The 57,671-nt window shown below is 60.0% G+C and carries 39 protein-coding genes and 1 pseudogene (1 of these 40 running past the window's edge); 30 read left to right on the plus strand and 10 right to left on the minus strand.

Features of this window, described 5'->3' with window-relative positions; translation table 11 throughout:
- Window positions 1–559: pseudogene (locus PV407_RS10560) on the plus strand (KipI antagonist); the annotation flags it as partial.
- A gap of 673 nt (window positions 560–1,232) precedes the next feature.
- Here the strand turns inward: PV407_RS10560 and PV407_RS10565 are convergent.
- Complete coding sequence (locus tag PV407_RS10565; RefSeq protein WP_332089882.1) at window positions 1,233–2,156, minus strand: proline dehydrogenase family protein; 924 nt, start codon at window positions 2,154–2,156, stop codon at window positions 1,233–1,235.
- 241 nt (window positions 2,157–2,397) lie between these two features.
- Between PV407_RS10565 and pruA the strand changes: the two genes are divergently transcribed.
- The 3 genes from pruA (at window position 2,398) to PV407_RS10580 (ending at window position 6,562) form a co-directional block, all read left to right on the plus strand.
- Window positions 2,398–3,945, plus strand: a complete 1,548-nt coding sequence (gene pruA, locus PV407_RS10570) for an L-glutamate gamma-semialdehyde dehydrogenase (protein WP_332089883.1) — start codon at window positions 2,398–2,400, stop codon at window positions 3,943–3,945.
- A 62-nt stretch (window positions 3,946–4,007) separates the two neighbouring features.
- Window positions 4,008–5,351 carry an RNA polymerase factor sigma-54 gene (gene rpoN, locus PV407_RS10575; protein WP_332089884.1) on the plus strand — a complete coding sequence of 448 codons (1,344 nt, stop codon included), beginning with the start codon at window positions 4,008–4,010 and terminating at the stop codon, window positions 5,349–5,351.
- Window positions 5,352–5,527: 176 nt separating this feature from the next.
- Window positions 5,528–6,562, plus strand: coding sequence for a zinc-dependent alcohol dehydrogenase (locus PV407_RS10580; protein WP_332089885.1), 1,035 nt, complete (start codon window positions 5,528–5,530; stop codon window positions 6,560–6,562).
- Window positions 6,563–6,752: 190 nt separating this feature from the next.
- On the opposite strand, the gene gerQ is transcribed toward PV407_RS10580, so the two are convergent.
- Entirely contained in the window at window positions 6,753–7,241 is a 489-nt protein-coding gene (gene gerQ / locus PV407_RS10585) for a spore coat protein GerQ (RefSeq protein WP_332089931.1), read from the minus strand.
- 233 nt (window positions 7,242–7,474) lie between these two features.
- Here gerQ and cyoE point away from each other — a divergent pair, with 233 nt between their 5' ends.
- From cyoE to PV407_RS10600, 3 genes are all read left to right on the plus strand, one after another.
- A complete protein-coding gene (gene cyoE / locus PV407_RS10590; RefSeq protein ID WP_332089886.1) occupies window positions 7,475–8,416 on the plus strand; it encodes a heme o synthase in 942 nt (313 codons plus the stop codon).
- A gap of 133 nt (window positions 8,417–8,549) precedes the next feature.
- Complete coding sequence (locus PV407_RS10595) at window positions 8,550–9,161, plus strand: SCO family protein (protein ID WP_332089887.1); 612 nt, start codon at window positions 8,550–8,552, stop codon at window positions 9,159–9,161.
- 31 nt (window positions 9,162–9,192) lie between these two features.
- Window positions 9,193–10,116: an AEC family transporter gene (locus PV407_RS10600; protein ID WP_332089888.1), complete on the plus strand. Its 924-nt coding sequence runs from the start codon at window positions 9,193–9,195 to the stop codon at window positions 10,114–10,116.
- Window positions 10,117–10,232: 116 nt separating this feature from the next.
- Here PV407_RS10600 and PV407_RS10605 read toward each other — a convergent pair whose 3' ends face one another.
- From PV407_RS10605 to PV407_RS10615, 3 genes are all read right to left on the minus strand, one after another.
- Window positions 10,233–10,583 (minus strand): toprim domain-containing protein, encoded by a 351-nt coding sequence (locus tag PV407_RS10605; RefSeq protein WP_332089889.1) that lies wholly within the window; start codon window positions 10,581–10,583, stop codon window positions 10,233–10,235.
- Between the two features lie 302 nt (window positions 10,584–10,885).
- The gene (locus tag PV407_RS10610; protein ID WP_332089890.1) at window positions 10,886–10,990 is read right to left on the minus strand and encodes a sporulation protein YjcZ; all 105 of its coding nucleotides are present in this window, start codon (window positions 10,988–10,990) and stop codon (window positions 10,886–10,888) included.
- A gap of 141 nt (window positions 10,991–11,131) precedes the next feature.
- Window positions 11,132–12,316, minus strand: coding sequence for an MFS transporter (locus PV407_RS10615; RefSeq protein WP_332089891.1), 1,185 nt, complete (start codon window positions 12,314–12,316; stop codon window positions 11,132–11,134).
- A 338-nt stretch (window positions 12,317–12,654) separates the two neighbouring features.
- Here PV407_RS10615 and PV407_RS10620 point away from each other — a divergent pair, with 338 nt between their 5' ends.
- The 9 genes from PV407_RS10620 (at window position 12,655) to PV407_RS10660 (ending at window position 23,701) form a co-directional block, all read left to right on the plus strand.
- A complete protein-coding gene (locus PV407_RS10620) occupies window positions 12,655–13,086 on the plus strand; it encodes a hypothetical protein (RefSeq protein WP_332089892.1) in 432 nt (143 codons plus the stop codon).
- 45 nt (window positions 13,087–13,131) lie between these two features.
- A complete protein-coding gene (locus PV407_RS10625) occupies window positions 13,132–14,280 on the plus strand; it encodes a transglutaminase domain-containing protein (protein WP_332089893.1) in 1,149 nt (382 codons plus the stop codon).
- Between the two features lie 511 nt (window positions 14,281–14,791).
- On the plus strand, window positions 14,792–15,505 hold the full coding sequence (locus PV407_RS10630; protein ID WP_332089894.1) for an HAD-IA family hydrolase: 714 nt from the start codon (window positions 14,792–14,794) through the stop codon (window positions 15,503–15,505).
- 3 nt (window positions 15,506–15,508) lie between these two features.
- Window positions 15,509–17,545 carry a peptidoglycan D,D-transpeptidase FtsI family protein gene (locus tag PV407_RS10635; RefSeq protein WP_332089895.1) on the plus strand — a complete coding sequence of 679 codons (2,037 nt, stop codon included), beginning with the start codon at window positions 15,509–15,511 and terminating at the stop codon, window positions 17,543–17,545.
- 147 nt (window positions 17,546–17,692) lie between these two features.
- Complete coding sequence (locus PV407_RS10640; RefSeq protein WP_332089896.1) at window positions 17,693–19,738, plus strand: peptidoglycan D,D-transpeptidase FtsI family protein; 2,046 nt, start codon at window positions 17,693–17,695, stop codon at window positions 19,736–19,738.
- A gap of 356 nt (window positions 19,739–20,094) precedes the next feature.
- Window positions 20,095–21,075 carry a metal ABC transporter solute-binding protein, Zn/Mn family gene (locus PV407_RS10645; protein ID WP_442951643.1) on the plus strand — a complete coding sequence of 327 codons (981 nt, stop codon included), beginning with the start codon at window positions 20,095–20,097 and terminating at the stop codon, window positions 21,073–21,075.
- 35 nt (window positions 21,076–21,110) lie between these two features.
- On the plus strand, window positions 21,111–21,881 hold the full coding sequence (locus PV407_RS10650; RefSeq protein ID WP_332089897.1) for a metal ABC transporter ATP-binding protein: 771 nt from the start codon (window positions 21,111–21,113) through the stop codon (window positions 21,879–21,881).
- Window positions 21,882–21,899: 18 nt separating this feature from the next.
- On the plus strand, window positions 21,900–22,823 hold the full coding sequence (locus tag PV407_RS10655) for a metal ABC transporter permease (protein WP_332089933.1): 924 nt from the start codon (window positions 21,900–21,902) through the stop codon (window positions 22,821–22,823).
- A complete protein-coding gene (locus PV407_RS10660) occupies window positions 22,820–23,701 on the plus strand; it encodes a metal ABC transporter permease (RefSeq protein WP_332089898.1) in 882 nt (293 codons plus the stop codon). The genes PV407_RS10655 and PV407_RS10660 overlap by 4 nt, the downstream gene beginning before the upstream one ends.
- 115 nt (window positions 23,702–23,816) lie before the next feature.
- Here the strand turns inward: PV407_RS10660 and PV407_RS10665 are convergent, their stop codons facing one another.
- On the minus strand, window positions 23,817–25,586 hold the full coding sequence (locus tag PV407_RS10665; protein ID WP_332089899.1) for a hypothetical protein: 1,770 nt from the start codon (window positions 25,584–25,586) through the stop codon (window positions 23,817–23,819).
- A gap of 311 nt (window positions 25,587–25,897) precedes the next feature.
- Between PV407_RS10665 and PV407_RS10670 the strand changes: the two genes are divergently transcribed.
- The 5 genes from PV407_RS10670 (at window position 25,898) to PV407_RS10690 (ending at window position 37,393) form a co-directional block, all read left to right on the plus strand.
- Window positions 25,898–27,277 (plus strand): ABC transporter substrate-binding protein, encoded by a 1,380-nt coding sequence (locus PV407_RS10670; RefSeq protein ID WP_332089900.1) that lies wholly within the window; start codon window positions 25,898–25,900, stop codon window positions 27,275–27,277.
- A gap of 63 nt (window positions 27,278–27,340) precedes the next feature.
- Window positions 27,341–28,642 (plus strand): ABC transporter substrate-binding protein, encoded by a 1,302-nt coding sequence (locus PV407_RS10675; protein WP_332089901.1) that lies wholly within the window; start codon window positions 27,341–27,343, stop codon window positions 28,640–28,642.
- A 109-nt stretch (window positions 28,643–28,751) separates the two neighbouring features.
- Window positions 28,752–30,368, plus strand: coding sequence for an ABC transporter substrate-binding protein (locus tag PV407_RS10680; protein ID WP_332089902.1), 1,617 nt, complete (start codon window positions 28,752–28,754; stop codon window positions 30,366–30,368).
- The gene (locus PV407_RS10685) at window positions 30,365–32,626 is read left to right on the plus strand and encodes an AraC family transcriptional regulator (RefSeq protein WP_332089903.1); all 2,262 of its coding nucleotides are present in this window, start codon (window positions 30,365–30,367) and stop codon (window positions 32,624–32,626) included. Before PV407_RS10680 ends, PV407_RS10685 begins: the two co-directional genes overlap by 4 nt.
- A gap of 327 nt (window positions 32,627–32,953) precedes the next feature.
- Window positions 32,954–37,393 carry an S-layer homology domain-containing protein gene (locus PV407_RS10690; RefSeq protein WP_332089904.1) on the plus strand — a complete coding sequence of 1,480 codons (4,440 nt, stop codon included), beginning with the start codon at window positions 32,954–32,956 and terminating at the stop codon, window positions 37,391–37,393.
- Between the two features lie 398 nt (window positions 37,394–37,791).
- Here the strand turns inward: PV407_RS10690 and PV407_RS10695 are convergent, their stop codons facing one another.
- Both PV407_RS10695 and PV407_RS10700 read right to left on the minus strand, forming a co-directional pair.
- Complete coding sequence (locus PV407_RS10695) at window positions 37,792–39,114, minus strand: extracellular solute-binding protein (RefSeq protein WP_332089905.1); 1,323 nt, start codon at window positions 39,112–39,114, stop codon at window positions 37,792–37,794.
- 207 nt (window positions 39,115–39,321) lie between these two features.
- Window positions 39,322–40,635, minus strand: coding sequence for an ABC transporter substrate-binding protein (locus tag PV407_RS10700; RefSeq protein ID WP_332089906.1), 1,314 nt, complete (start codon window positions 40,633–40,635; stop codon window positions 39,322–39,324).
- A gap of 299 nt (window positions 40,636–40,934) precedes the next feature.
- Between PV407_RS10700 and PV407_RS10705 the strand changes: the two genes are divergently transcribed.
- From PV407_RS10705 to PV407_RS10740, 8 genes are all read left to right on the plus strand, one after another.
- Window positions 40,935–41,531: a YqaA family protein gene (locus tag PV407_RS10705; RefSeq protein ID WP_332089907.1), complete on the plus strand. Its 597-nt coding sequence runs from the start codon at window positions 40,935–40,937 to the stop codon at window positions 41,529–41,531.
- 112 nt (window positions 41,532–41,643) lie between these two features.
- On the plus strand, window positions 41,644–42,705 hold the full coding sequence (locus PV407_RS10710; protein WP_332089908.1) for a Gfo/Idh/MocA family protein: 1,062 nt from the start codon (window positions 41,644–41,646) through the stop codon (window positions 42,703–42,705).
- 400 nt (window positions 42,706–43,105) lie between these two features.
- A complete protein-coding gene (locus PV407_RS10715; RefSeq protein ID WP_332089909.1) occupies window positions 43,106–46,501 on the plus strand; it encodes an Ig-like domain-containing protein in 3,396 nt (1,131 codons plus the stop codon).
- A gap of 634 nt (window positions 46,502–47,135) precedes the next feature.
- Window positions 47,136–49,016 (plus strand): asparagine synthase (glutamine-hydrolyzing), encoded by a 1,881-nt coding sequence (asnB, locus tag PV407_RS10720; protein WP_332089910.1) that lies wholly within the window; start codon window positions 47,136–47,138, stop codon window positions 49,014–49,016.
- 58 nt (window positions 49,017–49,074) lie between these two features.
- Window positions 49,075–49,815, plus strand: coding sequence for a Cof-type HAD-IIB family hydrolase (locus tag PV407_RS10725; RefSeq protein ID WP_332089911.1), 741 nt, complete (start codon window positions 49,075–49,077; stop codon window positions 49,813–49,815).
- Window positions 49,816–49,843: 28 nt separating this feature from the next.
- The gene (locus PV407_RS10730) at window positions 49,844–50,329 is read left to right on the plus strand and encodes a DUF456 domain-containing protein (RefSeq protein ID WP_332089912.1); all 486 of its coding nucleotides are present in this window, start codon (window positions 49,844–49,846) and stop codon (window positions 50,327–50,329) included.
- A gap of 115 nt (window positions 50,330–50,444) precedes the next feature.
- On the plus strand, window positions 50,445–51,170 hold the full coding sequence (locus tag PV407_RS10735; RefSeq protein ID WP_332089913.1) for a ThuA domain-containing protein: 726 nt from the start codon (window positions 50,445–50,447) through the stop codon (window positions 51,168–51,170).
- 138 nt (window positions 51,171–51,308) lie between these two features.
- Window positions 51,309–52,130, plus strand: a complete 822-nt coding sequence (locus PV407_RS10740) for a sugar phosphate isomerase/epimerase family protein (protein WP_332089914.1) — start codon at window positions 51,309–51,311, stop codon at window positions 52,128–52,130.
- A gap of 468 nt (window positions 52,131–52,598) precedes the next feature.
- Here the strand turns inward: PV407_RS10740 and PV407_RS10745 are convergent, their stop codons facing one another.
- The gene (locus PV407_RS10745) at window positions 52,599–52,916 is read right to left on the minus strand and encodes a metal-sulfur cluster assembly factor (RefSeq protein ID WP_332089915.1); all 318 of its coding nucleotides are present in this window, start codon (window positions 52,914–52,916) and stop codon (window positions 52,599–52,601) included.
- Between the two features lie 79 nt (window positions 52,917–52,995).
- Entirely contained in the window at window positions 52,996–55,308 is a 2,313-nt protein-coding gene (locus PV407_RS10750; protein ID WP_332089916.1) for a glycosyl hydrolase family 28-related protein, read from the minus strand.
- Window positions 55,309–55,758: 450 nt separating this feature from the next.
- On the opposite strand from PV407_RS10750, the gene PV407_RS10755 reads away from it, so the two are divergent.
- A protein-coding gene (locus PV407_RS10755; protein ID WP_332089917.1) for a heparinase II/III domain-containing protein crosses the window boundary here: on the plus strand, window positions 55,759–57,671 show its 5' end (the start). Its footprint extends 1,954 nt past the window's final position; only the first 1,913 of its 3,867 coding nucleotides appear in the window; the start codon lies at window positions 55,759–55,761; its stop codon lies off the right edge, out of view.

The following is a 57,671-nucleotide window of genomic DNA, read 5'->3' on the forward strand; positions in this document are numbered from 1 at the left end:
GGAAGACGCGGCGCCGGATGCGGCGCGGGGCGCTGCCGGCGGCAACGCCGCCGCGCCTTTCGCCGCCGCGAGCTGGTTCGTCCCGCCGCGCTTCCGGATGGAAGCGGCGGATGGGCGCCGTGCGGCGGAGCGGGTCGTGCGCGTCGTGCGCGGCGCCGAATTCGAGCGATTCACGGCGGACAGCCGGGAGCGGCTGTTCCGCGAGCCGTTCGCGGTGCGGCCGCAGTCGGACCGGATGGGCTGCCGGCTCGGGGGGCCGCGACTGGCGCTCGCCGCCCCGCTGGAGCTGCTGTCCGAAGGCGTCGGCGAGGGGACGATTCAGGTGCCGCCGGACGGCGAGCCGATCGTGCTGCTGGCCGATCGGCAGACGATCGGCGGATACCCGCGCATCGCCCACGTCGCCGCCGTCGATATTCCGCTCGTCGCCCAGACGATGCCGGGGGAGACGATCCGGTTCGCGGAAATCGCGCTCGCCGAAGCGGAGCGGCTGCTGCTGGAGCGGGAGCGCCGCCTGCGAGCGCTGAAGGCGGCCATCGCGCTCCGACTGTCCAAAAAATGATACAGTCTACCGCCGTGTCCACCGAATTAGACGGCTTAACAAACAGCAAAGCCGCCGACGCATGCTTTTCAGCTGCGCCGGCGGCTTTTGCTTGCGACAGACGTCCGGAATAGCGGACGTTTGGGCATCTTATTTTACGGTTCAAGGGAGGGGAGACGAAAATAGCGGACGTTTGAACCTTTTTTCGGCGCATTTTCGGCGCATTTCGGGTCAGACCGGCCTGCTGCCACGAAATAAGAGATGCAAAAGCCCCTTAATTGTCTCCCGTCCTTTGCCGTCGCCTATTTAGCAGTCCCAAAACTCTGCTAAGCCCGCAACGCGCGAAGCTCCCAGCGAGCGGTGTTCGGCGTCCCATGACGGTGGTCAAGCACATGCCGATACCCAAAGCGTCACCGCCAACCGAAGCATCACCGCCAACCAAAGCGTCGCCGCCAACCGAAGCGTCACCGACAACGGAAGCTTCACCGCCACCCGAACCGTTTCCCCGGCCGAATCTTTAACCTCAAACGCGCGCGAATGCCGGCCGTGCGTTCAACGAAGCGGCGGCCGTCCGAGCCACGCGGGCACGACGTCCGGCGCGGTCAGCCGGCACGGCGCGAGACGGGGAGATCCCCCTTCGCTAAAGCACCCCGCCGAGCTTTCCCGATCGAAGGCCCGGACATCAACGTCAACGTCAACGGAACATATTTTTGACGACGAGCCACAAATTGGCCGGCTTCTCCGCCAGCCGCCTCGTATAGTACGGGTACCACATCGAGCCGTACGGAACGTAGCAGCGGACCCGGTAGCCTTCGGCGGCAAGCTGCGCCTGCTCGTTCATCCGCAGCCCGTACAGCATTTGAAACTCGAAGGCGTCCTTCGCGATGCCGTGCCCGGCCGCATAGCTTTTGGTCCAGGCGATGATGCGGTCGTCGTGCGAGGCGACGGCCGTGTAAACGCCGCTGTCCAGCGCGGCTCCGATCAACGCCTGAAAACGGCGCACGACTTCGGCGGCGTTTTGATAGGCGATCGAGGCCGGCTCCTTATAGGCGCCCTTTACGAGCCGCAGCCGAACGCCTTCCCGAAGCAGCTCGGCGGCGTCCGCTTCGCTCCGGTGCAAATAAGCCTGGATGACCGTTCCGACATTCGTCAGCCGCTCGGCGCGCAGCCGGCGAACGATGTCGATCGTCGCCTGCGTATGGGGCGAATTTTCCATGTCGATGCACACGAACATATTCGATTCGCTCGCCTTGGCGACGACCGCGCGAATGTTCGCATAGCACGCTTCCGGATCCAGGGCGAGCCCCATCTGCGTCGGCTTGAGCGATACGTTCGATCGGACGCCGGACCGGACGATGCCTTCGATCAGCTCGATGTATTCGTCGCGGTAGCCGCTTGCCTCGTCCAAATGCCGGATTCCTTCCCCGAGATGGTCGAGCGTGGCCAGTATGCCTTTGCGGTTCAGCGCCTCCACCTCCGCCAAGGCGCCTTGCAGCGTCGGGCTTGCGATAAATTTGCTCGCCAGCTTTTGTCCGTATTTGAGCGACAGCGCTTCCACGGCTTTGCTGCCGGCGATCGTCAACAGCGTTTTGCGGTAAAGCTCGGTCCCGATGCTCACGGGCAGTTCCCCTTTCGGATCGTCGTTCATACATTTTATGAAGAAGCACGAATCGTGCCAAACGTTCGCGGCGTTTTCGGATTCCGCTTCCCGGATCGATGAAGCTGGCACGGAACTTGCTTGATCGTTATCGGGAGCGGGATCGGCGGACGACCGAGGCAACCGCATGCTTGGCGCCGCCGCGAAATCGCTCTCGGGAGCAACGATACTTTTCCGATAAGTCGGAAGGAGGAGCCGTCAAATGAGAACACCGTTTTCGAACGAGCCGTTTACCGATTTCAAAGACGAGCGGAACAACGAGGCATACGAGGCCGCCCTGCGGCAAGTCCGCGCCGAGCTCGGGCGCGGGTACCCGCTCGTCATCGGCGGGGAGCGCATCGCGACGGAACGCACGGCGAAGTCCGTCAATCCGGCGTCGACGGCGCAGCTGATCGGGACCGTGTCGCAGGCGGACACGGCGCTCGCCGAACGGGCGATCGAAGCCGCCGCCCGCGCGTTCGAGACGTGGAGGCATGCCGATCCCCGCGAACGGGCCCGCTATTTGTACAAAGCGGCCGCGCTGATGCGCCGCCGGAAGCATTATTTTTCCGCGTGGCTGACGCTGGAAGCGGGCAAAACGCGCGAAGAGGCGGACGCCGACACGGCGGAGGCGATCGATTTCATGGAGTTTTACGGACGCGAAATGGAACGGCTTGCGCTGCCGCAGCCATTGACCCGCATCGAGGGCGAAGACAACGAGCTGTACTACATTCCGCTCGGCGTCGGCGTCGTCATTCCGCCGTGGAATTTCCCGCTCGCCATCATGGCCGGAATGACGACGGCGGCGATCGTCGCCGGCAATACGGTCGTTCTGAAGCCGGCCAGCCCGACGCCGGTCATCGCCGCGAAATTCGTCCAATTGCTCGAAGAAGCCGGGCTGCCGGACGGCGTCGTCAACTATTTGCCGGGACCCGGGGGCGAAGTGGGCGATTACTTGGTCGACCATCCGCAGACGCGGTTTATCAGCTTCACCGGCTCGCGCGACGTCGGGCTGCGCATTAACGAAAGGGCGGCGAAAACCGCTCCCGGCCAAAAATGGATCAAGCGCGTCATCGCCGAGATGGGCGGCAAAGACTCGATCGTCGTGGACGCCGAATGCGACCTGGAGCTGGCGGCCGACGCGATCGTCGCCTCCGCCTTCGGCTTTTCCGGGCAAAAGTGCTCGGCCTGCTCGCGCGCGATCGTCCACGAGGACGTATACGACGACGTGCTGGCGAAAGTCGTCGAACGGACGAGGAAGCTCGTCACGGCCGATCCGGCCGTCGCCGGAACGAATGTCGGACCGGTGATCGACGACAAGGCGTTTGCGAAAATTCGCGAATATATCGAAATCGGCAAAGGCGAGGGGCGTCTCGCGCTGGGAGGCGGCACGGGCGATCCGAACGGCTATTTTATCGAGCCGACCATTTTCGAAGGCGTCGATTCGCGGGCACGGATCGCCCAGGAAGAAATTTTCGGGCCGGTCGTCGCCTTCATCAAGGCGCGCTCGTTCGAGGAGGCGCTCGAGATGGCGAACGATACCGAGTATGGGCTGACGGGCGCCGTCATTTCGAATGATCGCGCCCATCTCGAGCTGGCGCGGCGGCATTTTTTCGCCGGCAATCTGTACTTCAACCGGAAATGCACCGGGGCGCTTGTCGGAACGCATCCGTTCGGCGGGTTCAACATGTCGGGCACCGATTCGAAAGCCGGGGGACGCGACTACCTGCTGCTGTTTACGCAGGCGAAGCTCGTCTCGGAAAAATGGTAACGGTTTCGTTCGCGCGTCGCTTATAATGGAGACAGCGACTACCGGAAACGGAGGCGAAGGCGTTGATCGGCCCGCGCTTGCTGCAGGAGCAGCATCTGAAACTCGCGATCACCCCCGAATTGAAGCAATCGATCCGCATATTGGCGATGTCCGGCGACGAGCTGTTCCGGTACGCGCAGGAGCAGGCGCTGGACAATCCGCTTCTCGACTGCGACGAGCGGCCCGGGCGGATCCGGCGGTCCGAACCGTCCGCATACGGCCGCCGCGCCGTGCGCCGTACGGCGGACGCGGACTACGATCCGCTCCGGAACGCCGCCGACGCGGGCCGCGTTTCGCTCGAGCAGCGGCTGCTGGGCGAGCTGCGCCAGCTGGCGCTGCCGCCCGAGCTGTACCGGATTGCGGCTTATTTGGCCGGCAACGTCACGGAAAGCGGCTACCTGGACGTCCCGCTGGAAGACGTCTGCGCCGCCCTCGGCGTGACGGAACGGACGGCCGCGGAGGCGCTCGGACGGCTGCAATCGCTCGATCCGCCCGGCATCGGGGCGAGAACTTTGCGGGAATGCCTGCTGCTGCAAATCGACCGCGACCGTAATCCCGCGCCGTTCGCCCGCGATATCGCGGACCGCTTCCTGCCGCACCTCGCCCGCGGGAAGCTGGACGCGATCGCCGGGGCGCTGCGCGCCGATAAAGCGCAGGTCGCGGCGGCGGCGAGCTATATACGCGGGCTCGACCCGAGGCCGGGCTTGTCGGCAAGCGACGAGCCGCCCGTTTACGTCGTGCCCGACGCGGTCGTGGAGGCGGCGCCGGACGGCTTTGCGGTCGAGATGAACCCGGCGAGCGTACCGCGGCTGTCGCTGAACGGCGACTACTGCCGCCTGCTCGACGGTCCGGTCCCGCCCGAAGCGTCCGCCTTTTTGACCGGCCGGCTGCAGTCGGCGCAATGGCTGATCCGCTGCCTGCGCATGCGCCAGCGGACGCTGTCCGGCGTCATCCGGGCGATGTTCGAGGAACAGCCGCATTTTTTGGCCGAAGGCGTCGGGGCGCTGCGGCCGATGACGATGGCGACGATCGCGGAAAAGCTCGGCATTCACGAGTCGACGGTGAGCCGCGCCGTTCGCGATAAATCGGTCCGGACCCCGCACGGCGTGTTCCCGCTCAAATTTTTTTTCTCGTCCGGCCTCGCGTCCGAAGGCGGCGGGACGGTGTCGGCGAAAGCCGTCAAGCTGCGCATCCGGCGGCTGATCGAAGGCGAGAACAAAAGCCGTCCGTATTCCGACCGCGAAATCGCCCGCGAGCTGGCCGCGCAAGGCGTCACGCTGTCCAGACGGACGGTGGCCAAGTATCGCGACGAGCTGAACATCTTGCCTTCCTCGCTGCGCAGGCGGGAGGAATGTCATACCGGTTGAAGCCGAAGGGCTGCTCCGCGTCCGCGATTCGCGGCTGCGGGGAGCCCTTCGCCGCGTTTCCGGCCGTCCCGTTTTCGCCGCCGCGAAGCGGAATTGACCTGCGACCGCCGGAAAGCTAAACTACTAAATATGTACGGAAAATTTTACGACATTAATGAAGCAGGGGAGCTTACAGCATGAAGGTGGTAACGTCGAGGAAAGGCCGGATTTATACGGAGCAAATGCCGGAACCGGCATGCGATACAAATTTCGTTATCGTGGAAAACGTTTATTCGGCGATCAGTCCGGGCACGGAAATGCTTATTATCGACCGGAGCAAGCATGTCGAACAAGCGCTCGCGCTCGGGTACAGCTCGGCCGGCATTGTCCGCGAAGTCGGCGAAGGGGTGGACAAGCTGGCTGTCGGACAGCGCGTAGCGTGCTACGGCGCGCCGTTCGTCCGGCATGCGGAGCGGATCGCGGTGCCGAAGCATTTGGTCGCGCCGCTTCCGGACCATGTCGACATGCGCGAGGCGGCGTTCGTCGCCCACGGGGCGATCGCCATCCATGCGCTGCGCCAAGCCGATCTCCGTTTCGGAGAAACGGCCGTCGTCGTCGGCCTCGGCATACTCGGCCAGCTGCTGTGCCAAATCGCGAACTCGGCGGGTTTCCGGGTCATCGGCTTCGATCTGCTGCCCGAACGGGGGGAGCAGCTGCGGGCGAGCGGCGCCGGCTGGGCGTGCGCGACCGCCGAGGAGCTGGCCGAAGCGATCCGCATCCGGTCCGAAGGGGCGGGCGCAGATGCGGTGTTCGTTTGCGCCGGGGGCAAGGCGGGCGGCTTGATCGACCAGTCGATGGAATGGCTGCGCGATCGCGGCAAAATCGTCATCGTCGGCGACGTGAAAACCGAATTCGACCGGAACGCGATGTTCAACAAGGAGATTCAGGTACTCATTTCCCGCGCCGGCGGACCGGGCCGCTACGATCCGACGTACGAAAAAGCCGGCGTCGATTATCCGATCGGCTACGTGCGTTGGACGGAAGGACGCAATATGGGCGAATACGTCCGTCTGCTGGCCGACGGCAAAGTGCGCGTAGGCTCGATGATTACGAGCACCGTGCCGGTCGATCGGGCGGCGACCGCCTACGAGCGGTTCATCTCCGACCCGCGCGGACAGCTCGGCGTGCTGCTGGCGTACGAACGGGTGCCGGCCGAGGTTGCGCCGATGTAAAGCTTCCGCTCCGGCAGGCAAACGGAACGGCGGACGCCCGCCGGACGATCGCGGCTGTCCGGCGAAAGGGCGAAATGCCGTCCGCCTGCAAAGCAGGACGCCTCCAAACCGTCTACGGGAGCCGGGATGGAGGCGTCTTTCGTGCCCTTTCGGACTTTCGGAAACGTTAACCGTCTTAATCGTTGCCCGTTTAACGGAACGGGTACGTATACTGCAGCGGCTCGTCGAACGTAGCGTAGTCGAGATTGACCATAAGCAGCAAATAACGCATGCCCGTTTTCGGATCGCTGATGATGATATGGTCGCGCCCGGCGGCCTCCAGCACGCCGCGGAAAATTTTCGCGTTCCATTGGCTGTTGTTTTCGTACGTCATGTATAAGGTGACCGTCTTGCCCAGGTTCAGGCGAAGTATGTTTTCCACAAAGGATTCTTCGGCGGGGAGCATGCCGGGCGGCGTATACGTCGCGGAGGGATACGCTCCGGGAACACCGGTGGGCATTCCGGCGGGCAATCCGCTCGGAGTGCCGGGCGGAATTCCGGGCGGCGTGGCCGCCTGTTGAGTCTGGTAGACGGGAGTGCCGGAGCCGGGTGCGGAACCGGAACCGGATGATTGCGTCCCCATTGGATAATAATAGTACTGCGGCGCCGCGGCGCTCTGCCTGAAAGCATTCGCGTTCATCATAATTAGGTTGAGCCTCCTTCGAAATGGTTGCCCTTTGTTTCCGCCCGGGCATAGGCGAAAACCTACATATACAGTGTATGGGCTTATGGCGGAAACGTGACACCATTATCGACAAAATTATGAATTCGGACACCGTTTATTGTAAAAAACGGCCCGGGTTGCTATGATATGTTTTGACAACGCCGCAACGAACGGCGTCGAAGGAAGCGTTCGGGAGGTTTGACGCTATTATGGACAATCAGCTCAGCATCGACAGCGCCGCTGCCGCCGAAGGGCAAGAAGCGCCTGCCGCCATAAGAAAAGCGACTTTGAAAGACTTCATTCAGCTCGCCAAGCCGGGCATTTTGTTTTCGAACATCATTACCGCGTTCGGCGGCTATTGGGTAGCTTCGGGGAACGCGGGGGGAACGTTCGACGTTCCGCTCATGATTTACGCGATGCTCGGCACGCTGCTCGTCATGGCGTCCGGCTGCGTGCTCAACAACTATTTGGACCGCGATATGGATACGAAAATGTCCCGTACGCGCAAACGCGCGCTTCCGACGGGCATTGTCGATCCGAAAGTCGTATTCTGGTACGGAATCATACTCGGCGTGGCCGGCTTGAGCGTACTCAGTCTGCTCGTCAATCCGCTCAGCGGGTTGCTCGGCGTCGTCGGCCTGCTCGTCTACGTGCTCGTCTATACCGCTTGGCTGAAACGCACTTCGCCGCTCAGCACGACGATCGGCGCCATCTCGGGGGCGATGCCGCCGGTAATCGGCTATTGCGCCGTCACGGGGCAGCTCGATATGGGCGCATGGATTTTGTTCGGCATTTTGTTTTTCTGGCAGCCGCCGCACTTTTGGGCGCTCGGCATTCGCCGCAAGGAAGAATACCGCGCCGCCGGCTTTCCGCTGCTGCCGGTCGTGCACGGCAACGAACTGACGAAAATGCACATGATTCGTTTTCTCGTCATGCTCGTGCCGGTATCGCTGCTGCTGTACGCGTACGGCTACGTAGGCGAAATTTATCTCGTGGCGGCGATCGTGCTCGGTCTCATTTGGACGTTTATCGGCCTGGCCGGCTTTAAAACGAACGACGACGATAATTGGGCGAAGCGGATGTTCGTGTTCTCGATCAACTACTTGCCTTTGCTGTTCATCGTCATGATTCTCGATACGATTCGCGCGTAAATAACGGACGGCCGGCCCAAAGCCGGCCCGTTCCGCGTCAAAACGGAACAAGCTTTCGCAAGCTTGTTCTTTTTTCTGGAAGCGGGAAGGTTCGAGGACTTATGCAATTTATAGCGGTCTGGGGGAGAAGATTATGGGCGTTTTTTGGCAAAAGCATTGGTTCAAAGTGTTGGCCGCCGTTCTCGTCGTCGCGGCCGCGGCCGGTTTCATCTATAAATCGCGCGGGGGCGGGGAAAGCTACCCGGTCATCAAACAAGCGGCCGATTTCAAGCTGGAGCACGTCGACGGCACCATGACGGGGCTTTCCGACGACAACGGCAAAGTGCGGCTCGTCTACTTTTTTTGGTCGACGTGTCCGGACGTATGCCAGCCGACGACGTTCGAGCTGTCCAAAGTGCAGGAGGAGCTGCAAAAGGCGAACCTTCTCGGCACGGACGCCGTCATGTATTCGATCAGCTTCGATCCGGCCCGGGATACGGCCGAGCAGCTGAAAACATATTCGGCGCGCTTCAATGCCGATCCGAAAGGCTGGAAGTTTTTGCGGGGCGACGAAAAGGCGGTCAAAGATTTGGCGTTGAAATACGGCGTATCGGTCGTGAAAGACGCGAACGGCAACTTCGCGCATCAAAATTCCGTCGCGCTCGTCGACCGCTCGGGCAACATCCGCAAATATTTTGTGGCCGCCGACGGCAATTTGAACTACCGGCTCGTCGCCGAAGCGGTGAAAACGGTGGCCAAGCCGTGACCGTAACTTCAACAAAAGAGGGTAGCGCCCGGTGTCTTATTTCGTTCACATACTTCTGAACAATGTCGTGCCGTTAAGCTTGCTCATCGCCCTCGGCGTCGTGCTGCAGCGCGCCTTCAAGCTGGATATCAAGACGCTGTCGAAGCTGAACTTCTACATGTTTTCGCCGGCGATCATGTTCCAGATGCTGTACGAATCGCAGCTTTCGCTCAAAATCATGTCGCAGGTGCTGCTGTTTTTTTTCACGTTCTTCTTCGCCATGTTCGGCGTCGTCGAAATCGTCATGCGGCTGCGCGGGTATAAGGACGGGATGCGCAGCGCCATGCGCAACAGCGTCATTTTTTACAACAGCGCCAACTATGCGATTCCGCTCAATCAGCTCGTCTTCGTCGGCGACCCGTTCACGCTGTCGATCCAGATCATCATCATGATGATGCAGAGCTTGATCCCGAACACGTACGGCGTTTATGCGGTCAACGCGCACCGGCAGAAGCTGAAGGACACGCTGAAAACGATACTTACAATGCCGGTCATCTACGTCATTCCGATCGCCCTGTTCATGCGCGGGCTGCATATCCCGGTGCCGCACCCGATCTACATCTCGGTCGACTACATCGCCAAAGGGTTTATCGCCACGGCGCTGACGACGCTCGGCGTGCAGCTCGGGAGCATGAAGTGGCAGCTGAAGCTGCGCGACGTCGCCATTTCGAACGTGCTGCGGCTGTGCGTCGGCCCGCTGCTCGGCTTCCTGATCGTGCTGGCGTTCGGCTTCCACGGCGATATGGCGAAGGCGCTCATTTTGTCGTGCGCCGTTCCGACGTCGCTCAGCAGCGTCCTGCTCGCCGTCGAATTCGACAACGAGCCGGAGTTTTCGTCCCAGGCGGTGTTTTCCTCGACCGTGTTCAGCATCTTCACGGTGACGTTCGTCATCTATTTGCTCCAATTTGTGGCGTAAAGCCGCCGAAGCCCGCGGGTCGATTCGACCTGCGGGCTTTTTGTGCGCGAATCCGGGCTTAACCGCCGACGCCGGCACCGAAGCCGCAGACAGAAGCCTTATTGCTTCAACCCCGGCTACGCTATCGGCCCCTGCTCCGGATAACGGATAAATTCGTCCAGTCCCGCTTTTTCGAGCTGCTGTACGATATATTCGTCCGGCGTTCCTTCCACGCCCGCATAACCGCGCCGCGTATAAATTTGCTCCGCGTCCGGAAAAGCGTCGCGCAAAATGCCGCGAATCCGTTTGCCGGACGGATCGTTGTCGGTGAACAAGTAAACGTCGCGCCCGCCGATCTTCTTTTTGATCTGCTCCAGCTTGTCCGTATTCAGCGTGCCGTTCGTGCACAATATTAAAATGTCGTCGGCGAGCAGCCGGCGCAGCCTGCTTTTGTCGTTTTTCCCTTCCACGATGATCGCGATCGACATGTCGGCACCCCCCGAAAGCGGCTTGTTTGCATCGCATTGTCGTTTTTACCAGTATAGCGAATCGGCGATCCGACAAACAAGTACGGGGAGCGGCGGATTTCCCGGGAAATGTCGATCGTGCGGAGAAGACGGGGCGAACGGGGAGCGGACGCTTCGCGCGGGTGTCGAATGGAGGCGAATCGTTAAGCACGTTAACGATTAACGCCGCGTCGACCGGCGATGAAACGGCGAAAAGCCGTCGCTTCGTGCGAACGGCTTCTGTCGCGCGTTCGGTTCATCCGGCGGCTCGGGAGGCGTGCGGATTAAAACCAGCCCGAGCGCAAAACGATGACGAGCAGGATGTACAGAACAAGGATAATCGCCGTCGAAGTGTACAACCCTCCGATTCCGGGTTCGCAATGCGACATGTATCATTCACCCCTTCTCGGCTGCAAAGATTTGTCGATTTGACACTACTATCGTATTGGCGCCCCGGGCTGAACGACTGTGCATTCGCCCGCACTTGGGCAAAATGGGTGACTGTCCGCGCCCGGCCGGCAAACGTCCCGTCAATCCGCGACCGGCGGAGCGTCGCCGGCCGTGCCGATTTTGCCGGGAACAAGAAGCGTCAAAGCAAGCATCAGGATGACGAAGGCGATGAAATACGGAGAGATCGCATGACGCAGCTGGCCGGCCAGAACGGGGCCGATGAACGCCCCCAGCGAGGAGGAGATGGCCATGAACGAGAAGACGCGGCCGTACCGGCTGGCGCTGGAAACGCTGGCGAGCAATGTCGCCATGGCCGGGAAGACGATGCCTTTCGCCATGCCGATCAAAAACAAGGAAAACGTCAGCGGGACCGGCCAGCCGACGGCCAGCCCGAAAAACGCCAAGGCCAGCGCGAAGGCGCCGACGGCCGTGCGGGCGAACGGCGAATATTTTTGCAGAAACAGCAGGCTGAGCGTGCACAGCGCGCCGATGCTGACGATCGAAAACAGCAGGCCCGACGTGAGCAGCGACTGCTGCGACGATTTCATGAGCGGCAGCTCGAAATACAATATGCCCTGCGAGCAGGCGAGTCCGAGCGGCACGCCGTAAAACAGCCACGGAATGCCGCCGCCGTCCGGCGAGTCCGGGCGGCGCAGCGCCGCGTTCGGCTTAAGATGGCCGACTACGGGGACAACGCCGCCGTGGCCGGCCGCGACCGGCGTCGTATCGCGAATAAAGAAAAAGGCGCAGGCGCCGATCGTGACGAGCGCCAGACCGAGCAGGCCGAACGCCGTCGTAAAGCCGACTTTGGCGACGAGCAGCGCGCCCGCCGCGGGCGATACGACCGATGCGAGCGTATGGACGAGCCCGTTTCCCGCCATCAGCTTGCCCTGCTGCGTGCGGTTCGAGCCCAGCTTGGCCAGCATCGCGAGACAGGCGGGGGACAAAAAGGCGAGGACGAAGCCGCTGATCGAGCGGATGAGCAGCAGCTGCCACGGCCCTTCGACCTGCGATTGAAACAGCAGCAGCACGCCCGCAAACAGCAGGCTGAAGCAGATGAACAGCTTGCTGCCGTACCGGTCGACCCAATAGCCGGCCAGCAAATTGCCGGGAAGATGGGTAAGCGAGTACATGCCCATCATCCAGCCGATAAACGTCGGGGCGGCTCCGAGCGAGATGGCGAACGGGGTAAGAATCGGATATTGGGCGTGCAGATCGAAAAACGCGACGAACATGAACAAGTAGAGCCAAATGGCCGTCTTCATACAGTAGCCCCCTTCGAGTAAGCCTCACCATACTTGTACGTCTTTGTCCGGCGCGTTATGCCTGAACGGCGAACTTTCGCGGGGAGGCGCGGACGGGGGATGCGGGAACGGGACGGGAAACCGTTCCGGGATGCCGGCGGCGGAAGGCCGATTGCTTTGCGGAAACGGTTTTGTATGATAAGCTAATTGTGACAACGATGCGAGTTTGGCCGTTCGGAGGCTCCGGCTCGATCGCGGAAGCCGGCTTTCGTTCGCGCCCCGCGCCCGGCGGCAATCGCGGGAGGTTCCCGCCATTGCTCGCCCAATGATCACCGACCGGTCGAAAGGATGAACGTTTCATGGATCAGCTCGTACTTTTTTTGCAGGACCGCTGGCTTGTCGTGCTCGTCGCGCTCGTCGTACTGTTCGTCGTCATTAAAATCGTCAAAACGGTACTGAAGTGGGTCCTCGTTCTCGCCATCGTAGCCGGATTGATTTATTACGGCTCGACGTACACCGAGCAGCTGAAAGACATCGGGGAAAACGTGGCCGCGACCGCCAAGGAAGCGGTAGGCGACCTGAAGGAGAAGGCGATACAAGGGCTCGCCGGCAAAGACGCCGCATACAAAGACAACGGCGACGGCACCTATACGGTTACGGCCGGCGGCATTCGGCTGGACGGCCGAAACGGCTCCGACAAGGTCAAAATTACGATTGCCGGCGTATCCGCCGAATTTACGCTGGACGACGTGCTCAAAAAAGCGGTCGAGACGGCCCAAAAGAACGGTTAAACCGGTTCGATTCGGTTCAAGCTGGAGCGAAGGGAGGAATGTTTGATGGACGATGCCGCATTGTGGTTCCAATCGGTTTCCGTCAACCTCGTTTCGGTCGTTCTCGTTTGCATCGTCCTCGCATCCGTCGTTCAAGGCGCGGTCCGGGGAGCGTCGGGCTCCGCGCAGCGGTTTATGATGTTCGCGGCGGAAGGCGTCGCGACGGTCGTCAGCGTCATCGTCGCCTGGAAGCTGGCCGATTCGCTTTCGCCGGCGCTGCAATCGTGGCTCGTCTCCAAGAAGATCGCCATTCCGAACGAGGAGATCGGGTTTTTCCGGCAAATGGCGTATACGTTCGTCACCGGCGTACGCGATTTTCCGCTGCTTCGGATCGGCACTTTGTTCGTCGTCGTTTACTTGGCGTGCAAAACGATTTTGATTCGCGTCTGGCTGTTCGCCGCGATGCGGACAGGCCTGCTCGGCGCCTTCGGGGGCGGCGGCCGGACGTGGGTGAGCAGCGGCGTCGGCGGGGCGATCGGCTCGCTGATCGGCTGCGGGCGGGCGCTGCTGCTGATCGGCTGCCTGTTCGTGTACACGGCGATGTACCCCGCATCGCCGTTCACGAAGTATGTGCAGTCGTCGGGCTTGTACATGCAGGGGGCGACCCAGGTGATCGCGCCGGTCGGCGGCGATTTGCTGGCCAGCCGGCTGCCGGTGTTCGCGAAAGCGGTCGGGGAAGAGTTCAACCATATTTTGCAGCGCAAATACGAGGTGATCGACGCCCGCATCCCGAACGATATCGCCGAGGCGGCGAAGCAGATTACGGCGTCGAAAACGAGCGACGAAGCGAAGGCGAGGGCGCTGTACCAATGGGTCGGCTCCCGCGTGCAGTACGACTGGGACAAGGTGCGGCTGTACGAGGAAAAGCGGATCTGGAAGGAGCAAACCCCGGAGGAGACGTTCGCCACGCGCAAAGGCGTTTGCATCGACTATTCGCGGCTGTACGCGGTCATGGCCCGGGCGGTCGGCCTCGACGTGAAGGTGGTGACCGGACTCGGCTACGACGGTCAAGGCGGCTACGGCCCGCACGCCTGGAACGAAGTGTACTTGGCCGAGTCGAAGGAATGGGTTCCGCTCGATTCGACGTGGATGTCCAGCGGCGGCAACTGGTTCGATCCGCCGGGCTTCGACAAAACGCATATTCGCGGAGCGTAATCGCCCGCGAGCGAGGAAGCGGCGCCGGCCGCAGCACCGTCCGACCCGTTCGGACGGTTTTTGCCGTTGCTCCGGCGATTCCGGGAGGCGAACGTACGGGTACGCCTCATTTTATTTTACGGGTCCGTCGTTCCGCTGATCTTCCATGGAATGTCTCCATCTAATCCGTCTCCGAACAGGTGCCGGTCCGTTTTAACGGGAAAACGTACCGGTAAATCCGCTCCGCATCGGCAAAACGCGAGAATCGGGCATAGTTAGCGGGAGGTTTTCCGGCAAATGCGGCCGGCAGCGGGGAATGCGGGAAAATAGTAGGAGGTTTTCCCGGTACCACGGCTGCCCGCGGAGCTCTCGGCGCAATATGGCGCCCGCATCGCGGCGGTCGAGCCTACTTTTACCGAATCGATCAGCGGCCGCCCCGGTTGTTTCCGCGCCGTCTTTTTTGGCAAAGAAGCCGTCCGGTATGGTACACTGAAGGAAGCGGACTTTTTTCATTCGGCAAGGAGATTGTGGCATGAACGTATCCTTACACGGCGTCACGGCCGTTCTATTCGACGCGGGCGATACGCTGCTGGCGATTCCCGGCTCGCGGGCGATTATGCAGCGGTATTTGGCCGAACGCGAGCTTCATCTGGAACAGGACGCGATCGGACGGATGTTTGACGAAGCGTTCCGCACTTTATACTACGAGAAACGGTCGGACGGCACCGAGCTATGTTCGCCCGAATCGGACCGCCGGTTTTGGGCCGACCTGTATACGTATGTGTTGAACGGCTTGGGCGTAGGCGAGAAGCGGGGCGAAGACATCATCCGCCGCTGGAGCCACGAGCTGTACGACTTGTTCACTTCCCCGGAGCATTACGCGCTGTTCGACGACGTCGAGGAGTCGCTGGAGCGGCTGAAGCGGGCCGGCTACAAGCTCGGCATCGTATCCAATTTCGCGCCGACGCTGAAGGCGATTTTGCGCCATAAAGGCATCCTGCACTATTTCGATCCGGTCGTCGTTTCGACCGAGGTCGGCCTGGAGAAGCCGAATCCGGCCATTTTCCGGCTGGCGCTCGAGCTGGCCGGCCTGTCGGCGGAGGAGACGCTGTACGTGGGCGATCACGACAAAAACGACATATGGGCGCCGAACCAAATCGGCATTCGCGCCGTCAAAATTAAAAGATACGCCCATATGACCGGGGACGGTATCGTTTCGCTTCGACAGCTCGGGCAAGGAGTGTGAGCTATGGCCGTAAACATGGAAGACCTCGACAAACAGGAACTGATTCGCCGGCGCCATTTTTCGTTCCGGCTCAATTTCTTTTTCTTCTGCACGTTTCTGCTGTTTTCCGTCCTGATCGTCCGTTTGGCGCTGCTGCAATTCGTCGACGGCAAAAGGTATTCCGAGGAGGAGTCCAGCAGCTCGATCGTCCCGCACTCGATTCCGCCGATCCGCGGCAACATTTACGACCGGAACAATTACCCGATCGCCACGTCCGTTTCGACGCAGTCGCTCTATTATACCGTCGACGCGAGCAACAAGGACAAAGACTCGGTCATCGAGCTGGCGAAAAAGCTGGAGGAGGCGTTCCGGCTCAAGGGCGATCCGGCGAAAACGCAGCCGACCGCGGACGAAATCATCAAGCTGATGGACGTCGGCTACGATTTGAACAAGAACAAGACGAAGGAGCCGAGCTACTACTCGATACCGCGCAAAATCAAAGGCGATTTGACGCAAGAGGAGATCGCCTACTTCTCCTGGTACCGCGACGAGTTCAAGGGCGTCGACATTCAGGAGGAAAGCATTAGGGAGTATAACGAGAAACGGATCGCCGTCCAGCTGGTCGGCTATTTGAAGCAGTTTTCCGGCGCGCGCAACTCGAACGGCTTGAAGTTTTATCAGGAAAAGGCGAAATCGACCGACCCGACGGAAAAATATCTCGACAACGAGTACGTCGGCTTCGACGGCATCGAATACATGTACCAGGAGGAACTGCGCGGCAAAAACGGCGTGAAAAGCTACCCGGTCAACGCCGAAGGCAAAATCGTCGGCAACGTCTCGATCACGAAGCCGGAAAAAGGCCAAAATCTGTACCTGACGATCGACAAAGACGTACAGCTGACCGCCCAGGAAGCGATCGTGAATCATTTGAAATATATCAAAAGTCCGGCAAGGGACCGCTGGACGTATGCGCCGTATGCGACGACCGGCTACGCGGTGGCGATGGAGGTCGATACCGGCAAAGTGGTCGCGATGGCGAGCATGCCGGATTACGACCCGAACGTCTGGTACGGCGGCTTGACCGACGAAGAGTGGAGTGACATTATGCTGTACTACCGCAACGGTACGATCAGCGACGTGCCCGCGGACTGGAAAGACGCCAAGGAGAGGGCGAAGCATCCGTCCTCGCTCGTCTATCTCGGCTCCACGATCAAGCCGCTCACCGTGCTGATCGGGCTGCAGGAGAAGCTGATTACCGTGAACGAAACGTACTACGACTCCGGTTCGACGTCGTTCGGCAAAGACAAGACGACGATTCGCAACTCCGACGGCCGGGCATGGGGACCGTTGAACGCGATCAGCGCCATCGCCCATTCCTCGAACACGTACATGACCGACATGATCGGCCTGCGCCTGTACGGGCGGCCGAACGCGCTGAATACGTGGGACAGCTACATGAAGCAGTTCGGTCTCGGCGTGTTGACGGGCAGCGGCTTGCTCGGGGAAAAGGAAGGCGTGCTCGACTACTTCCACGAGGCGGAGAAGGCGAGCGCGCAATCCGCTCTGGCGCGCGCGTCGTGGGGACAGCTCGGCCGCTACACGCCGCTGCAGCTCGTCCAGTACACGGCGATGCTGGCCAACCGCGGCGAACGGCTCAAGCCGCAGTTCGTCGACCGAATCGAAACGAACGACGGGCAGATCGTGAAAACGTTCCAGAGGGAAGTGCTGAACACGGTCGACATTCCGAAGCCGTATTGGGATGCGGTGCAAAAAGGGATGGAGCAGGTGAACAAATCCGGCTTCGACGGATTTCCGTATACGGTCGCGACGAAAACGGGGACGTCGACGCAGAGCGTGGCCGGCAAAGACGTCGACAACGCCGTGTTCATCGCCTATACGCCCGCCGAGAAGCCGAAGCTGGCCGTGGCGGTCGTCGTGCCGGAAGGCGGCTTCGGCTCCTACGGCGCCGCTCCGATCGCGCGGAAAATTTTCGACGCGTACGATCGCGCCGTCGGCCTGACCGGCGTGCCGAACCCGAACGCGGGTCTCGCTCAGCCGTAACCGTCGTCCGAATAATGCAAAGACAATAAATGAGCGAACGCCTCCGTATTCGGCATAAAACGTCGGAACGGAGGCGTTTTCGTTTGAACCCTTTCATTCGCCAAAACGTCCAATTGATGGAAACGATTACGGAGCGGGGCGATAAGTTTGAACAACGAAGATACGGCCAAACAAGAGCTTGTTCGCCGGCGTCATTTTTCGTTCCGGCTGAACTTCTTTTTTTTCTGCGCGTTTTTGCTGTTTTCCGTCCTGATCGTCCGTCTCGCGCTGCTGCAATTCGTCGAAGGCAAGCGATACACCGAGGAGAAGCTGAACAGCTCGTTCATGTCGCATTCGATTCCGCCGATCCGGGGCTCGATCTTCGACCGGAACAGCTATCCGATCGCGGTGTCCGTTTCGACGCAGTCGCTGTACTATACGGTCGACGCGGGCAACAAGGACCAGGACGCGATCGTCGCGCTGGCGTACAAGCTGGAGGAGGCGTTCCGGGAATACGGCGACAAAACCAGGCCGCAGCCGACCGCGGACGAGATCATCAAGCTGATGGACGTCGGCTACGATTTGAACAAAGCGAAGACGAAGGAGCCGAGTTATTACTCCGTTCCGCGCAAAATCAAGGGCGATTTGACGAAAGAGGAGATCGCCTACTTTTCCTGGCACCGCGACGAGCTGAAAGGCGTGGACATTCAGGAGGAAAGCATCCGGAACTATAACGAGAAGCGGATCGCCGTCCAGCTGGTCGGCTATTTGAAGCAGTTTTCGTCGGCCCGAAGCGAGACGAACGGCTTGAAATTTTACCGGGACAAGGTGAAATCGACCGATCCGACGGACAAATATCTCGACAACGAGTACGTCGGCTTCGACGGCATCGAATATATGTACCAGGAGGAGCTGCGCGGCAAAAACGGCGTGAAAAGCTACCCGGTCAACGCCGAAGGCAAAATCGTCGGCGGCGTCGAAATGACGAAGCCGGAAAAAGGCCGAAACGTGTACCTGACGATCGACAAAGACGTGCAGCTGACCGCCCAGGAAGCGATCGTGAATCATTTGAAGTATATCAGAAGCCCGGCGCGGGACCGGCTGACGTATGCGCCGTATGCGACGACCGGCTACGCGGTCGCGATGGAGGTCGATACCGGCAAAGTGATCGCGATGGCGAGCATGCCGGATTACGATCCGAACGTCTGGTATCCGCGGCTGCGGCCGGACGAATGGGACGACGTGATCAAATATTACCGGAACGGATCGATCACGGAGGTTCAGGCGGATTGGCCGACGGTGGAGGAACGGGCGAAGCATCCGTCCTCGCTCGTTTATCTCGGCTCCACGATCAAGCCGCTCACCGTGCTGGTCGGACTGCAGGAGAAGCTGATTACGGTGGGGGAAACGTATTACGATACCGGCTCGACGACGTTCGGCAAAGACCGGACGACGATCCGCAATTCCGACGGCAAGCCGTGGGGCGCGTTGAACGCGATCAGCGCCATCGCCCGTTCGTCGAATACGTACATGACGGATATGATCGGGCTGCGCCTGTACGGCCGGCCGAACGGGTTGAACGTATGGGACGACTACATGAAGCAGTTCGGCCTGGGGGTGCTGACCGGCAGCGGCTTGCTCGGGGAAAGCAAAGGCGTCGTCGACTACTTCCACGAGGCGGAGAAGGCGAGCACGCAATCCGCGCTGGCGCGCGCGTCGTGGGGGCAGCTCGGCCGGTACACACCCCTGCAGCTGGTTCAGTACGCGGCGATGCTCGCCAACCGCGGCGAGCGGCTGAAGCCGCTTCTCGTCGAAAAAATCGAAACGAACGACGGCCAGGTCGTGCAGTCTTTCCATAAGGAAGTGCTGAATAAGGTCGACTTTCCGAAGCCGTATTGGGATGCGGTGCAAAAAGGGATGGAGCAGGTCGGCAAGCAAGGCTTCGACGGGTTTCCGTACCCGGTCGCGACGAAAACGGGGACGTCGACGCAAAGCGTCAAAGGCAGACATGTCGACAACGCCGTGTTCATCGCCTATGCGCCGGCCGACAAGCCGAAGCTGGCCGTTGCGGTCGTCGTGCCCGAGGGCGGCTTCGGCTCGACCGGAGCCGCCCCGATCGCAAGGCATATTTTCGACGCGTACGACCGGGCGATCGGACTCACCGGCGTGCCGAAGCCGAATGCGGGGGGCGGCGCCCCCGTCGGCCGGCCTTGACGCCGGCCGTTCTTGCCTTCCGGTTCCATTCGGGCTGTCCGGCAGTTCGAGCTGTAACGAACCGAAGACGAAAAATCTTACGCCGGGGCCGCTTCAAGCGCGACGGACCGGTGCTTCGAAACGCCCCGCGCGTTCGAGCCCGATCGAGAACGACGCCGGCGAACCTTCGATACGCCGGATTCGAATGCGGCCATTTTTTTTAAAATAAATGTTGCATCAGGGAAACTTATTTGCATATAATTAAAAAAGAAAGCTGTATACAATAAAACGGTCCGTGGACAACTAATGGGGACGAGTGCAACTTTGGGAGAGAACGGCATTTGTTCGGTTATGGCGGCCGTGAAATCGGGGACCGAATGCTACGGAGGTTGGTTGACGTGCTGAAAACATTGCTGCAAAGCCGCGCGGTTCGCCGATTGCTGTATGTCCTGCTGCTCGTGGCGGCGGCCGCGACGGCCGCCGGCTGCGAAGCTTCCAAGCCGGCTTTTTCCGGCGCGGAAGGCAAGCTGAAGGTGACGGCGACGATCGGGATGATTACGGACATCGTGCGAAACGTCGGGGGGGAGCGGGTCGAAGCGGTCGGCCTGATGAAGCCGGGCGTAGACCCGCATTTGTACAAAGCGACGAAGGGGGACATCGACAAGCTGACCGAAGCCGACGTCGTCTTCTACAACGGCCTGCATCTGGAAGGGAAGATGGCTTCGATTCTCGAGAAGCTGGCGGCGAAAAAGCCGACCGTGGCCGTTTCCCGCAATATCGACGTCTCGAAGCTGCGCGATATGGGCGACGGCTCCGGGGCGTACGACCCGCACATCTGGTTCGACGTGCTGCATTGGATGAACGCGACCGAGACGGTGCGCGACGAGCTGATCCGGCTGGACGGCTCGCATGCCGCCGAGTACCGGGCGAACGCGGACGCCTATCTCGCCAAGCTGCGGGAGCTGCACGAGGAGACGAAGGCGAAAATCGCGCAAATTCCCGAGAAAGGGCGCGTTCTCGTCACGGCGCACGACGCGTTCGGCTATTTCGGGGACGCGTACGGCATCCGCGTCATGGGGCTGCAAGGAATCAGCACCGCCTCGGAGGCCGGGCTGAAGGACGTGTCGCAGCTGCGCGATTATTTGGTCGATAACGGCATCAAGGCGGTATTCGTCGAATCGAGCGTGCCGAAGAAGACGATCCAGGCGGTCGTCAGCGGCGCGAAGGAGAAAGGACACGAGGTGCGGATCGGCGGCGAGCTGTTTTCCGACGCCATGGGCGAAGAAGGAACGCTTGAAGGCACATACATCGGGATGGTGCGGCATAACGTCGATACGATCGTGAATGCGCTCAAGTAACGGGCGAACGAACCGATAAAGGGAGGAACGGGAAAATGAGACAGAAGGAGCCATGTCCGTTGTCCGTGCGCGAGTTGACCGTAGCCTATCAGCGAAAGCCGGTGCTGAGCGACGTCACGTTCGAAGTGCCGGAAGGGAAGCTGATCGGAATCGTCGGGCCGAACGGAGCGGGAAAATCGACGCTCATCAAAGCGTCGCTCGGCCTCATTCCGAAAGTGCGCGGGGAGGTGCTCATTTACGGCAAGCCGTACGCGCAGCAGCGCAAGCTGATCGGCTACGTGCCGCAGCGCGAATCGGTCGACTGGGACTTCCCGACGAGCGCGCTCGACGTCGTGACGATGGGGCGGTACGGCCATCTCGGCTGGTTCCGGCGGCCGGGCGCGAACGAGAAGCGGATCGCGATGGAATGTCTCGACAAGGTCGGCATGGCCGATTACGCCGGCAGGCAGATCAGCCAGCTGTCGGGCGGCCAGCAGCAGCGCGTTTTTCTCGCCCGTGCGCTCGCTCAGGACGCCAGGCTGTACTTCATGGATGAGCCGTTCGTCGGCGTCGACGCGGCGACCGAGAAGGCGATCGTCACGCTGCTGAACGAGCTGAAGAAGCAAGGAAAGACGGTGCTGGTCGTCCATCACGACTTGTCCACGGTGAAAGAATATTTCGATTGGGTCATTTTGCTGAACGAGCGATTGATCGACGCGGGTCCGACCGAGAGCGTGTTTACGGCGGCGGGCCTGCAACTAGCCTACGGCGGCCGTCTCGCGGTATTGGACCGCACTCTGGACGCGCCGCTCGTAACGACGAGGTGATGCGAAGTGATCGGTCAAATGATCCAGCTGCTGCAAGATCCGAACGTCCGGTGGATTCTCGCGGCTTCCATGCTGCTCGGGCTTAGCGGCGGCGTCCTCGGCAGCTTCGCCTATCTCCGCAAGCAAAGCTTGATGGGCGATACGCTCGCCCACGCGGCGCTGCCCGGCATATGCATCGCCTTTATGCTGACCGGCTCGAAATCGATTTTGTTTTTCTTAATCGGCGCCGCCGTCGCGGGGGTGATCGCGACGTTCGGCATCGGCTATATTACGCGCAATTCCCGGATCAAGCAGGACTCGGCGCTCGGCATTGTGCTCTCCGTTTTCTTCGGCGTCGGCATCGTGCTGCTGACGCAAATCCAGCACGGCGACAGCGGCAACCAGAGCGGTCTCGACAAATTTTTGTTCGGGCAGGCGGCGGGCATGGTCGTCTCGGACGTCGTGACGATGGCCGTCGTCTCCTTCCTGCTGACCGGCATTTGCGCGCTGCTGTACAAAGAGTTCAAGCTGCTCAGCTTCGATCCGGGCTTCGCGAGAGGGATCGGGCTGCCGGTCGCCGTCCTCGACCAGCTGATGATGTTTCTGATCGTCGTCGCCGTCGTCGTCGGCATCCAGGCGGTCGGCGTCGTGCTGATGGCGGCGATGCTCATTACGCCGGCCGTTTCGGCCCGGTATTGGACCGAGCGGCTCGGCGTCATGGTCGTGCTGGCCGGCGCGTTCGGGGCGGTAAGCGGCATGGCCGGCACGCTGATCAGCACGGCCGACGACCATTTGCCGACCGGACCGCTCAGCGTGCTGGCGGCGACCGGCATGTTCGTCGTCTCGGTGCTGCTCGCGCCGAAGCGCGGCGTCGTCTCGAAGCTGCTGCTTCGGGCGAAAGCGAGACGGGCGGCGAACGCCGGGTTCGAGGCGCGGCGGGCGGAACGGGGGGAGACGGCATGAACGAGAACGATTTGTGGATATTGCTTACCGGCGCGCTCGTAGCCGCCGCCTGCGGATTGCTCGGCAGCTTCCTCGTGCTTCGCCGCATGGCGATGATCGGCGACGCGATCAGCCATTCGGTGCTGCCCGGCATCGTCATCGCCTTCCTGATCAGCGGCACCCGCGACTCGGTCGCGATGCTGTTCGGCGCGGCCGCGATCGGGCTCGTCACCGTCTTCCTGATCCAGCTGTTCCAGCAGGGCGGCGTACAGTCCGACGCTTCGATCGGCGTCGTGTTCACGGCGCTGTTCTCCGTCGGGGTGCTGCTCGTCAGCATGTACGCGAGCAAGGTCGATCTCGACCTGGACTGCGTCCTGTACGGGGAAATCGCCTTCGTCGGCCTGGATACGATCGCCTTCGCCGGCTTGGAGCTGCCGAAGGCGGTCTGGATGGTCGGAGCCGTGCTTCTGCTCAGCGTCGTCGTGCTCGGCCTGTTTTACAAGCAGTTCAAGCTGTGCGCGTTCGACGCGGCGATGGCGGCGGCGGTCGGCATTCCGGTGGCGCTGTTCCATTACTTGCTCATGGGACTCGTCTCCGTCACGACGGTCGCTTCGTTCGAAAGCGTCGGCGCCATTCTTGTCGTCGGCATGCTGATCGTGCCTGCCGCGACCGCCTACCTGCTGACGGAACGGCTCGGCGTCATGATCGTCTACAGCGTCGCGATCGGCGTCGCCAGCTCGGTCATCGGCTATTTCGCGGCCGACGCGACGGACGCTTCGATCGCGGGCTGCATGGTCGCCGCGGCGGGAGCGCTGTTCGTGCTCGCCTTCCTGTTCAGCCCGACCCACGGCGTCGTCGTCAAGCGGCTGCGCCAGCGGCGGACGCGCGTGGCGGTTTGATTCGCCGCCGCTGCACGAAAAGGAGCGTGCCGCTTCGATCGCGGCACGCTTTTTTTATCGGCGCAATGCGGGGATCGCTCGGCAACGGGGCGGGGCGACTTCGCCGGCGGCTCCGTCAAGGAATGCTGACGGCGGTCAGCGCTCCGCTGTCGGAAACCTGCAGCCTGAATTTGCTTCCGTTCGGCGAAGTGAGCACGACGCCGTGGCCGTTTTGGATAAACGTCAAATCGCCGGCGACGAAATCGCCGCTGTTGGCCAAATATTTGTTGCCGCCGATATAGTAGGAATGGCCGAAGATGCGGCCCAGCCGCACGTCGCCGGCATATTGCCCGGTAAACGTGAATTTGATTTTGTCGATGTCCTTCATAAGCCCGTTCAACACGTTGCTTCTAAGCACATAAGCGGGCAAATAGCGCATATGCTTCATATCCTGCACCGTGGTGTAAACGACCCCGTTCGAATCGGTTACGTCGAGCCGGATTTGTTCGGGACAGCGATTGTACATGAAATAAATGCCCAGGTTTTCGATTCCGCCGCTCACATAGTCGCCGGCATGGCCGTAATAATGGCGGCCGTTGAAATCGACCTCGAACGAAAAGACGCTCCCCCCGGCCAAATTCAGCCGCAAATACCGCTTGTCCTTTCCTTGAAACACGCCGTCGAGGCTTCCGTCCAACATATATTCCGACCCGCTTACGATCGATACGCGATGCAGCACCGGGGCGGCGTGAAAAATATCTTCGTAGTCCCCGTTGTACTTCCGGTAATCGCCGCCCGGCAAATGCGTCAATTTGTCTTTGTACGGGATTTTGTGGCCGTTCAGGTCGCGAAGGCTCACATAGTTGTATTGGCCCGCGTCGATATAATTGCTGCCGTCGAAAAAATTCAAATGAATTTGGTTTTGTCTCGACGTCTGCGTCAAGTTGACGATCAGGCACGCTTTATTGACCGCGTCCCAAACGAAACCGTTCACATAATTGCCCCGGCCTTCGAAATGAATCATCTCTTTGCAGCGGTCGTTATACTGCAGCTGCACGTTGTTGAACGTGTTTCCGTCGACCTGGTTGAGCGCCGCATGATCGCCCGTTCCGTAAATGTAATAGTCGCAATCGCTGATGACGACGTTGTTCAAAATGTTGCCGGTAATGTAGTTGTAATTGACCGTATCGCCGACGTGGGCGGGCGCTTCCATAAATATGCCTTTGCCGAACCCGCGGATCCGCATATTGTTGAAACGGACGAAGCTGAGGCGGGACGGGGCGGCGGCAGCGTCGAAATGGATGCCGTTCCCGACGTTGTTCTGCACGTGGCCTTCGAGGCGCAGCGTCTCGATGTACGCATACTGGAAGGAGACGCCGGTCACGAACGCGGCATTGAGATACAGGGCGGATTCCGAATAGTTGTTGATATCGACATGAAGAAAGGCTTTCCCCAGCAGCGCCGTATCCTGCCGCATGTTCAACCCTTTCGTATTCGCTTTCAAACGCAGTCTGGCGCCTTCGACGAAATAGAGGGCGACCTGCCGCTTCAAGTCGATCGTATTCGTGATGAGATGGTCTCCGGTCAAAATCAACGTTCCTCCGCCGTTTGCCGCGATGAAATCGATCCCCGCCTGAATGGCCGCCGTATCGTCGGCCGCCCCGTCTCCCGCCGCGCCGAATCCGCCCGCATTCAACCCGCGATCCTCCGCGTCCCGCTTCAGGCTGTCGATCCGCGCCTCGAGCTCTTCGCATCCGGCGCCGTAAACGCTGCCGGTTACGCTCGAATTCGCGAAGCCGGTCGGCAGCAAAGATTGCGATCCGACGACCGCTCCGGCGATCCCCATCGCCGTCAAAAGCTTCCTTCGGCTTATTCGCCGCTCCTGGTCCGGGTGCTGCTGCTCCATCAAACGATCCCTCCTTGTTCGTACGGACGGGTGTCCGCCTCTATCCCCATGATCGCGGAATCGGCGGCCGGCCGTATACTTGCAATTCGTCCATCGGACATTCAAAAGGTTACACTTCCTTTTCCCGCCCTATTCCGTTATGTTGGTGCATAAGAAGCTAGGCGCGTTCGGCGCGAAACCGGCGACCGTAACAAACGGATAGGCCGAAATACAAATTGCGTGTATGCATTCGGGCGTCGGTGCGGTCATCATGGAAGCGGGGATTGCGTCCGTGCCGTCCTTTGCCGATTGCCGAAAGGAAGGGAATAGCGATGAACGCAGCAGCGATCGAGACCGGGAAAGGAGGGCAGGCGGGCATTCGGGTGAGGAGAGGCATGATCGCGGTCGCGCGGATCGGACTGGCGGGCTTGCTGCTCGGCGCTCCGCTCGCCGGATGCGAGCGAAACGGCGGGGCGAACGTACCGCCTCCGTCCGGAGGCAGCGAGCGGAGCGAGCGCGACGCCTCCGAGGCGGCGGAGCGGGCGCCGGTAACGGTATCGTTTTTCCCGGCGATGCCGTTTACCGATGCCGATTTCGACAAGATCGTCGTACAGCCGGTACGCCGCAAATATCCGCATATTACGGTCCGTCGCATGGGCGGGAATTTGACCCATACGTTGGCCGCGGGCGACATACCCGACTTGATTCAGACGCACAACGGAGTTTTGCAGGAGTTTTACGACAAAGCGATCGCGGGCGACATCAACAGTCTCGTCCGCAAGCACGGCATCGATACGGACCGGTTCGACGGCGCCGTTCTCGACTCGCTGCGGACGGGCAGGGGCGAGCTGCTCGGGCTTCCGTACGCCGTCAATTTCACGGCGCTGTATTACAATAAGGGGCTGTTCGACAAGTTCGGCGTTCCGTATCCGCCGGACGGCATGACCTGGTACGACGCAATCGACATCGCGAAGAAGCTTTCCCGCCGGGAGGGAGGCGTCACGTATCGCGGCCTCGACCCGGAAGGAATGAGCCGGATCGCCCGCCAGGCGGCGCTCGATTTCGCGGACGGGCGGACGATGAAATCGAATATGATGAACCCGGGCTGGAGAACCGTTTTTGACATCGCCAAAGCCGTTTATACGATTCCCGGCAACGAACCGAAGGACGTCAACGCAAGCGGCGGCGTCGCCGATTTTATGCAGGGGACCGTAGCAATGATGGCGACCGTCAATCTGTTCGACCGGCTGGGGGAAGCGGCGCGAAAAGGGCTCGATTGGGACGTCGCCGAGTACCCGAGCATTCCGGGAGCGCCGCATGTCCATACGGACGTCGATGCGCACATTCTCGTCGTTCCGCCTACGGCGAAGCATAAGGACGCCGCGATGCTGGTGGCGGAAGCGATCGCATCGAACGAGACGCAGCTGATTATGACCAAGGAAACGGCGCGGCTGTCGCCGCTGCGCGATCCGGCGTTCAAGACGGCGTTCGCGTCCGACATGGATTTCGTCAAGGGGAAGCGGCTCGAAAGCATTTTCAAAAGCCGTATGATTCCGTCGCCGATTCGGACGAAATATTACACGGAAACGAAAGCTTTCGGACTGAGCCAATTCAAGGACTACGCGTCCGGCGTCAAAGACCTGGACACGGCTTTGCGCGGCGCCGACGAGCAGATCAACGACTTTTTGGGCACGCAGCTCGGCAAGAAATAGCGGCCCGAGCGGCAAGGCGCCCCGACATCGGGGACCGCTCTCCGCACACAAGGGGGAACGACCATGAACATGAATAAGAAATCGGGTTTGGCTTTATCCGCATTGGTGGCGGCGGCGGCCGCATTGGGAGGCTGCGGCGGGCAGCAGGCGAAATCGCCCGAGCCCGGGAACGCATCGGCTCCGGAAGCCGTCGGCGCCGAGCCGGTCACGATCACGATTTTGAGCACGGGCGGCTTGCCGGAGGCGGAGCTGGATATGATGTACGCGATCGCCATGAAGCAGTATCCGCACATTACGATCAAAAAAAGTACCGGTAAAATCGAAAATTTGATCGCGGCCGGCGAAACGCCGGACATCATCATTACCCATACGGGTAACATCGATTCGTACCAAGATTTTAACTTGCTGACCGACATTACCCCGCTCGTCAAAAAGCATAAAACGGATTTGGGCAAGCTCGACCAAGTGGCCCTGAACGCCCATCGGGTGACGAAGCCGGACGAGCTGAACGGTCTCCCGTTCTGGGAAAACTTCGTCGCGCTCTATTACAATAAAGATATTTTCGATAAATTCGGCGTTCCGTACCCGCGCGACGGGATGACCTGGGACGAGACGATCGAGCTGGCGAAAAAAGTATCGAGAGAGGACGGCGGCGTCAAATACCAGGGGCTGGCGCAGTACGCCATCCAGCGGTTCGGGCGCATTATGGGGGCTACGCTGTACGATACGAAAAACAGGAAGGGCACGTTCGAAACGCCGGAGTGGAAGTCGGTGTTCGAGCTGGTCGGCAAAATCCATTCGATTCCCGGCAACGAGGCGCCCGTGCCGTTTACGACGGCGAGAAACGACAGCTTCCTGAAGTCGCGCGATTTGGCCATGTACGCGACGGTCAATCTATTGACGCAGCTGGTCGAAGCGGGGAAATCGGGCATGAATTGGGACGTGGTCCAGTACCCGAGCTTGCCGGGCCATAAAGACGTGTTCGACGAAGTGAACGCAGGCTCGCTGGCGATCACGGGCACGAGCAAGCATAAGGATGCGGCGATGCAGGTGCTGACGGCGTTCGTCTCGGACGAAATGCAGTCGATGATCGCGCGGAAGCTGGCCCGGCAAACGGCCATGCGGGACCCGAAATTCAACAACGAGCTCGGCGCCGACATTCCGGAGCTGAAAGGGAAAAATATCGCCGGCATTTTCAAAAGCCGCGCCGTCGAGTTGAAAAACCGCGGCAAATACGTCGGGCAGGTGGGCACCATTTTGGAAAAGCATTTTGTAAGCTATTACACCAACCAGACGGACGTCAATTCGGCGCTGCGGGCGGCGAACGAGGAAGTCAACAAGCTTCTGGAAGCGGCGGCGAAATAGGGGGCCGGCACTGCCGCGCGCCGTCCGGGAACGGTCGGCCGGCCCTATGTACAAGCGTTCGGCCATCCTTTACAATAAAGGGAATGCGAGTGGTTACTGGAGGCGGAGCATGGAGCCGAAGACCAGAAGGATCGGATGGGCGGCGGCGGCCGTTCTGTTCGCCGCGGCGTGCTGGGCGATCGGCATGACGGCGGCGCGCAAGGGCGCCGAAACCGAACGCGCTTCATCGATTGAGCAATCGATTACTATAAAGGCGTTTGCCGGCTACTCGCCGGCCGTCGCGTCGGATTGGAGCCGGCTGCCGTTATGGCGGCAGTACGGGAAGCTGAGCGGCATCCGCGTCGAATGGCAAACGGTTCCGGCGTCGGAAGTCGCGGACCGGCGCAACCTGCTGCTGAGCCGCAGTCCGGAAGCGTGGCCGGACGTTTTGTACGGAACGCAGCTGTCGCCGCTCGAGCTGGTCGGCTATGGCGCGTCCGGGGCGCTTCTTCCGTTGGAACGGCTGATCGACAGCTGGGCGCCGCATCTCCATGCGCTGCTGAACCGCTATCCGGACGTGCGCCGGGGGATGACGATGCCGGACGGCCATATTTATTCGCTTCCGATGCTGTACGATCCGGAATTCGGTTCGATCCTGACCGGCCGGAAGCTGTGGCTGAACCGGTCTTGGCTGGAGAAGCTCGGCGAGAAGCCGCCCGAGACGACGGAGGAGCTGTACCGTCTGCTGAAGCGGTTCGTCGCGAACGACATGAACGGCAACTACAAGCACGACGAAATCGCGCTGCTCGTACAGGATATCGACGCCCTGGAGCTGGTGCTGAAAGGAGCGTGGGGGCTCGGAAACCGGGGCGCCGAGCATCCGTACGTGGACGTCCATCCGAAAACGGAAGGGCTGCGGTTTATTCCGGCGAGCTCCGAGTACAACGAGCTGCTTCAATTTATGCATCGCCTGTATGCGGAAGGGCTTCTCGACAATCGTCTGTTCGCGATGAACGAGAACGAATTTTTGCGCCTCATCCGCGAAGGAAACGTCGGGGCTTTCGTCGGTAACGGCCCGCCGGCTTCGCTTGAAGGCGAATATGTTGCGGGACCCGCGCTCGCCGGACCCCGCGGAGATCGGCTGTTTGCCGGCGTGAGCCATCCGCTCCATCGCGCCGGGGCGTTCGCCATCACCGCCGCGAACCGGTATCCGGAAGCGACGATCGCCTGGGCCGATCATTTTTATAGCGAGGAAGGTAACCGGCTGTTTTTTCTGGGCGTCGAAAACGAAACGTACCGGTCGATGCCGGACGGGACGTTCGCTTATACGGAAGCGGTCGCGGAGAAAGGAGACGGCGCCGCCGCGGAGCGGATGATCGGCCGATTTCTCGTCTGGCCGCGCGCCGAGTACCCGGGCATCGTGACGAAATCGACGTTTAAGGGGGCGGAAGCGTCCGTCCCGGCCCAGGAAGGGGCGAAGCGGCTGAAATCGTCGCTTCCCGCCGAAGTATGGCCGGGCTTCGCGTACACGTCCGACGAAAACGATCTGATGATCGCCTACAGCGCGGATATTCAAGGCTACGTGGCCGAAATGCGCGATCGTTTCGTTACGGGCGAAGTGCCGCTCGACGCGTGGGACGATTATTTGGTGTCGCTGAGGCGTAAAGGCTTGCCCGGCTATATGGCGATTTATGCATCCGCTTACAATCGGTTCGCCATGCGCGATGCGGGGGGAGAACGGCCATGATGCGCCATGCCGGATGGAGACTGGCCGGTTACGTGTTGTCCTACGTCTCGCTCGTCTGCATCGCGCTGTTCGTCGTCGGGATCGCCGTCTACGGGACGTTCCTCCGCTCCATGGAACGGGAAATCGCCGGAACGTCCGTCTCGATGCTGGAGCAGGTGCGGGACGTCACGGATGCGCGCATGATGGACATGAACCGCATCGCCCAGCTGATCGGCGCCGATCCGGATCTCGTTTCCGACGTGCCGGCCAGCGAGGGATACCGGATGGGCGAGAAAGTGCGGAGCTTGGCCAAATTCAAGGCGGCGGGCAGCTTCGTCGGCGAGATTGCGCTTTATGTGCGGGGGAGGTCCTGGGATCGCGTCTATGCCGCAAGCGGCATGTACGAGCTCGATTCCTTTTTCGGCGAAGCTTACCGGTACGCCGACTGGGACGCCGCATCGTTTCTGGCGCAATTCGCGCAGCTGCGCCAGCCGTTTCTCCGTCCGCTGGAGCCGGTTACGCTGAACGGCGTCGAGACGCGCAACCGGGCCACCTACTTGTATCCGCTGCCGCTCAACGCCAGCCGCCCTTACGGCGTCATCCTGTTTCAGATCGACGAGCGGGAATGGAGCGGCATGATCCGCAGCGTGCTGAAGGACAGGGCGGGCTTTGCCTATATCGCCGACGACCGCGGAAGGCTGGTCGCTTACGCGTCGGAACGCGTCCTCGAGGGCGAAGCGGAAGCGGATTCGCGGCTTTCGCGGCTCCCCGGCGACCTGCCCCGCGACGGCGTGCGGACCGTTACGCTGGACGGGGAGAAGCTGTTCGTCACCCGGATCGTATCGGGCTATAACGGCTGGTCGTTCGTCAGCATCGTGCCGGCGGAGCGGGCGCTAGGCCCGGTCATCCGCAGCCGAAACGTTTTCGCGATTTCCGTGCTCGGCGTGCTGTTCGTCAGCGCCGTTTTGTCGTTCGTCCTGGGCGAGCGCCGCTACCGCGCGGAGCGGAAGCTGCAAACGGTCATCAAGAGCCAGTCGCGGATCGTGACGGAAAAGGCGCTGCTCGATATGATTCGCGGACGGACGAAGGAGCCGGACAATACGCCGCCGGCTTTCGCGCCTGCTCCGCCGCTGCCGGACTTTCCGCACGACCGCTTCGTCGTCGCGCAGCTGCTGATCGACCGGTACGGGCGCGTCTCCGTCGGCGGCATGCGGTCCGGGGAAGCCGTCATGACGCTCAGCTTGAAAAACGTGCTGGAGGAGCTTTCCGGCGATATCGGCCAAGGCTATACGCTGGATGGCTTGGAGCCGGAGGGCGTCGTTTTGCTGCTGAACTTGAAGGAAGGCTGCGGCGTGGAGCAGGTGAAGGAGCTGACCGACAAAGCGAACGACTTTCTCGAGCGGCATTTCCGATGTACGTGTACGGCCGGGATCGGTAGCATATATGTCGGCGCCGACCTCGTTTGCAAATCGTATCTCGAGGCCAACCACGCGGCGCGCAGCCGGTATTTGCTCGGCGGGGGCCAAACGTTCGTGTACGCCGGCTCGCGGGAAAACGGGTCCGGCCGTTACCGGTACCCGTTCGATCTGCACCCGCTCCTTTCGGCCGCGATCCGCAAAGGGGACAAGGACGAAGCGAGCGCGCGGATTCGCGAAATCGTGGCCAACCTGTCCGGGCAGCCGCTCGATGTGGACATGGGGGAGCGGCTTTCGTTCGACCTCGTCCATACGATTATGAAGACGGTCGCCGAATCCGGCGTCGAGCTGCCGGAAGAAGCGGAGGCCGCTCTGACGGAGCTGTACGCGAACCGGTTCGAGACGATCGCCGAGCTGGAGGAGGCCGTCATCGCGTTTTGCCTGGACGTGTGCGACCGGATCGCTTCCCGCAAGGAGAGCAAAAACGCCGGTCTGCTGAAGCAGGCGCTCGCCTTCATCGACGAGCATTACACCGACAGCGGCTTGTCTTCCGAAGGCATCGCCGACTCGCTCGGCGTTTCGCGGTCTTATTTGTCCCGCTACTTCAAGGATCAGACCGGAAGCCCGCTCATGCAGTACGTGGACGGGCTGCGCATGGCGAAGGCGAAGGAGCTGCTGATCGGCACCGATCTGAAAATCAAAGACATCGTCGAGCAAGTCGGACTGACCGACCCGAACAACTTTTTCCGCAAATTCAAAAAGCGCGAAGGAGTGACGCCGCTCGAATACCGGGCTTTCGGAGGCGGCGGAGGCGGAGGAGAGGGAGCGGCATCCGGGGACGGGACCGGATCGACTCCTTCATAATCGATTTTCATAACGTATGAGGGCTGGCGTGCCGGTTTGTGACGGCGCGCTTTATTTGTGCCGCGGTATACGGTGCGAACGGGCGAAGAAGCGAATGAACCGGCCGCGGTTGCATCATGTTTGCGTCATGATCCGCCATTTGTAGAACTTTTTTCGTCATTCTTTATATAAATCGACAAAAAACGCCATTAATCTCGTTTCTCTTCTGCTACTATACGAATAGGAAAAACAAACCATTTCTAGACTTGGGAGGTCGGAAAGCAAACATTTGAAAAGTACAGATGAATGGGAAGTTACTTACAGCAATCCGTACATGGAGGGGACGACTTGGCATTATCGCTCGCAGTTCGCAAATGGATTACCGCGGTAACCGCAATCAGTCTATTATTCGCATTATGTTTGCCGGCCGGCGCATGGGGCGCGGAGCAAGCGAGGCCGGAAATGGAGGCGCAATCGGCTGGCGCGTCGGTTTCCGGGTTTGTTTATGAAGTTTCCGGGGACCGTATTTCGTTTTCGCAGGACGTTACGAAATGGGCTTCGAGTCCCGACGGCCGTTACTTGTACGCGGTCAGCAACGCAGGGAGAAAGCTGCTGTACATCGACACGGCCGATTTTACGGTCAAACGCGACGTGACGCTGCATTCGCGGCCGTCGGACATCAAGTACGCGGAAGGCAACCTGTACATCTCTTTGCCCGACGAGAAAAAAATATCGGTTGTCGATACGGCGTACGGAACGTCGGTTAAGGGCAACGTGTATCAAGTAGCTTCGGCCAAGGCGCCGAGCCGCTTCGCCGTTGGCGGAAGCTTTATTTACTACACCGATGCCGGCGAGCTGCGCAAGCTCGACATGCGCTCCGGTACGGACGACAAAATGACGATTCCGGGGCATGAACAAGCGCAGTCGCATTTCGTTTGGAACGACCCGGCGGAACCTGCTCTTTATGTAGGCACGGACGCAGGTACGTTCAAGCTGGATCCTTCGACCGGCGAGGTTGCGGCGAGCAATCCCGGCTTGTTGTTTTACGGCGGCGACCCGGTAAAATTCGGCGATACGATTTATTGGGGGATGTTGTCGGTTTCGGCCGCGGACTTGCAAATTATCGGCGGGAACGAAGGCTTTGCGATTTATGCCGATTCGATCTACCGGTTCGCCGATAAAGCGGTGTACGATCGGCAAACGGGCGCTTTAGTGTCGGAATACGACCAGGCGAGCTTTTTGCACGTCCGCAGCGGCGGCAGCATGTTCGTTTATTATACCGACCTGAAACAGCTTCGAAAGTACGATTCGCTCGACTCGCTCAAGCTGGAAAATCCGGCCGGCCGCATTCCGGTTTCGCTTGCGCGATACCCGTCTTTTTTCGACAACGATTTCTATTGGGGAACGATCGCCGGCATTCTTACTTGGAGCATGGCGGCGGACGAGCGTTATATCGACGACTATGTCGTCTATTATATGGACGACGCGGGAAATAAGATCGGTTCCGCAATTGCCGTCGTCCCGAAAACCGCAGCCAGGGAGTACCAAATTCCGAAAGGCACCGTTCTGCCGGATAACGCCGCCGGTTTCGCCATCTATTCGAGAAACGGCTTCGGAGAAAGCGAGCGCTATACGTCGTTTCCGATCTCCGATTCGGTGTTCGACTACTCGGCCGGTATCGATAATTTGCATATCGAGGATGCGAATCCGCTCAGAGGAACGATCGATCTGCAGATGGTCTGGAAGGAAACGAGACCGAATCCGAAATATGCCGCATTGGAAGCTTATTATGCCGACTCGTTCGGTCAACCGTTACCGAAAAAAGCCGGCACGGCCGCGTTGAACAAAACGACGGACAGACAGACGCTGTCGCTCGGCAAGCCGGCGGACGGCTCGGCCAAACACGTCGTGGTGAAAATCAAGCGGAAAGACGGTTCTTATGACAGCAAGGAATATTACTTTTCGATCGCCGACAACGTCGCGGACGAGCCGGTTTCGGCCGCCGTCGGAGCACCCGGAGCGCCTGCGGACGTCGGATGGGGAGGCGTCGTCTTTTTCCTCGACACCGATCCGGAAGCGGGATATGCCGGAGGACGTCTGCAGTGGCTGCATCCTTACGGCTGGAGCGGCAGCGTAGCTTCCTATATCGCCTACTTTTTGAACGAAAACGACGAACGCATCCGGCCGATATTGGAAACGTCGACAGCGGACTTCCGGAAAGAATTCGGGTCGTTCGGCGATTACCTGCCGTTTATGAACGATCATACGGCAATTCCCGATGGCGCGGCCAAAATCGGCGTATTCGCCAAAAACGAGCACGGCGAAAGCGCAACGGGGCTGATCCGTTCCTTGTGGGATGCTCCGTATGCGAAGCCGGCACGAGTGCGGTTCGTCGACGAGAATCCGAATCGCGGCGCGATCGAACCGAAATTGACGTGGACCCCCGATTCGGAGGAGACTGGCATCGTCAACTATCGCGCGCTGTTTTTCGGGGAAACGATGAACATGCTGGAGTCGAACGTATTCGAAGCGGACCGCGACACATACCCGTACGAGATGAAGTTCGATATCGCCGATATTCCGGCTCAAGCTTCGTTTATTGGCGTCATGCCGGTAAATCGGTTCGGCGAATGGCCGATGGACGATCCCCGCATGTTCATGGCCCCGATATCCGACGATGTTTCCGCAAGCATTCCGGAACAAATACCGACGAATGCGACGCTGCCGAATTCCGGTTACCTTGCGTTCGGCGACGAGGACGGGGACGTCGGCGAAATCGGCGGGGTCTTGCAATGGAGCGAGTCATGGGGAATTTCGGGCTACAACGTTTATTTTTTGGACCGGGACGGGAAAAAGGTCGGCGGCATTTTGAGCGCCAAGTCCAAAGCGTTCGGCATTGCGCATATCCCGATGAATACGCGAATTCCGCAAAACGCTGCGCAGCTCGGCATCTATGCGTGGAACGGGTCGGAGGAAAGCGTCCCGACAACGACGCCGATTTACGACAAAAAGTATAGCGACACACTCCAATCTTGGCAAGTTTCGGCCGTATATGATCCACTCGAAAAGCTAGTGGCAATTTCCGTAAACGGACTGACAGCCGGCGATACGATCAAAGTTTTCGCGAACGATACGATCCCATATCCGATCGCAGCTCGGGTTTCCGATGGACAATCAGTTACGATCAAAATATCTTCTTTCGAAAACAGATCGAGATTGATCTATGTAACGATCACGAAGGAGGGATATTTGGAAAGCACACGTTTGGTCAAAACCTTTTCAATACCTGATGGCGGTGGAATCGGTAATCCCGGCACCGAAAATCCGGGGACCGGCAACCCGGGAACGGAAAACCCCGGTACCGGAAACCCGGGAACCGAGAATCCGGGTACGGGCAACCCCGGCACGGAAAATCCCGGTACCGGCAATCCCGGCACCGGGAACCCGGGAACCGGCAATCCGGGAACGGGCAGCCCCGGTACGGGTAATCCCGGCACGGGGACCCCGGGAGCGGCCGGACCGGTCGGGGGAGGGGGCTCGCCTTCGACGCCGCAGCAGCCTGCCGCTTCGGGCAGCTACGTCCCCGAAACGAGAAGCGAGTCGGCGAACGGCAAAACGTACGCCGTGGCCGAGCTGGACGCGGCGAAGCTGGCGGAGGCGTTCAAGCAAAGCCCGCAGCCGAACAAAGCGGTCGTCGATCTGAAGGATGCGGAAAACGCCAAAGTGCGCATTCCGGCGGGCGCGCTTGCAAACGCGGCATCTGCTTCGGCCGATTCGATCGTCACCATCAAAAAAGGCGGCGTTGCGTACGACTTGCCCGTCGGTCTGTTCGACGTTCAAGCGATCGCCGGTCGGCTCGGCATCGATCCGAAAGACGTGCACATTACGGTGACGATGGAGCAAGTGACCGGAGCCGCCGCGCGGCAAATCACGTCCCGGGCGGAGCGGGACGGAGTTACGCTGCTGACGGCGCCCGTCGAGTTCACGATAACGGTCGGTTCGGGCGGCAAGCAGGATAGCGTGAACGATTTCGGCAGCACGTTCGTCACCCGCTCGTTTACGCTGACGCAGACGGTCGAGTCGTCGCGGGCGACGGCCGTGCGGATCGATCCGGTTACCGGCGAGATGCACTTCGTACCCGCCGTGTTCGCGACAACGAACGGCCGGACGGAAGTGCGCATGATGCGTCAAGGCAACAGCGTATACGCCGTGGCGGAAACGAAGCCTAGGACGTTCGCCGACCTGCAGGGACATTGGGCGAAAGCGGACATCGAGCTGCTGGCGTCCAAGCTGATCGTCCGGGGCGCGACAGCCGACGCGTTTATGCCGGACCGGTCGATTACGCGCGCGGAGTTCGCCGCACTGCTCGTTCGCTCCCTCGGCATCGCCGACGCGAAATCGGGCGGCGCCCGGTTTGCCGACGTGCCGGAGGGCGCCTGGTTCGCGGGAGCGGTTGCGGCAGCGGCCGACAAAGGGCTCGTCAGCGGCACGGACGACCGGCAGTTCCGTCCGGACGAGCCGGTCACCCGCGAGCAGATGGCGCTGATGATCGCCCGCGCGCTTGCCATGACCGGCAAGAAGGGCGGCGGCCAAGCCGACGTTTTGACGCGGTTCGCCGATCGGGCGAGCGTGTCCGATTGGGCGGAAGCGGCCGTTTCGCAAGTGGTGCAGGCGGGACTGATGAACGGCGTGGACGATGGCCGATTCGCGCCGGCCGAGCAGGCGTCGCGGGCGCAAGTCGCCGTCATGCTGAAGCGGATGCTGCAGCACGTCGGGTTTATGAACTGACGACCGCTTGCGCGGCTTGTAACGGCTGTACGTGCTAACGGAATCATACGCGATTCGTCGCGCACGCCAAAAAGTCCCTCATCGAAAGATGAGGGGCTTTTTTCCTGCCGTCCCGACCGACGGGTGCCAACGAATCGTACAACCGTTATTGACGGCAAAACGGACGATTTTCGAGCGTAACGAATCGTGCAATCCTTATTCGGCGAAAATGACTGCGATTGGACGCCTGGCGAGCCCAATAACGTTACTCCGGTTCCTTAGAGCGAACGATGATTGAAATCGGGCCCGTTAAGACTACCTCGGTTCGTTAGAGCCGTGAGACGAGACCAGACGAGACCGGACGAGACCGGACGAGACGAGACGAACCGGCGTTGAAGCTTTACGAATGCCGATCCCGTCTACGGGATGACGATTTCTTTATTCGCCTTGTCTTCCACGCTGCGCAGCGCCGTATTGATGTCGGTGCCGCCGACCATGACGCTTTTGACCGTCTCGCCGATCAACAGCGAGTTGATTTTCGGGTCGTATTTGGAGGCGTCGGGCAGAGGCGACGGCGTCACTTTGAAGATGGCCTGCAAATCTTTCCCTTTGTAAATGTCGCTGTCCGAGCCGTACACCTTGCGAATGTCGTCGTTTTTCAGCACGGATAACCGTCCGGCTTTGCTCTGCTTCGTCTGGACGTCGACGCTGAGCAGGCTGAGCAGCACCTGGTACGCCGCTTCCCGGTATTTGCTCGATTTGTTGACGACGGCGATCGCGAAGTCGACTTCCTTCCCGAGGCCGGGCCGGTCGCTATAGCTCGGATGGGCGGTCACGTCCCAATTGAAGGCGTCCTTCGTCCCCGCCCGGGTGAAAAACGTAATCATCGCGGCCACCCAGTTCGGGTACATCGCCATCCGCTGCTCCTTGAAAAACAAGTCGACGGAATGGCTGTGGTTGCCGTTCTGCAAATAGCCGGGAATCGAATAAAACTGCTTCAGCAGCGAAAACACCTGCACATGCTTGTCGGACGTGAGCGACGCTTTCCCTTTCGCCCTATCGAACACGGGGACGCCGTACTGCCAATACATTTGCCGCAAGTCGGGCGGCATGACGCCGATATAGTTCGTGCTTCCGTCCGTCCGGGTCAGCCTTTTGCCCAGCTCGAGCAGCTCCTCGTACGTCATCGACGGCTTCGGATAAGGAACGCCGAACTTGTCGAACATGTCCTTGTTATACACCATGGCGCCGTAATTCATATAAAACGGCAAGCCGTAAAACGCCTTTTGGTCGCCGAGCTTCTGCATTTGCTGCACGACCGCCTGTTCCATCTGATTCAGGTTGACGCCGTACGTTTTGATCATTTGCGTCAAATCTTCCGGAATGTCGGCCTCGAGAATCGTCGCCAGCGAAGCGTTGCTGACGAGGACGAGGTCGGGAGGCGTTCCCGCGGCGAGCAGCTTGTCGAGCGTATCGGCCGTCTTGACGAGATTGATCTGAGGAAATTTGGCTTTGACCGGCTCGACGAAAAATTTCTGGAACTGCTCGTCCGTCGTTCCGGTATTGACGTCCAGTACGAGCAGCTCGGCCGGCCCGCCCTTGTATTCGCTGGCGTTCGGCTTCGGAGCCGAGCTGTCCGTCGCCGTCGTTTGTTTGGCCGGCCCCTGGCTGCAGGCCGCCAACGCGGTCGCCGTCGACGCCGCGCATAACAGTAAAGCCGCTTTGCGAAATCTGTTTTTCATAGGAACCCCTCCCGATAATCGCCCAACTAGTTGCAAACGCTTACGGGTAAGTATGTCATACTTGGCGAACCGGCATCGGTCATTTTTTTCCTGCGGATAGCCAATTTCTGCAATGGAGCGGCGGCGGGAGCGAATCAAGCGCAGCGCAAAAAAGACCGCCGATCGTCGAGCCGCCGGCAGCCTTTTCGCATCGCTCCGCAACGGTCGTTACGGAATGACGATCTCTTTGTTCGCTTTATCTTCCGCGGCGCGCAGCGCCGAATTGATATCCGTTCCGTTCACCATCACGTTTTTGACGACTTCTCCGGTGAGCAGGGAGTTGATTTTCGGGTCGTATTTGGATGCTTCCGGCAATGGCGAAGGCGACACTTTAAAGATGGACTGCAAGTTTTTCCCTTTATATACGTCGCTGTCGGAGCCGTATACGTTGCGAATTTCGTCGTTTTTCAAGACGGATAACCGTCCGGCTTTGCTTAATTTCGTTTGGACCTCTTGGCTGAGCAGACTAAGCAATACCTGATACGCCGCTTCCCGATATTTGCTCGATTTGTTGACGACGACCATATGGAAATCGACCTCTTTTCCGAAGCCCGGCTTGTCGCTGTATCTGGGGTGAGTGGTCAGATCCCATTTGAACGAATCTTTCGTTCCGGCTCTCGAGAAATAAGTATTGATGGCGGCAATCCAGTTCGGGTACATGGCCATCCGCTGCTCCTTGAAAAACAAGTCCGTGGAATGGCTGTGGTTGCCGTTGTTCAAATAGCCGGGGATCGCGTAAAACTGCCTCAGCAGCGCGAACACCTGGGCATGCCGGTCCGTCGTCAAAACCGCCTTGCCCGACGCCTTATCGAAGACGGGGACGCCGTACTGCCAGTACATCTGCCTCAAGTCGGGAGGCATGACGCCGATAAAATTGGTGCCGCCGTCCGTGCGGGTCAGCTTCTTGCCGAGCTCGAGCAGCTCTTCGTAGGTCAAGCCTTCTTTCGGGTAGGCGACGCCGAACTTGTCGAAAATGTCCTGATTGTAGACCATGGCGCCGTAGTTCATCGCAAACGGCATGCCGTAAAACGCTTTTTGGTCGCCGAGCTTCTGCATTTGCTGGACGACGGTCGGCTCCATTTGGCCGAGGTTGATGCCGTACGTTTTGATCATGGCGTTCAAATCTTCGGGGATATCGGCTTCGAGGAGAGTTGCGAGTCCGGGGTTGCTGACCAAAACGAGATCGGGAGGCGTTCCCGCGGCAAGCAGTTTGTCCAGATTGTCGGTCGCTTTCACGAGATTGATCTGAGGGTACTTGGCTTTAATCGGATCGACAAAAAACAGTTTGAATTGTTCGTCCGTCATGCCGGTGCTGACATCGAGGGCGAGGAGCTCCGCGGGCCCCCCTTTGTATTCGCCGGCCGTTTTGGCGCTGTCGGACGCAGGGGGCGCCGTCGACGGCTGGTTTTGACTGCAAGCGACGATAGGTACCATGATGGCTGAAACGAGTGCTACGGATGAAAACACGCGAAGTTTTTTCAACGAAGACCCTCCCGATTCAATTGGTTATGGTGTCGTCAACTGCCTTGGAAACGCTTACCTAATATTATTACACATTTTTCCGTTACATTCACGAGAATTTTTTCATGAACGCGAAGCGGGACTCCGGCGCGGAACTCGCCTTCTTCCGATACGGTCCTTCTCGGAACGCATGGCGAGGCCGGCGGCCTAGCTGGTCTATGGTCGTGGAACGATTGCGGCTTAAGTTCGTTTCGCGGGAAACGGATGACCGTTATTGTGAATCTATGGACTGTTCAGCTGAAACTAGGGGTGCCTGCGCAATGTTTCAAGAGACGATGGATGTTCTGCAAAACTTCGGCGTATGGGGCATGGTGATCCATTCGTTTCTCGATGCCGTCATTTTTCCGATTCCGGCCTTTTTTCTGCAAATGTCGCTCGGCCTGCTCGATCCTTCCTCGGCTTTATGGATCGCCACGGCCGGCTATGTCGCCTGCTTGCTCGGCACGCCCGTCGGGTATTGGCTCGGGCGGAGCCTGGGAGCCTCCGTTCTCCACAAATTGCTCAAAAAAAGCTGGGTCGACTCCGCTACGCAAATGTTCAACCGAAACGGGGAAGCGGCGATTTTCATCGGATCGTTTACGCCGATTCCGTTTAAGGTGTTTACGATTTTGTCGGGCTGCCTCGGTTTTTCGCTTTGGCGACTGATCGGATATGCCGCGATCGGCCGCGCGGTGAAGTTTTACGCCGTGGGCGCCTTGTTTTATTTTTACGGCCGGGCGGCGGAAGGGATGGTACACGGCTATCTTACCTATATTTTACTGGGCGTCGCTTGTCTGCTGACCGCTTTTTTGCTGATCAAACGCAAATGGCGGAGCAAAAAGCGTCCCGTCCCGCGGCAGGCGGCCGCGGAGGAATGAGCCGACGCCCGTGTGAAGGTATGATGAAGCTTGGCCGATACGGCTTGTCAATGAAGGCGAATGGGCGCATAATGGATACGGTTGCAAAATTCAGAAGCGGGGGAAAACGGAAGTGAACAAGCTGAGAGTGGCTGCCGTAGGAACGGGCAATATTTTCAGAAGCATCCATTTGCCGGCATGGCAGGCGAATCCGGAAGCGGAAATCGTCGCCGTATGCGACGCGTATAAGGCCGGAGCGCAAAAAATCGCCGACGAGCACGGCATCAAAGACGTGTACGACGACTACCGCGACGTGATCGCTCGGGACGATATCGACGTCATCAACGTGTGCACGCCGAACCTGTACCATTCGGAAGTGTCCGTCGCCGCGCTGCGGGCGGGCAAGCACGTCTTCTGCGAGAAGCCGGACGCGATCAATCCGGACGAAGCGGTTAAAATGGCCGAGGCGGCCAAAGCGAGCGGCAAAGTGCTGATGGTCATGCGCAACAACCGGTACCGCCCGGTGTCGCAGTTTTTGCGGTCGTACGTGGAAAACGGCCACATGGGCGAAGTGTATACCGGCCGGTGCGGCTGGCTGCGCCGCCGGGGCATTCCCGGCAAAGGTGGCTGGTTTACGACGAAGGAGCTGTCCGGAGGCGGTCCGCTGATCGACCTCGGCGTTCATATGATCGACCTGGCCATCTGGATTATGGGCAATCCGAAGCCGGTAGCCGTCAGCGGCTCCGTTTATACGAAATTCGCGGGCAGCGAGCTGTCCGACTCGGTCCACAGCGCGTTCGGCAACAAGCAGGAGAACGGCACGTTCGACGTCGAAGATTTGGCGACGGGCTTCATCCGCTTCGACAACGGCGCGTCGCTGCAGATCGAATTCAGCTGGGCGTCCAATGTCGAGTCCGAGGGGCGGTTCGTCGAGCTTCGCGGCACGAAAGCCGGCTTCAACCTGTTTAACGACGACTTGAAGCTGTTTACCGAAATCGACGGAACGCTGTGCAACATCGTGCCGCAGCTGCCGAAAGACGCCGGCGGGCACAAAGTGAACATCAATCATTTCGTCGACGTCGTCTTCGGCCGCGCCAAGCCGATCTTCACGCCGGAGCAAGGCGTCGATATGATCAAAATTTTGAGCGCGATTTACGAATCCGCCCAAACCGGCCGGGAAGTCCGTTTGGACTGATGCGTTTAAAAAATGTCGCGTAAAACGCGGTCGCATTCCGAATTGCGGCGATATATGTTTTTAATAAAGTTTTGAGGCGGGCGGGGACACGGTTCCCGCCTTTTTTGTTTTTGCCGTTGCCGGCGGGAACATCGGCGCAGTTGTTTCGGGGGTGTCCGTAACGCTCCGTATTGTTCGGTTTGCGCCTCCCCCTTTCAAAAATCGATTGAACCTTGATTAAAGAATACGTATAATTGATTTCGTGAAGGGAACGTATTTAAGTGTGGAATGATAAAGACCAAACTCCTTATGAAATCGTATTCCTTCACCGCCATATAGAAATCGATTACTAAAGAAAAGCGATACGAAACCGGAGAGCGGATTGGGCCATGCGAAACCACAACAAAGGAGGAAACGAGAAATGGGTTGGAAACGGTATCGAATTGCGCCCGGCGCATGGCTTGCCGCGTTACTCGCGTTCATTGCCGTCCTGCTTGCGCCGGGACATGGAACCGCTTACGCGGACGGCGCGATCCCGGCTTTTCCCGGGGCGGAAGGCTTCGGCATGTACGCGACAGGCGGACGCGGCGGCGATGTGTACGAGGTGACGAATTTGAACGATAGCGGCCCCGGTTCGTTCCGGGACGCGGTCAGCGCGGGGAACCGCACGATCGTTTTCCGCGTGTCGGGCTTTATCGAACTGAAGTCGATGCTGGAGATCAAAAGCTCGAATTTGACGATCGCCGGCCAGACCGCGCCGGGCGACGGCATCGCGATTATCGGCAACAACGTGCGGATTGCGAATGCGGATAACATCATTATGCGCCATATGCGCTTCCGGCTCGGGGACATGAACCGGCTGGAAACCGATACGTTCTATATCGGCAACAGCTCGAACATCGTCATCGACCACTGCTCGTTTCTGTGGGGCGTCGACGAGGTGCTGTCCGCCTATCCGAACGAAAGTTTAACGATTCAATGGTCGATCGTCGGCGAGGCGCTCGGCAACTCGGTTCATTCGAAAGGGTTTCACGGCTTCGGGGGAATATGGGGAAGCTCCGCAAGCTACCATCACAATTTGATCGTGCACAACAGCGACCGCAATCCGCGCTTTATGAGCTATTTGGAGCCGCCGTATCCGAGCGACCGGCTTATCGATCTGCGCAATAACGTCATTTATGATTGGGGCACGAATACGAGCCACAGCGGGCAAGGGCTCGACTTCAACATGGTCAACAACTACTACAAATGGGGCCGGTCGACCCGGGAAGACCGCAAAACCTTTTTCTTCACCGGGGGCGACAATTCGACCGCCTACATTCACGGCAATACGATGGAGGGCTCCCCCGACTTGACGGCCGACAATACGCTCGGGGTGCGGAATCCGGGCCCCGGCGTCGTTTTGTCGACCGCGGAAATCGCCCGTTCCGGCGCTTATCCGGCTACGAGCGTTACGACGCATACCGCGGAGGAAGCGTACGAGCTCGTGCTGAACAACGCAGGGGCGACCATCCCGAAACGGGATGCGAGCGAAGCCCGCATCGTCGCCGAAACGAGAAACCGGCTCGGCCATCAAATCGACTCGCAGCGCGAGGTCGGCGGATACGGGACGCTTGAGAGCGCGGCCCCGCCGGCCGACAGCGACCATGACGGCATGCCGGATCAGTGGGAAATCGCCGCCGGCCTCGATCCGGCCGATAGCGCCGACCGGAACGGCGATATCGATGCAGACGGCTATACAAACCTGGAGCACTATTTGAACTCGATCGCGCCGACCGGAACGAAAAATCCGGAGGTCCGTCTGCTGAGCCCGTCCATGCATTCGCTCCATACGGCCGGCGGAACCGTCATGATCGAAGCGGAAGCGTCCGACCCCGACGGGACGATCCGAAAGGTCGAATTTTATGCCGACGACGTCAAGCTGGGGGAAACGGCGCAAGCGCCGTACACGTTCACGTGGACGAACGTTCCGGAAGGGACGCACAGCATGACGGCCCGGGCGGTCGACAACAGCGGCACGGCGACGGGCACGTCGGCCCATCCGATTTATATCAACTACTCCGGCACCGCCTCGCCTTGGTCGTCGGTCGATATCGGACCCGTCGCCATCCCCGGGCATTCGGACGTGACCGGCGACGTATATTCGGTGAAAAGCGCCGGCTCCATCCGGGGCGAAAGCGATGCGTTTCATTACATGTACCGGCACCTTCAAGGCAACGGCGAGCTGATCGCCCGCGTCGATTCGATTACGCATACGAACGAGCAGGCGAAAGCGGGCATAATGATCCGCAAACAGCTGACCCCGTTTTCGCGGATGGCGATGATCGCACTCGATCTGAACGCGCAGGAGTACAATCCGGTCGTGTTCGAGCGCGCCGAAAACCGGGGAATCGCCCGGATCGAGCCAAGCGAGCTTCGCGTCAAGTTGCCGTACTGGGTCCGATTGTCCCGATTCGACGACAAAGTCGCCGCGTTTATTTCGGATGACGGCAGCAGGTGGACGAAAATCAAGGAAATGGATTTCGTCGAAGGCGCCGTATACATCGGTCTGGCCGCCGATCCGGCTCAGGAAGCGACGCCGAGGCTCACATACAATGCGTCGGCGTTTTCGAACGTCGCCTTTACCGAGTTTCCGCCCGTACCGGCGGCGCCGGAAAAACTGGAGGCGTCCCGATCGGCGTCCGACGTCCGTTTGAGCTGGCAGCCGGTCGACGGGGCCGTCGGTTATACGGTTAAGCGCGGCTTGCTGAAAGGCGGGCCGTACGAAACGGTCGGCTCCGCGGTTTACGCCTCCTATACGGATGCGAGCTTGCAGCCGGGAATCAATTATTTTTATGTGGTCCATAGCGTAAATGCGCACGGGGAGAGCGTGTTTCCGTCCGACGAAGCGAACGGCTCGCTGCTCGGCACCGATCCGATTACGTATTTGATCCGTGAAGATTTCGAGCGGTCTCCCGTCGGCTCGCTGACGCCTCCGCAGATGAGATCGACGACGGAAACGGAGACGAATCGTCTCGTTGTCTCTCCGGTTCCGCCGGGATCCGTCGGCAACGGGTCGAGTCGCGCGGTCGAGCTGTACGACAGGTCCGCGAATCCGACGGAAGGGCATGCGCCGTTCAAGCCTCAGTCCGGAACGTTTATCGCGGAAGCGGACTTCATGCTTCCCGCCAAGGTGGCGCCGGTGCGCGCCTTGAAAGTGATGGATGCCGCGGCCGCCAGAGCGTACGTGGAATTGCTCGTGTACAACGGCATCGGCTGTACGACGAAGCCCTGCTTCTCGTACCGGGCTTCGGACGGCAAATATTACGCGCTGCCTGCGAATCATACGTTCGACACGAACCGCTGGTACCGATTGAAGGCCGTCGTCGACGTGCCGAACGTGACGGCATCGGTGTACGTGAACGGGCAGCATGCCGGTACGATCCCGTTTTATTTCGGCACGGGCTGGACCGCTCCCGCCAGCCTCGGTTCGATCGGCGCCTTGACGACGTTCTCGGCGGAAACGAGCCTGTATTGGGACCATATTCAGGTCGGCGTCCACGGCTTGCCTGCGCCGTCCTCCTTCGCCGCGAATCCTTTGGCCCAGTCGGTGAAGCTGGATTGGGACGCTTTGCCGGATGCGCAATCGTACAACGTGTACCGGCTCGATCCCGTTACGAACCGGTTTGACCGAATCGCTTCGGGGCTGACCGGCACAACGTACACGGACGAAGGGCTTGCGGGCGGACAGCCGTATACATATACGGTCGCGGCCGTCCGTCCGGATACCGGCGAAGGCGAATACGCCGAACCGGTTCGGGCGACGCCGGGGAATTAGTCGGCGGCTTCGATGGCTTTTCGATTCATCCCTTGCGGGCAAACGGCGGCGGAATGTTTCGCTGCTTGCCCAAGAGGGATTTTTTTAGCGTTAAAGCGAACGGCGACAACGAATCGTAGTATGCTTATCGGCGGAAAAACGAACGTTTTTTCGGGCTAACGAATCCGGACATCGCTATCCAGCCCCAAATGGAAGAAAAACGATCCGATATGCCGGCAATAGCGATAGCGAAGTTCGTAAACCGATCCACACCCCCGCATTCGGCTCCGGTAACGTTTGCTCGATTCGTTACCCGGTATGTCTGGAAACCGGAAAAAGCGACGGACGACGAAGACAGCCGGTAGGAGCTTTGCCGCAATCGTCGGGGGACCGCCGTCCGTTTTCTTTTCGGCGCGATGTTAATCCTCGCACCAATGTGTGGTATACTTGATTACTAGTTAGTCAGGCTGCGAGGTTTGTCCGGCGATCGATTCGAGTGAATTTTTATTCATCAACCGATGGAGGAACGTTTGCTACAAGAGCGGTGGAGAGGCAATTCCTTGACGGAATCGGACATGGAATAAAAATTCACCTGTCGCTTCGTCGCGCAGATTCTGAAACCAGCATATTGCCATAGAAGGAAGGACTATCTCTTATGTGCGGCATAACCGGCGTGATGTACTTTGACAATCGGGACGTTTCCGAAGCTGCGCTGTACGCGATGATGGACGTCATCCGCCACCGCGGCCCGGACGATGCGGGCGTATGGACCGATCCCGGCATCGGGCTCGGGTTTCGGAGGCTGTCGATCATCGACTTGAAGGAAGGACACCAGCCGCTCAGCAACGAGGACGACACGGTCTGGATCGTCTTCAACGGCGAAATATACAATTACAAGTCGCTTCGCGAGATGCTGCTGGCGAAGGGGCACCGATTCCGCACGCATACGGACACCGAGGTCATCGTCCATTTGTACGAGGAATACGGCGAAGATTGCGTGAGCCGGCTGCGCGGCATGTTCGGCTTCGTCATCTGGGATCGCAAGCGCCGGAAGCTGTTCGGGGCGCGCGACCATTTCGGCATCAAGCCGTTCTATTACGCCCATGACGGGAAACGGTTCATGTTCGGCTCGGAAATCAAAAGCCTGCTCGCCGGCGGAACGGACGCCCGACTGGCGGAAGAGAGCCTGCTGCAATATTTGACGTTCCAGTACGTTCCCGAACCGAACACGATGTTCGAGGACATCCGGAAGCTTCCGCCGGCGCATACGATTACGGTAACGCCGGACGGAAGCGTCAAGCTGAACCGGTATTGGGACCCGATGTTCGAGCCCGCGCAGCGGCCGTTCGGCGATATGGTCGAGGAGCTGCGGGAGCGGCTGAAAGATTCGGTCATTCACCATATGCACAGCGACGTGGAGCGCGGCTGCTTTTTGTCCAGCGGCATCGACTCGACGGCGATCGCCGCCCATATGCGCGCGATCGAGCCGATCCGCACGTTCTCGGTCGGCTTCGAAGGGCCGAACAACGAGACGGTCATCGCCAAGGAGACGGCGGCCGCGCTCGGGACGAGCCACCATGCGAAAATTATCACCGAGCGAGACTTTTTCGACTCGGTGCCGAAAGCGGTATGGCATCAGGACGAGCCCGTCGCCGACCCGTCGGCGATCGCCCTGTACCATGTCGCGCAGCTTGCCCGCGAGCATGTGACGGTCGTGCTGTCGGGCGAAGGCGCGGACGAGCTGTTCGGCGGCTACCGCATTTATCGCGAGCCGCTCGCGCTGAGACCGCTCGCCTGGCTGCCGCTGCCGATGAAGCGGCTGCTGCATCGAGCCGCCCGCCTGCTGCCGGGAGGCTTTACCGGCCGCGGCTATTTGCTGCGGGCGACGACGCCGCTCGAGGAGCGGTTCCTCGGCAACGCCAAGCTGCTCGGCGAGGACGCAAAAAAAGCGCTCGTCCGGTGCGACCCGCGGCTGCTCGGCGATTACCCGAATCCGTGGACGATCGCCGGACGGTACTACGACAAGACGAAGCATCTCGATCCGGTGACGCGCATGCAGTATATCGACATGAATTTGTGGCTGCCGGGCGATATTTTGATGAAGGCGGACAAAATGACGATGGCGCATTCGCTCGAGCTGCGCGTTCCGTTTCTCGACAAGGAGCTGTTCGAATTCGCCCGCACCGTGCCCGTTCAATACCGGCTGGGCGGCGGGACGACGAAATATATTTTCCGGAAGGCGATGGAAGGCATCATTCCGGATTTTATATTGAACCGGCCGAAGCTCGGCTTCCCCGTTCCATTGCGCGACTGGCTGAAAGGGGCGCGCGGCGTCGAGCTGCTTGAGCAAATTCGCGCTTCCGGCATCGGCCACGTGCTGCATCTTGCCGAGGTGGAGCGGATGCTGAAGCGGCACCGGGACGGGCAGGGCGACTACTCGCGGACGCTGTGGGCGGTGTACATATTCGCGATGTGGCATGCCGCCTATTTGCAGGAAGAGAAAGGCTTCAGCCGCGCCGCGAGCGGAGGGGCGTAACTGCCGCGCCGGCCCGTCGGGAACGTCGATACAGAGAACAAGGAGTGAGAGAAGCCATATGGGTCGTTACAAATTGATCGCGCTGGACATGGACGGCACGCTGCTGAACAGCGAGCATGAAGTATCGGAGGAAAACCGGGACTGGATGTTCAAGGCGCTCGATGCCGGAGTGACCGTCATGCTTTCGACCGGACGCGGCGTTCAGAACGTATATCCGTATACGGACAAGCTGGGCCTTACGTCGCCGATCGTGGCGGTCAACGGCGGCGAGGTATACAAGGCGCCGAGAGAGCTGATCCGGCGCCACGAGCTCGACGTCGAAGCGATCCGCGCCATGCACGAAATGGCCGTTCGCCACGACACCTGGTTTTGGGCGTACGCGGTCGAGGGCGTGTTCAACAAGGAAACGTGGACCGACGATCTGAACGGTTACCGCTGGCTGAAATTCGGCTACTTTACGGACAACGACGAAGCCCGCGAGCAAATACTCGGCTGGCTGCGGGAGCAAAACCGGTACGAAATTACGAACTCGCACCCGCACAATCTGGAAATCAACCCGAGCGGAATTACGAAGGCGAGCGGAATCGCCGAAGTGTGCCGGCTGCTCGGCATCGGCATGTCCGAGGTGGTGGCGATGGGCGACAGCTTGAACGACATGTCGATGATTCGCGAAGCCGGTCTCGGCGTGGCGATGGGCAACGCCCAGGACGCGCTCAAGGAAGCGGCCGACCTCGTCACCGTCACGAACGACGAGCATGCGGTCGCGCGCATCATCCGCGAGCACGTGCTGGCAGGCTGACCGGGCCGCGCCTTAGGGAGGGAATCGGATGGATATCCTCGGCTGGATACTCGTTATCGCGCTGTTCGCCGTCGGCATGGCGGGAGCGATTTTTCCGATATTGCCGGGCGTCTTGGCGGTATACGGCGCCTTTTTCGTCTACGGGCTGTTTTTCGGCTTCGGCGAATTCGGGTTTTGGTTTTGGCTGCTGCAAACGTCCGTCGTCGCCGCCATCCTCGTCGCCGATTACATCGTGAACGCCTGGGGCGTGAAAAAGTTCGGCGGCTCCCGCGCCTCGGTCGTCGGCAGCACGATCGGCCTATTGGCCGGTCCGTTCGTCATTCCCGGCGTCGGGCTGCTCGTCGGCCCGTTTCTCGGAGCGTGGATCGGCGAGCTGATCGCCGGCGCCGATATGCGGCAGGCGACCCGGGCCGGCATCGGCGCCCTCGTCGGTTTTTTGTCGAGCACGTTCGTCAAGCTCGTGTTGCAGACGATCATGATCGTGCTGTTTTTCGTATGGATCTCCGCGAATTAACGCGGGTTACATAAACAAGCCATATTGGCGTGAACTTTTTGTCCAAGCATGTCCGACAGCAAGAATGCGACCCGACGGAGCGAACGAAACGAATAAGAAAGGGAGCTGACTGACTGTGATTCGAGTGACCGTATGGAACGAAAACGTGCACGAGAAAGTAAACGAAAAAATCGCCGGCATTTATCCGAAAGGCATCCACGGGGCGATTGCGGACGGGATCGCTTCGGAAGAGCTGCAAATCCGCACCGCCACGCTGGAGCAGCCGGAGCACGGGCTGACCGAGGACGTGCTGAACGATACCGACGTCCTGATCTGGTGGGGGCATCGCGCCCACAAAGACGTCTCCGACGAGATCGTAAACCGGGTGCACGACCGCGTTCTGAAAGGAATGGGGCTGATCGTGCTGCATTCCGGCCATTTTTCGAAAATTTTCAAAAAGCTGATGGGGACGAGCTGCGATCTGAAATGGCGCGAGCAGGGCGACAAGGAGCGCATCTGGGTCGTCGACCCGGCCCATCCGATCGCCGAAGGGCTCGGCCAATATTTCGAAATCGAGCATGAAGAAATGTACGGGGAGCATTTCGACATCCCGGCTCCGGACGAGCTCGTGTTCATCAGCTGGTTCGAGGGCGGGGAAGTGTTCCGCAGCGGCTGTACGTACCATCGCGGCAACGGGAAAGTGTTTTACTTCCGTCCGGGCCACGAAACGTATCCGACGTACTATAACAAGGACGTGCTGCGCGTCATCGGCAACGCGGTCCGCTGGGCCGCTCCGAGACACGGCGTCCGCCATACGTACGGCAATGCCAAGCCGCTGGAGCCGATCAAAGGCCAGGCGTGACATCGGGCCCGCCTGCTTATCGTTTCGACGGGCAGGCGGGTTTTTGCCATGCGGCGAAGCCGGGCGAAAGCTGCCGAACGGCTGCGCTTTCGGCGCTTGGCTTGCGGCCGCGCCGAACATTCGGGAGGAGGAACCGGAATGAAACTGTCTTTTACGACGCTGGGCTGTCCGCGGTGGGATTTGGAGACGATCGCAGCGAGAGCGGCCGAATACGGCTTCGACGGCGTCGACTTTCGCGGGCTTCAAGGACATATGAACGTATTCGAGCTGCAGCCGTTCGCCGCCGATTGGGCGCAGACGCGCCGCCGGTTCGAGGAGGCGGGGCTCGCGGTCACCTGCTTTTCCAGCTCGATCACGCTCGCGATCAAGGAACGGGAGGCGCAAAACATCGAGGAGCTCGAGCGGTACGCCGAGCTGTGCGGGAAATTCGGCGCCCGTTATATTCGCGCGTTCGGCGGCAAGCTGAACGGGAAATCGCGGGCGGAAGGGATCGCCGCCGCGTCCGAGCTGCTGTCCCGCGCGGACGCGATCCTGCGCGGAACCGGCGTAAAGCTGATTGTGGAGACGCACGACGACTGGACGCGCTGCGAGGACGCGCTCGCGCTGCTCGAAGGGACTTCCGCGGACACGGTAGGGATTTTGTGGGACGTGCATCACCCGTACCGGATGTTCGGGGAGCGGCCGGAGCGCACGTGGGAGGTGCTCGGTCCGCGCATCGAGTACACGCACTGGAAAGATTCGCTGCCCGATGCCGATACGGCCGGGAAGTTTACGTACCGGTTCATGGGCGAAGGCGACGTGCCGTTTGGCGACATTTATTCGGTGCTGCAAGCCGGCGGATACGACGGATGGTATACGTTCGAATGGGAGAAGCATTGGCATCCCGGGCTGGAAGAGCCGGAGGAGGCGTTCCCGCGGTACGTCCGCTATATGCGCGGGCTGGAATCGTCCGGACGATGACGGAAGGCGCGGCGGGCGAATGCGAAAACGCGTACGCAGGCCGTCGGCGCGGCGAGCCGTGCAAGGCGGCAATGCCGCTCCGGCGGCGGCCGTTGCGGATCGGTAGCGGCAGCGGCTTCACGCGGCCGCTGCGGATGAGACGGCAGCAGCTCTTTTAGAGCGGGCTGCGGATAGACTAACTTGTACAAGCGGTTTCACTGCGAGCGGTCCGAGGGCGGGCCGCTCTCTTTGCGACGGTTTCGCGAAGCGCCGTCGAGTCCGATTCGATTCGGTATAAAATTCGCGCGCATAACCGCGAACCTCGACCGCCGCAAATAAAAACAGGCCGCCGGCCCAAGACCGGACAGCCTGTTCGCGAAGAACCGCGCGCCCATTGAAGCGATGCCTCAGCAAGCACCCGCTGCAACCACCCACAGCGAGCAAACACCCTCGGCGCGCCGCCGCACCGCCCGTTCGGGCGGCCGGACTCTACGGCGCCATGGCGTGACGCGCCCGGATTTCTTCGCGGGCTTTGTCGTTCATTTTGGCCGGCGTCCATTTCGGCTCCCAGACGAGCCGAACGTCTACGTCCTTCACGCCCGGCGTCTCCTTCGCCGCCGTTTTCACGTCTTCGACGATTTGGTCCGCAAGCGGACATTCCGGAATGGTGAGCGTCATCTCGACGGTCGCCTTGCCGGCCTCGTCCACCTTGACGTCATAGACGAGCCCGAGGTCGACGATATTGACCCCGACTTCGGGATCGAGCACCTGCTCCAGCCGCTCCAACATTTGATCTTCGATGTTCATCGCAACGAACCTCCCGCGTTTGGCATGCCGGCTCCGAATTCGAAAAGCCAGCATTTAACATGCCCGAACGCGCGGCCGTTTATGAAGGATTTTCCGAGAAAATGCCGAATTGCCGCATCGCTTGCTTCAGCTTGTTCACTTCCGCCTCCAGCTCGGACAGCGTCGCGCTGCTCGTATCCGCGATCGCGCCGAGATCGCCGATCCGGCCGAACGGCTTCAGCACCGGACTGACGTAGCCGATGGCGCTCGGAGACGGAACGTCGACGGTCAGCGCCGCGTTCAACCGCACCTCGTTGCCGGAAATCCGAACGATTCGCCGCACTTGATCCCCGGTTGCGATGCGGATCCATTGGTCCGAGCGAAGGGAGGAGGCGTCGTTTACCGTCAACGCCGTTTTGCCGGCGGTTCCCGTACCCGTTACGCCGGACAGCGTCCCGGCCGTTCCGGTCGAAACGACTTTGAATCCGGCCGGCGTTTTGCCGTCCGTCACGTTCGCGGAGGTGATCCATACCGTATCGCCCTGGTTGAACGTACCGGATGCCGGCGGATAGGCGGCGGCGAACTTGACGAATTTGCGCAGCGGGTCGGTCGCGACCGATTGGCCGAGGAACAGCCAAAGCCCGCCCTGCTTCGTGCGGATCACGTTGTCGTCGACCGTCACGTCCGTAAACGTGCCGTCCGTGTCGCTGGCGCGAATCGAATAGAGGCCTCGGCACGCATCGTACGTATCCGAGATCAGGTTGCCGGCGATTTGCGCGCCGTTCACCGTCGACCGCACCAGGATGCCGGCCCGGTACGACTCGGCCGGCGTCGGATAGTGTCCGGCGTTGACGATGACGTTGTCCGTAATTTGCACGTTGGAAACGACTCCGATATTGCGGAAGCTTCCGATGAAAATGCCGGTTATCGGCGCGTTTTTGATGACGTTGCCGGTGATGACCACGTTCGACAAATCGGAATCGTGGGTAAAGCCGATGCCGTATGCGTTGCTTTGCAGCTCCGTGCGGAAATCGAACTCCTCCTGGAACACGATCGTATTGTTCGCGACCGTAATGTTTTCGAACTGCGTCTTGACGTTCGACCATGCCGCGCTCGAAATGCCGGTCGTCAAGTTACGCTTATGCACCTTGTTCGTCAAGGTGATCGTATTGCCGGCGACGGTTACGTTTTTCACCGGATTGGCGTTGTAAGGCCCGATCTGGATGCCTTGATTGGCGTTGCTGATCGTATTGTTCGTCACCGTCATGTCGCAGCGTCCGTCGGCGCTGTTGCCGGCCTGCAAATTGACGCCCGTATAGTAGCCGTCCACGACGTTGTTCGAAATGACGCTTTGCCCCAAATGCGTTTCGATCGCGCCCCGCGCTTTTTGTCCGGGAGCGGCGTAGAAGAAACAGTTGGATACCGTATGGTTGCGGCCGTTCAAGTATATGGCGGAATTGTCGTACGTGCCGTTCCCCCGGGCCATGACGAAATTGAAGTAGCAATCCGTAATCGAAGCGAGCTTGCCGGTGTCGCTGTTGAGCGAAACCGAGTTGACGCCGCATGTCGGATCGAACTGCACGTTATCGATGAATACGTTTTCATACCGATACGAAATAATGCAAAACTGATAAAAATAAACGGTATCCTTCCGATCGAGATCGATGTAGCACGTCTGGTTGTTTTGCGGGTTTTGGTCGAACCGCAGCTTGCTGATGCGCACGTTTTTCAGCGGAGCGCCGCTGCTGCCGTAGAAGATCGTGAAATAATCGCCTGCGTTGTCCTTCACTTTAATGACGGAGGATATCCCTTCGCCCTGCAAATTGACGTTGTTTCGGAGCGTGATCCATTTGTTCAAGTAAGGGGAAACGATATACGTGCCTTTCGGAAAAAAGACGGTGCCGCCGCCCATCGCGAACACGGCGTTGATCGCGTCCTGGATCGCCTTGAAATCGTCGGTGACGCCGTCGCCCTTCGCCCCGAACCATTTGACGCTGATGAATTCCGTGTCCACTATGCGCTTGAACCGGGCCCCCGACGCCGACACCAGCACCGTGCCCAAATTGTCGGCCGTAGTCGTATCGGCCGGATCGTAAGTAAAAAATCCTTCATGCCCGCGATCGGCGACGTAGTAGACGAAGCTCGCTTCCGGACTCGTTTCGGCCCTCAGTCCGGCAATCGTCGAGGCGACGCAAAAATCCGTCTCCATCAACTCCTTCGGCTTTGTCTTCTTGCCGTAAACCGCCCCCGTCACGACACCCGTATCCTGGCCGTAAGCGATTCCGAGCGACGTGCCGATCGCCGCGGCCCCGGCCAGTCCGAGCGAAGCGATCATTTTTCTTCTGCTGATCATGCCTGCTGGCGTTGTTTCGGCCGCCTCTTCGTTTTTCTCCGTTTTCCGCTGCTCGTCCATCAATGACATCTCCTCCGCTTTAAGGTTTCGAGCCGAAACGCGCCCGAGACGTTCGGCGTTCCGGAAGCGCTGCCAATTCGCCGGGCCGACCGTTCCTTGCGCTTCGATTCTTTATCATCATAAGGAGAACGGCGGCAAAAAGCTTTATGATCGCAATCGTTTTTTTTGACTTCCCGATTGTCATTTCGTTCGGGGAATTGGTACTTTTCTCCGTTTGAGAGCATGGAGGCAGAGCCGGAACGGTTTGATTTTGCACTAGTCAAACCGGACAAGCCGCACTATAATGAAAATGACATGTATAATACAGATATGATACATGTTTCTGAATGTACATAAGAAAGGGGGCGACCGATCGGAACCTTGGAAGCGTTGTCATTGTCAAGCCGGTTGACCGACAGCTAAGAATCGCCCCAAGATGCGTTCGAGATATCGCAAACGGGAGGTAAAATAATGAAGGTATCGATCCGCAGACCGTTTTATGCCGCTCTTTCCTTGCTCATGCTATTATCGCTTCTTCCATACGGTTCCCCGCGGACCGCGTCGGCGGCGGAGTCCGGGGGTGAATTCGTCATGCCCGGCACGACCGTGTACCGGTTTGGAACCGCTTCCCCGGGCGAACGGAGAGTCACGCTCGTCGGCGATCCGAACGCGGCGCCGAAAGTGACGACGGCGACGTACGGGGTAAAAATTCAATCCACGCTCGCGGCCGCCTCGAGAACGTTCGAATTCGACGTACCGCAGACGGGAACGTACATGATCAAGCTGGGCGGCATGACCGCCTCCGACGGCGGCACGGCCGACGTGAGCATCGACGGCGTCCGCTACGCCCGCTACGGCTTTTACAGCGTAACCGGCCAATACCCGCGTCCGGATCTATACGTCCAGCAGCTGCCGCTTACGGCCGGCAAGCATACGCTGACGCTTACCGTGACGGACAGGGGGAACGGCATCGGCAACGGGACCGGCACGTCGATGTACCCGAACCGGCTGACGCTCACCGATCTCGCGACCGTGACGAACAGCAAGACGCGAAGGACGTATTATACCGACGAGAAGCTGGCCGCCGCCCGCGAGAACGTGCAGCGGTACGATTGGGCCGCCGCTTTGCGGGACGGCGTGCTGGCGAGAGCGGACGCCTTCGTCGCGCTCGGCTACGAAGGGCTGTGGAACCTCGTGCCGACGCAGGCGATACCGCGCAGCTACAATACGAACCAGCTGACCGGCAACTTCAGCCCGGTTTCCGGCGACCTGAAGCCGTACGGCAACTATCCGTGGAAAGCCGACCCGCTGAACGATCCGTGGAAAATCGTCGACCCGGCCAGCGGCTACAAATTTCCGACGAACGACTTCGGCGCTTACTACCGGAGCGGCTTGGACGCGCACGGCAACTTCGATCCGAAGCTGGCCGACCGCAGTCTGCTCGTCAATACGCTGTATCCGGAAAAAGGCCCGACGTGGGGCGTCGACGACGGGTACGGCTGGGTCGATCCGGCGACGAACATGCGGTACACCTTTATCGCTTATTACGCCCACTGGTTCGCTTGGTACGGCAGCCCGGCGAACGTAAACGGCGCGCTCAGCAGCCTGCAAAGCGCGTACATTTACACCGGGGACGAAAAGTATGCCAAAGCGGGCGCGGTGCTGCTTGATCGCGTCGCCGACGTTTATCCTTCGATGGATGTGGCCGAGTTCAGCAACGCCGTTTACGTCAACTCGCACGGCGGCACGGGCGACGGCAAAGTCGTCGGCTCGATCTGGGAAACGTCGCTCGTCAAAGTGTTCACGGGGGCGTACGACGCGTTTTTCACCGCGTTCGACGATCCGGACGTCGTTTCGTTTTTGCGCTCGAAAGGGCAGCAGTACGATTTGCCGCTGAAAACCAGCGCGGCGGAAATTCGCCGCAATATCGAGGACGGCATTTTGCGTCAAGTGCAGCCCGGCATGCTGTGGGATCAAATTCGCGGCAACAACGGGTTCCATCAAAGCGCGGTGGCGCTAGCCGCGGTCGTGCACGATACGCTGCCGGAAACGAAGCAGTGGCTCGATTTCGTGTTCCAGCCCGGCACGTTCGTCAACCGCATTCCGCGCCAAGTGACCGGCGGCAACGTGCTGTTCAGCATGGTGAACGACGTCGACCGCGACGGTCACGGCAACGAAGCCGGCCCCGGCTACAACCGGCTCTGGATCGGCAATTATTTGACGGTGGCGGACGCGCTGGACGGCTACGACAAATATCCGGCGGCCGACCTGTACGAAAACGTGAAGTTCCGCAAAATGTTCCAGGCGATGTACCCGCTTATCATGCTCGGCAAATATACGCCGTCGATCGGGGACAGCGGCACGACGGGACAGCCGGGCGTTCT

The sequence above is a fragment of the Paenibacillus sp. GYB003 genome, from assembly GCF_036577625.1.
GTDB lineage: Bacteria > Bacillota > Bacilli > Paenibacillales > NBRC-103111 > Paenibacillus_AB.

Bases quoted from the DNA above. Each gene is read 5' to 3' on its own strand.
- pruA (WP_332089883.1), top strand. From the start codon at position 2,398: ATGAGAACACCGTTTTCGAACGAGCCGTTTACCGATTTCAAAGACGAG.
- PV407_RS10580 (WP_332089885.1), top strand. From the start codon at position 5,528: ATGAAGGTGGTAACGTCGAGGAAAGGCCGGATTTATACGGAGCAAATG.
- gerQ (WP_332089931.1), bottom strand. From the start codon at position 7,241: ATGAACGCGAATGCTTTCAGGCAGAGCGCCGCGGCGCCGCAGTACTAT.
- cyoE (WP_332089886.1), top strand. From the start codon at position 7,475: ATGGACAATCAGCTCAGCATCGACAGCGCCGCTGCCGCCGAAGGGCAA.
- PV407_RS10595 (WP_332089887.1), top strand. From the start codon at position 8,550: ATGGGCGTTTTTTGGCAAAAGCATTGGTTCAAAGTGTTGGCCGCCGTT.
- PV407_RS10605 (WP_332089889.1), bottom strand. From the start codon at position 10,583: ATGTCGATCGCGATCATCGTGGAAGGGAAAAACGACAAAAGCAGGCTG.
- PV407_RS10610 (WP_332089890.1), bottom strand. From the start codon at position 10,990: ATGTCGCATTGCGAACCCGGAATCGGAGGGTTGTACACTTCGACGGCG.
- PV407_RS10615 (WP_332089891.1), bottom strand. From the start codon at position 12,316: ATGAAGACGGCCATTTGGCTCTACTTGTTCATGTTCGTCGCGTTTTTC.
- PV407_RS10620 (WP_332089892.1), top strand. From the start codon at position 12,655: ATGGATCAGCTCGTACTTTTTTTGCAGGACCGCTGGCTTGTCGTGCTC.
- PV407_RS10625 (WP_332089893.1), top strand. From the start codon at position 13,132: ATGGACGATGCCGCATTGTGGTTCCAATCGGTTTCCGTCAACCTCGTT.
- PV407_RS10630 (WP_332089894.1), top strand. From the start codon at position 14,792: ATGAACGTATCCTTACACGGCGTCACGGCCGTTCTATTCGACGCGGGC.
- PV407_RS10635 (WP_332089895.1), top strand. From the start codon at position 15,509: ATGGCCGTAAACATGGAAGACCTCGACAAACAGGAACTGATTCGCCGG.
- PV407_RS10645 (WP_442951643.1), top strand. From the start codon at position 20,095: ATGCTACGGAGGTTGGTTGACGTGCTGAAAACATTGCTGCAAAGCCGC.
- PV407_RS10650 (WP_332089897.1), top strand. From the start codon at position 21,111: ATGAGACAGAAGGAGCCATGTCCGTTGTCCGTGCGCGAGTTGACCGTA.
- PV407_RS10655 (WP_332089933.1), top strand. From the start codon at position 21,900: ATGATCCAGCTGCTGCAAGATCCGAACGTCCGGTGGATTCTCGCGGCT.
- PV407_RS10660 (WP_332089898.1), top strand. From the start codon at position 22,820: ATGAACGAGAACGATTTGTGGATATTGCTTACCGGCGCGCTCGTAGCC.
- PV407_RS10665 (WP_332089899.1), bottom strand. From the start codon at position 25,586: ATGGAGCAGCAGCACCCGGACCAGGAGCGGCGAATAAGCCGAAGGAAG.
- PV407_RS10670 (WP_332089900.1), top strand. From the start codon at position 25,898: ATGAACGCAGCAGCGATCGAGACCGGGAAAGGAGGGCAGGCGGGCATT.
- PV407_RS10675 (WP_332089901.1), top strand. From the start codon at position 27,341: ATGAACATGAATAAGAAATCGGGTTTGGCTTTATCCGCATTGGTGGCG.
- PV407_RS10680 (WP_332089902.1), top strand. From the start codon at position 28,752: ATGGAGCCGAAGACCAGAAGGATCGGATGGGCGGCGGCGGCCGTTCTG.
- PV407_RS10685 (WP_332089903.1), top strand. From the start codon at position 30,365: ATGATGCGCCATGCCGGATGGAGACTGGCCGGTTACGTGTTGTCCTAC.
- PV407_RS10695 (WP_332089905.1), bottom strand. From the start codon at position 39,114: ATGAAAAACAGATTTCGCAAAGCGGCTTTACTGTTATGCGCGGCGTCG.
- PV407_RS10705 (WP_332089907.1), top strand. From the start codon at position 40,935: ATGTTTCAAGAGACGATGGATGTTCTGCAAAACTTCGGCGTATGGGGC.
- PV407_RS10715 (WP_332089909.1), top strand. From the start codon at position 43,106: ATGGGTTGGAAACGGTATCGAATTGCGCCCGGCGCATGGCTTGCCGCG.
- asnB (WP_332089910.1), top strand. From the start codon at position 47,136: ATGTGCGGCATAACCGGCGTGATGTACTTTGACAATCGGGACGTTTCC.
- PV407_RS10725 (WP_332089911.1), top strand. From the start codon at position 49,075: ATGGGTCGTTACAAATTGATCGCGCTGGACATGGACGGCACGCTGCTG.
- PV407_RS10730 (WP_332089912.1), top strand. From the start codon at position 49,844: ATGGATATCCTCGGCTGGATACTCGTTATCGCGCTGTTCGCCGTCGGC.
- PV407_RS10740 (WP_332089914.1), top strand. From the start codon at position 51,309: ATGAAACTGTCTTTTACGACGCTGGGCTGTCCGCGGTGGGATTTGGAG.
- PV407_RS10745 (WP_332089915.1), bottom strand. From the start codon at position 52,916: ATGAACATCGAAGATCAAATGTTGGAGCGGCTGGAGCAGGTGCTCGAT.
- PV407_RS10750 (WP_332089916.1), bottom strand. From the start codon at position 55,308: ATGGACGAGCAGCGGAAAACGGAGAAAAACGAAGAGGCGGCCGAAACA.